Origin of the sequence: Mycobacterium sp. 1245805.9, assembly GCF_001672915.1 — a bacterium.
In the GTDB taxonomy this organism is placed as follows: Bacteria; Actinomycetota; Actinomycetes; order Mycobacteriales; family Mycobacteriaceae; genus Mycobacterium.
This window is the reverse complement of record NZ_LZKR01000007.1, coordinates 1-41,048: the sequence shown is the minus strand read 5'-3', so window position 1 is coordinate 41,048 and position 41,048 is coordinate 1. Positions and strand designations below refer to the sequence as shown.

The 41,048-nt window shown below is 65.7% G+C and carries 32 protein-coding genes and 1 pseudogene; 22 read left to right on the top strand and 11 right to left on the bottom strand.

Annotated features, from left to right (window positions below; all coding sequences use genetic code 11):
* The coding region (locus A9X00_RS01730; protein ID WP_067148332.1) for a TVP38/TMEM64 family protein at positions 1 to 628 on the bottom strand (628 nt) is incomplete at its 3' end.
* A gap of 178 nt (positions 629 to 806) precedes the next feature.
* On the opposite strand from A9X00_RS01730, the gene mutA reads away from it, so the two are divergent.
* From mutA to A9X00_RS01685, 9 genes are all read left to right on the top strand, one after another.
* Positions 807 to 2,669 (top strand): methylmalonyl-CoA mutase small subunit, encoded by a 1,863-nt coding sequence (gene mutA, locus A9X00_RS01725; protein WP_067148329.1) that lies wholly within the window; start codon positions 807 to 809, stop codon positions 2,667 to 2,669.
* 4 nt (positions 2,670 to 2,673) lie between these two features.
* Positions 2,674 to 4,890: a methylmalonyl-CoA mutase gene (gene scpA / locus A9X00_RS01720; RefSeq protein WP_067148326.1), complete on the top strand. Its 2,217-nt coding sequence runs from the start codon at positions 2,674 to 2,676 to the stop codon at positions 4,888 to 4,890.
* A 293-nt stretch (positions 4,891 to 5,183) separates the two neighbouring features.
* Complete coding sequence (locus tag A9X00_RS01715) at positions 5,184 to 6,440, top strand: hypothetical protein (RefSeq protein ID WP_067148352.1); 1,257 nt, start codon at positions 5,184 to 5,186, stop codon at positions 6,438 to 6,440.
* A 107-nt stretch (positions 6,441 to 6,547) separates the two neighbouring features.
* Positions 6,548 to 7,537: a methylmalonyl Co-A mutase-associated GTPase MeaB gene (gene meaB, locus A9X00_RS01710; protein WP_067148322.1), complete on the top strand. Its 990-nt coding sequence runs from the start codon at positions 6,548 to 6,550 to the stop codon at positions 7,535 to 7,537.
* Positions 7,538 to 7,607: 70 nt separating this feature from the next.
* Complete coding sequence (locus A9X00_RS01705) at positions 7,608 to 8,888, top strand: serine hydrolase domain-containing protein (protein WP_369830702.1); 1,281 nt, start codon at positions 7,608 to 7,610, stop codon at positions 8,886 to 8,888.
* A gap of 152 nt (positions 8,889 to 9,040) precedes the next feature.
* Positions 9,041 to 10,300, top strand: a complete 1,260-nt coding sequence (locus A9X00_RS01700; RefSeq protein ID WP_067148316.1) for a nucleotide sugar dehydrogenase — start codon at positions 9,041 to 9,043, stop codon at positions 10,298 to 10,300.
* Entirely contained in the window at positions 10,297 to 11,316 is a 1,020-nt protein-coding gene (locus A9X00_RS01695; RefSeq protein WP_067148313.1) for an NAD(P)-dependent oxidoreductase, read from the top strand. The genes A9X00_RS01700 and A9X00_RS01695 overlap by 4 nt, the downstream gene beginning before the upstream one ends.
* A 29-nt stretch (positions 11,317 to 11,345) precedes the next feature.
* A complete protein-coding gene (locus tag A9X00_RS01690; RefSeq protein WP_067148310.1) occupies positions 11,346 to 12,803 on the top strand; it encodes a glycosyltransferase in 1,458 nt (485 codons plus the stop codon).
* Positions 12,800 to 14,383, top strand: coding sequence for a hypothetical protein (locus tag A9X00_RS01685; RefSeq protein WP_067148307.1), 1,584 nt, complete (start codon positions 12,800 to 12,802; stop codon positions 14,381 to 14,383). Before A9X00_RS01690 ends, A9X00_RS01685 begins: the two co-directional genes overlap by 4 nt.
* On the opposite strand, the gene A9X00_RS01680 is transcribed toward A9X00_RS01685, so the two are convergent.
* Genes A9X00_RS01680 through A9X00_RS01670 form a run of 3 tightly spaced genes read right to left on the bottom strand, consistent with a single transcriptional unit; the run spans position 14,374 to position 16,896 of the window.
* Positions 14,374 to 15,132: a glycosyltransferase family 2 protein gene (locus A9X00_RS01680; RefSeq protein ID WP_067148349.1), complete on the bottom strand. Its 759-nt coding sequence runs from the start codon at positions 15,130 to 15,132 to the stop codon at positions 14,374 to 14,376. The genes A9X00_RS01685 and A9X00_RS01680 overlap by 10 nt on opposite strands.
* Before the next feature lie 20 nt (positions 15,133 to 15,152).
* Complete coding sequence (locus A9X00_RS01675) at positions 15,153 to 15,884, bottom strand: FkbM family methyltransferase (RefSeq protein ID WP_067148304.1); 732 nt, start codon at positions 15,882 to 15,884, stop codon at positions 15,153 to 15,155.
* A 40-nt stretch (positions 15,885 to 15,924) separates the two neighbouring features.
* Positions 15,925 to 16,896 (bottom strand): GDP-L-fucose synthase, encoded by a 972-nt coding sequence (locus tag A9X00_RS01670; protein ID WP_067148302.1) that lies wholly within the window; start codon positions 16,894 to 16,896, stop codon positions 15,925 to 15,927.
* Positions 16,897 to 17,235: 339 nt separating this feature from the next.
* Here A9X00_RS01670 and A9X00_RS01665 point away from each other — a divergent pair, with 339 nt between their 5' ends.
* From A9X00_RS01665 to A9X00_RS01635, 7 genes are all read left to right on the top strand, one after another.
* Positions 17,236 to 18,243, top strand: coding sequence for a glycosyltransferase family 2 protein (locus A9X00_RS01665; protein WP_067148299.1), 1,008 nt, complete (start codon positions 17,236 to 17,238; stop codon positions 18,241 to 18,243).
* A gap of 10 nt (positions 18,244 to 18,253) precedes the next feature.
* Entirely contained in the window at positions 18,254 to 18,760 is a 507-nt protein-coding gene (locus A9X00_RS01660) for a GtrA family protein (protein ID WP_197515014.1), read from the top strand.
* Positions 18,761 to 18,762: 2 nt separating this feature from the next.
* Positions 18,763 to 19,683, top strand: coding sequence for a glycosyltransferase family A protein (locus A9X00_RS01655; RefSeq protein WP_067148296.1), 921 nt, complete (start codon positions 18,763 to 18,765; stop codon positions 19,681 to 19,683).
* Positions 19,684 to 19,791: 108 nt separating this feature from the next.
* Positions 19,792 to 21,321: a DUF2029 domain-containing protein gene (locus A9X00_RS01650; protein ID WP_156771885.1), complete on the top strand. Its 1,530-nt coding sequence runs from the start codon at positions 19,792 to 19,794 to the stop codon at positions 21,319 to 21,321.
* 100 nt (positions 21,322 to 21,421) lie between these two features.
* Entirely contained in the window at positions 21,422 to 22,738 is a 1,317-nt protein-coding gene (locus A9X00_RS01645) for a UDP-glucose/GDP-mannose dehydrogenase family protein (protein ID WP_067148290.1), read from the top strand.
* 19 nt (positions 22,739 to 22,757) lie between these two features.
* Positions 22,758 to 23,717, top strand: a complete 960-nt coding sequence (locus A9X00_RS01640) for a UDP-glucuronic acid decarboxylase family protein (protein ID WP_067148287.1) — start codon at positions 22,758 to 22,760, stop codon at positions 23,715 to 23,717.
* Positions 23,714 to 24,661, top strand: coding sequence for a methyltransferase type 11 (locus tag A9X00_RS01635; RefSeq protein ID WP_232006644.1), 948 nt, complete (start codon positions 23,714 to 23,716; stop codon positions 24,659 to 24,661). Before A9X00_RS01640 ends, A9X00_RS01635 begins: the two co-directional genes overlap by 4 nt.
* A gap of 8 nt (positions 24,662 to 24,669) precedes the next feature.
* Here A9X00_RS01635 and gmd read toward each other — a convergent pair whose 3' ends face one another.
* Positions 24,670 to 25,689 carry a GDP-mannose 4,6-dehydratase gene (gene gmd / locus A9X00_RS01630; RefSeq protein WP_067148284.1) on the bottom strand — a complete coding sequence of 340 codons (1,020 nt, stop codon included), beginning with the start codon at positions 25,687 to 25,689 and terminating at the stop codon, positions 24,670 to 24,672.
* 235 nt (positions 25,690 to 25,924) lie between these two features.
* On the opposite strand from gmd, the gene A9X00_RS01625 reads away from it, so the two are divergent.
* The gene (locus A9X00_RS01625; protein WP_067148343.1) at positions 25,925 to 26,722 is read left to right on the top strand and encodes a class I SAM-dependent methyltransferase; all 798 of its coding nucleotides are present in this window, start codon (positions 25,925 to 25,927) and stop codon (positions 26,720 to 26,722) included.
* Here the strand turns inward: A9X00_RS01625 and A9X00_RS01620 are convergent.
* Positions 26,719 to 27,837, bottom strand: a complete 1,119-nt coding sequence (locus A9X00_RS01620; protein ID WP_232006643.1) for a glycosyltransferase family 1 protein — start codon at positions 27,835 to 27,837, stop codon at positions 26,719 to 26,721. The two genes, A9X00_RS01625 and A9X00_RS01620, sit on opposite strands and share 4 nt — an antisense overlap.
* Positions 27,813 to 28,778: a GDP-mannose 4,6-dehydratase gene (locus A9X00_RS01615; RefSeq protein WP_082974630.1), complete on the bottom strand. Its 966-nt coding sequence runs from the start codon at positions 28,776 to 28,778 to the stop codon at positions 27,813 to 27,815. The genes A9X00_RS01620 and A9X00_RS01615 overlap by 25 nt, the downstream gene beginning before the upstream one ends.
* A 278-nt stretch (positions 28,779 to 29,056) precedes the next feature.
* Here A9X00_RS01615 and A9X00_RS01610 point away from each other — a divergent pair, with 278 nt between their 5' ends.
* Entirely contained in the window at positions 29,057 to 29,833 is a 777-nt protein-coding gene (locus tag A9X00_RS01610; RefSeq protein WP_369830701.1) for a GAP family protein, read from the top strand.
* Positions 29,834 to 29,858: 25 nt separating this feature from the next.
* On the top strand, positions 29,859 to 30,833 hold the full coding sequence (locus tag A9X00_RS01605; RefSeq protein ID WP_067148275.1) for a glycosyltransferase: 975 nt from the start codon (positions 29,859 to 29,861) through the stop codon (positions 30,831 to 30,833).
* Here A9X00_RS01605 and A9X00_RS01600 read toward each other — a convergent pair.
* Positions 30,786 to 32,102: a hypothetical protein gene (locus A9X00_RS01600; protein ID WP_067148273.1), complete on the bottom strand. Its 1,317-nt coding sequence runs from the start codon at positions 32,100 to 32,102 to the stop codon at positions 30,786 to 30,788. The two genes, A9X00_RS01605 and A9X00_RS01600, sit on opposite strands and share 48 nt — an antisense overlap.
* A gap of 160 nt (positions 32,103 to 32,262) precedes the next feature.
* Here A9X00_RS01600 and A9X00_RS01595 point away from each other — a divergent pair, with 160 nt between their 5' ends.
* Positions 32,263 to 34,017, top strand: a complete 1,755-nt coding sequence (locus A9X00_RS01595) for an AMP-binding protein (protein ID WP_067148338.1) — start codon at positions 32,263 to 32,265, stop codon at positions 34,015 to 34,017.
* Here the strand turns inward: A9X00_RS01595 and A9X00_RS01590 are convergent.
* Positions 34,014 to 37,718 carry an RND family transporter gene (locus tag A9X00_RS01590; RefSeq protein ID WP_082974629.1) on the bottom strand — a complete coding sequence of 1,235 codons (3,705 nt, stop codon included), beginning with the start codon at positions 37,716 to 37,718 and terminating at the stop codon, positions 34,014 to 34,016. The genes A9X00_RS01595 and A9X00_RS01590 overlap by 4 nt on opposite strands.
* Positions 37,719 to 37,896: 178 nt before the next feature.
* Here A9X00_RS01590 and A9X00_RS01585 point away from each other — a divergent pair, with 178 nt between their 5' ends.
* Both A9X00_RS01585 and A9X00_RS01580 read left to right on the top strand, forming a co-directional pair.
* Positions 37,897 to 38,682 carry a phthiotriol/phenolphthiotriol dimycocerosates methyltransferase gene (locus A9X00_RS01585; protein ID WP_082974628.1) on the top strand — a complete coding sequence of 262 codons (786 nt, stop codon included), beginning with the start codon at positions 37,897 to 37,899 and terminating at the stop codon, positions 38,680 to 38,682.
* Positions 38,683 to 38,698: 16 nt separating this feature from the next.
* Entirely contained in the window at positions 38,699 to 39,943 is a 1,245-nt protein-coding gene (locus A9X00_RS01580) for a glycosyltransferase (RefSeq protein WP_067148266.1), read from the top strand.
* A 14-nt stretch (positions 39,944 to 39,957) separates the two neighbouring features.
* Here A9X00_RS01580 and A9X00_RS01575 read toward each other — a convergent pair whose 3' ends face one another.
* Both A9X00_RS01575 and A9X00_RS31090 read right to left on the bottom strand, forming a co-directional pair.
* A complete protein-coding gene (locus tag A9X00_RS01575) occupies positions 39,958 to 40,791 on the bottom strand; it encodes a glycosyltransferase family 2 protein (RefSeq protein ID WP_067148263.1) in 834 nt (277 codons plus the stop codon).
* Positions 40,791 to 41,048 (bottom strand): annotated as a pseudogene (locus A9X00_RS31090) (glycosyl transferase); the annotation flags it as partial. The pseudogene A9X00_RS31090 and the gene A9X00_RS01575, both read right to left, overlap by 1 nt.

The window sequence follows — 41,048 nt, the reverse complement described above, 5'->3', positions numbered from 1 at the left end:
GCAGCGGGCTGGGATGCCTGGCGAGCGCATCGCCGAGGACCACCACGGCCGCGGTTCCCGGCAGCAAACCCGCCAGCGTTGCCAGCGTGTACGGCACCGGGCGCACCGCCGAGGCGCCGGCGGCGTAGTTGATCGCCGAAAACGGCACGGCCGGGATCAACCGCAGCGAGAGGACGGCCAGCCAGCCACGTTCGCGCAGGCGCTCGTCGACCGTGTCGATCGCGCGGTGGCGAACCAGGCGGTTGAGTTGCCACCCGGCCGCGCGCACCAGCAGCATCGCGATCACCGCGCTCGCGGTGCTGGCGGCCACCGCGATGGCGACCCCCAGCACGGGGCCGAAGAGCAGCCCGGCGGCCAGGGTGAACGCGGTGCGGGGCACCGGCACCACGGTGACCACGATGTGCGCGGCGAAAAACGCCAACGGGAACCACGGGCCCACCGACTCCGCCCAGTCGCGCATCTGCACCGGCGTCGGCAGGGGAAGCCAGGAGGCCACCACGATCAGGACTGTGATACCGACCACTGTCGCGACCGTCCGGGGCCCCGACAGCTGACGCGCCGTCGCGCCGAGGGCGCGGCCGACGTCGCGCAGTCTCCGGGTGATTTTGCAGGTGGCGGAAGCCGTCACGGCTGTCAAGGTTACGGGGCGGACATGAATATGTCGTTTCCCGACGCTGGCGTTTCATCGCCGCGCTCGCCCGACGCGTCGCGATCGACGGCCCGCGCGGTTTTTTGCGCGGAGGCCCGATCAATTAGCCTCGTTAGTACGTGGCGGAGCCCCATTTGCTGGGAAAAGGGAGCAATCGGTGTCCATTGATGTACCCGAGCGCGTCGGACTGGAACAGGTTCGCGGGCGTTGGCGCACGGCGGTCGCCGGTGTGCTGTCGAAGAGCTCGCGCAAGGATCCCGAGCAACTCGGCGACGAGCCCGAACGCCTGCTCGAAACCCCCACCTACGACGGGATCGCCGTTCGGGCGCTCTACACCGCGCTCGACGAGCTCCCCGAACCGGCACTGCCCGGCGAGTGGCCCTACGTGCGCGGCGGCGACGCGGCGCGCGACGTCGACGCCGGCTGGAAGGTAGCCGAGGCGTTTCCGGCGCCGGGCTGCACCGATCCCAACGCCGCGGTGCTGGCCGCGCTCAACGACGGGGTGAGCGCGCTGCTGGTCCGGGTGGGGGAGCGCGGGGTGTCGGCCGGCGAGCTCGGGCGGCTTCTCTCGGGCGTGTACCTGGATCTGGTTCCGGTGATCCTCGACGCGGGCGCGCACTACGCCGAGGCTTCCGACGCCCTGCTGGGGCTGGTCGATCGGGTGGACGACGACAAGCGCGGCGCCCTGTCGATCGACCTCGGGGCCGACCCGCTGACCGCGTCGCTGAGCGGCCGGGCATCGCCGTCGACCGAGCAGGTGGTGGGGGTGGCGACCCGAGTGGCCGGGAACCAGGGCGTGCGGGCGATCACCGTCGACGGTCCCGCCTTCCATAACCTGGGCGCCAACGCGAGCTGGGAGCTGGCCGGCGCCCTCGCGGCCGCGGTGGCCTACCTGCGCCTGCTCACCGGGGCCGGGATCCCGGTCGGACAGGCGTTGCGGCAGGTCAGCTTCCGGCTGGCCGCCGACGACGACCAGTTCATGACCATCGCCAAGTTCCGCGCCGCGCGTCAGCTGTGGGCGCGGGTCGCCGAGGTCGTCGGCGAGCCGGAGGCCGGCGCGGCGGTGGTACACGCGCAGACGTCGCTGCCGATGATGACCCAGCGCGACCCGTGGGTGAACATGCTGCGCGGCACGGTGGCCGCCTTCGGGGCGGGTGTCGGCGGCGCCGACACCGTGGTGGTGGCGCCTTTCGACGTGGCCATCCCCGGCGGTTTTCCCGGCGTGGGCGCCGGCTTCGCGCGCCGCATCGCCCGCAACACCCAGCTGCTGCTGCTGGAGGAGTCGCACGTCGGGCGGGTGTTGGACCCGGCCGGCGGATCGTGGTACGTCGAGGACCTCACCGAGCAGCTGGCGCAGCGGGCGTGGCAGCAGTTCCAGGCGATTGAAGAACGTGGCGGGTTCACCGACGCCCGCGACTACATCGCCGAGCATATCGCCGAGGTGGCCGCGCGGCGCGCCGACGACATCGCGCATCGCCGCACCGCCATCACCGGCGTCAACGAATACCCGAACCTCGAGGAACCGCCCCTGACGCAGGTTGAGCCGCAAGCGGATTCGTCGTCCGGGGTCCGGCGCTACGCGGCGGAGTTCGAGGCGCTGCGGGACCGTTCCGACGCCTTCCTGGCGCGTACGGGTTCGCGCCCCAAGGCGCTGCTGCTGCCGCTCGGCCCGTTGGCCGAGCACAACATTCGGACGACGTTCGCGGCCAACCTGCTGGCGTCGGGCGGCATCGAGGCGATCAACCCGGGGCCGGTCGACGCCGCCGGGGTCGCGGCCGCGGTGGCCGGCGCGGACTCGGCGGTCGCGATCATCTGCGGCACCGACAAGCGCTATCACGACGAGGCGTCGGGCGTCGTCGAGGCGGCCCGAAGCGCCGGTGCGGCGAGGGTCTACCTTGCGGGCCCGGAGAAGGCGCTGAGCGAGCTGGACGACGCCGCGCCTCGACCGGACGAGTACCTGACCGCGAAAATCAATGCGGTGCAAGCCTTGTCGAACCTGCTCGACCGGTTGGGAGCGTAGCGACATGACGATGACGACACCCGCGATCGGCAGCTTCTCCGATGTGCCGCTGCACGGCGATCGCCAAGTGCGGCCGCCCACCGAGGCCGCCGCGCAACACGACGACGCCGCGGATTGGCACACCCCCGAAGGCATCGACGTCAAACCGGTGTACGTCGCCGCCGACCGCGCCGCCGCGGCGGCCGAGGGCTATCCGCTGAACAGCTTCCCGGGCGAGCCCCCCTTCGTGCGCGGTCCCTACCCGACGATGTACGTCAACCAGCCCTGGACGATTCGCCAATACGCGGGGTTCTCCACCGCCGCGGATTCCAACGCCTTCTACCGGCGCAACCTCGCCGCCGGCCAGAAGGGCCTGTCGGTCGCCTTCGACCTGGCCACCCACCGCGGCTACGACTCCGATCATCCCCGCGTCCAGGGCGACGTCGGAATGGCCGGTGTGGCAATCGATTCCATCCTCGACATGCGGCAACTGTTCGACAGCATCGACCTGTCTGCGGTGTCGGTGTCGATGACCATGAACGGCGCCGTGCTGCCGATCCTGGCGCTGTACGTGGTGGCCGCCGAGGAGCAGGGGGTGCCGCCGGAGAAACTGGCCGGCACCATCCAGAACGACATCCTCAAAGAGTTCATGGTGCGCAACACCTACATCTATCCGCCCAAGCCGTCGATGCGCATCATCTCCGACATCTTCGCCTACACCAGCGCCAAGATGCCCAAGTTCAACTCCATCTCGATCTCCGGCTATCACATCCAAGAGGCCGGTGCCACAGCGGATTTGGAGCTGGCCTACACCCTGGCCGACGGCGTCGACTACATCAAGGCGGGCCTGAACGCCGGGCTGGACATCGACAAATTCGCGCCCCGGCTGTCGTTCTTCTGGGGCATCGGCATGAACTTCTTCATGGAGGTCGCCAAGCTGCGGGCGGGCCGGCTGCTGTGGAGCGAACTGGTCGCGGGATTCGGCGCCAAGAACCCCAAATCCCTGTCGCTGCGCACGCATTCGCAGACATCGGGCTGGTCGCTGACCGCCCAGGACGCCTTCAACAACGTCGCGCGCACCTGCATCGAGGCCATGGCCGCCACCCAGGGCCACACCCAGTCGCTGCACACCAACGCGCTGGACGAGGCGCTCGCGCTGCCCACCGACTTCTCGGCCCGGATCGCGCGCAACACCCAGCTGCTGTTGGCGCAGGAGTCGGGCACCACCAGGCCGATCGACCCGTGGGGCGGCTCGTATTACGTGGAGTGGCTGACGCATCACCTCGCGCAAGCGGCCCGCGCCCACATGGCCGAGATCGCCGAGCACGGCGGCATGGCCCAGGCGATCGACGACGGCATCCCCAAGATGCGCATCGAGGAGGCCGCCGCGCGCACCCAGGCCCGCATCGACTCGGGCCAGCAGCCCGTGATCGGGGTCAACAAGTACCAGGTCGACGAGGACCAGGAAATCGAGGTGCTCAAGGTCGAGAACAGCCGGGTGCGGGCCGAGCAGCTGGCGAAACTGCGCGAGCTGCGGGCCGCCCGGGACTCCGCGGCCGTCGAGGCCGCCCTGGCCGAGCTGTCCCGCCCCGCCGCCGCGCACGGTCGCGCCGGTGAAGACGGTCTGGGCAACAACCTGCTGGCGCTCGCCATCGACGCGGCCCGGGCCAAGGCCACCGTGGGCGAGATCTCCGACGCGCTGGAAAAGGTGTATGGCCGCCACCAGGCGGAGATCCGTACTATCGCCGGGGTCTACCGTCACGAAGCCGGAAAGGCGACCAACATCGCAACCGCCACCGAACTGGTCCAGAAATTCGCCGAGGCCGACGGTCGCCGGCCCAGGATTCTGGTGGCCAAGATGGGCCAGGACGGCCACGACCGTGGACAGAAGGTGATCGCGACGGCGTTCGCGGACATCGGGTTCGACGTCGACGTCGGGTCGCTGTTCTCCACGCCCGAGGAGGTGGCCCGCCAGGCCGCCGACAACGACGTGCACGTCATCGGGGTCTCGTCGCTGGCCGCCGGGCACCTGACGCTGGTGCCGGCGCTGCGCGACGCGCTGGCCGAGGTGGGACGGCCCGACATCATGATCGTGGTCGGTGGCGTCATCCCGCCCGGCGACTTCGACGAGCTGTACGCCGCCGGGGCCACCGCCATCTTCCCGCCCGGAACGGTGATCGCCGACGCCGCGATCGGCCTGCTGCACAAGCTTGCCGAACGGCTTGAATACAAGCTGGATTAACGCGCATTCACCAAATGCGTTGGTAATCATCGATTGTCACCGGCGCGCCCCAATCATGGCCCGATCGGGTGATGCGATGCATTCATACCAGGCCATCGGGCGACGGAAATCGCTGAATTTGTAAGCCCTCCTACTGTTTGACCAGGATGGATTTGCGCGCGAGAAGCCCTGCGCATAACGGCTTCCCCAGCTAATATCCTTCGATGTCAACAGGCGAGGAGGTTAGGCGATTAACTCGTCTAACGTATCCCCGTCGATCTAGCCGGCGGGTGGCTGGTGGCTCCGTGGAAAATATGCAACTGTCCACACAGCATGCACGGACATATGCGCTGGTGGTCATCGGGTTGGTCGGGTGGGAACTCGCGTGCCTTTATTTCGTGCTGTTCGTCTACCGGACCGACATTTACTCGCTGTCGTACTACGCAGCCAATTACAATTTCGGGTTTGTCCGTCGCGGACTGGGCGGTGAACTGGTCCGGATATTTCCCGGTGGCGATTACTTCACTGCGGCCTACGCCGTAATGTGGTTGCCCGCGGTAGCGTGGCTGATCGCGCTTTGCCTACTGATCTTGACGATTCTTTCGAAGGGGATCAGGTCCGAACGCCGGATAATGCTCGCGTTGCTCGTTGCGATACTGCCCTTCTCGCTTACCTATGCCATGTTCTCTCCTCGCCCAGAACTCTGGGGGATGAGCGCCCTGGCCGGTCTCGGCATGGCCCTAACCTGGACTCGGAAAACCCGGCCCCGAATTGCGTTCAGCGCGCTCTACGGCGTTGCTATCGCCTCCCTTGCCCTCGTCCATGAAGCGATTCCATTGGAATTCGCCTTGGGCGCGGTTCTGGCGATAATCGTTCTCGCGAAAGACGCAACTCCTGCCGTGCGGCGAATCTGCACTGCCCTGGCCGTGGTTCCAGGAATCGTCACAATGCTTTTGCTCGCCTGGCTAGGACGGCGCGATGTCGCCACCCAGTTGTGTGCGCAACTCCCGCACCGAATGGTCGACGACCCGTATGTGGCTTTGACGTCAAGACAGAAAACGCTCGATTACCTACTTGGTCGCGTCGAGAGCCGGTCGGATTACCACGACTTTGAGTGCAAGGTGATATCGCAACTCGACCGCAGCGTCACTGATGCCATTGGCAGCGTGACGCGGGTGGGCTTCGTGCCGCTCGGCGCCTCATTCATCCTCGGCGTGCTGATGTTCGCCGGCTCGATATGGGCGATCGGCTACTTCTCCGGGGTCCCGGTCAGGCACTTTCTCCGCGAAGCTCAGGGCAGGCTGGTGTTGCCCGCCTTGGCGCTGGCATCGATGGCTCTCCTGTTCGTGACTGCGAGCGACTGGACCCGATGGTGGGTGCTGATCACATTCGACGTGGCAGTCGTCTACCTGCTCTACGCGATCGACAGACCGCAGATTGAACAAGCGCCGTCCCGAAGAACGCTTGCCGCGTTCATCGCGGTGGTCGTCGTGTTGGCGATACCAACGGGCCACACCTCGCATGTCGGAGGCCCGGGCCTCCCGAGCGCTCCGCCCGCGGCCGCGCGATGAGTTGATGGCTCGGCGAACCGGAGACCGGCCTGGTTGACCGGCGACCGCACAACGGATACTCCAGTACACCGAACTTCGATGAAACGGATGCGTGGCGCGGGAACTCAATGACATCGCGAAACAACGACAACGTCGGGGAATTGGCCGAGGCTTTGCGCGACGGGGATCGCGCGGCGCTGCCGCGGGCGATCACGATGCTGGAATCCACGCGCGCCGATCATCGCGAGAAGGCGCAGCGGCTGCTGCTGGAGTTGATGCCGCACTCGGGCAACGCGCGCCGCGTCGGCATCAGCGGGACGCCGGGGGTGGGCAAGTCGACCAGCATCGAGGCGCTCGGCATGCACCTGATCGAACGGGGTCACCGGGTGGCGGTGCTGGCCGTCGACCCGTCGTCGACCCGCACCGGCGGCTCCATCCTCGGCGACAAGACGCGGATGGCTCGCCTGGCGGTCCAACCGGACGCCTACATCCGTCCGTCCCCGACCTCGGGCACCTTGGGCGGGGTGGCCAAGGCCACCCGGGAAACCATCGTCCTGCTGGAGGCCGCGGGATTCGACGTCATACTCGTCGAGACCGTCGGCGTCGGCCAGTCCGAAGTGGCCGTGGCAAACATGGTGGACACCTTCGTGTTGCTGACCCTGGCGCGCAGCGGCGACCAGCTGCAGGGCATCAAGAAGGGCGCGCTGGAGATGGCCGACATCGTCGTCGTGAACAAAGCCGACGGGGAGCATCTGCCCGAGGCGCGAAAGGCCGCGCGGGAACTGGCCGCGGCCATCAGGCTGATCCATCCGGGCGAAACACTCTGGCGGCCACCGGTTCTCACGATGAGCGCGACGGAGGGGACCGGGCTGGCCGAGCTGTGGGAGACGATCGAGCGCCATCGCCGGGTGCTGTCCGACGCGGGGGAGCTCGAAGAGCGCCGGCGGGCCCAGCAGGTCGACTGGACCTGGCAGATGGTCCGCGACACCGTCCTGGACCGGGTGATGTCCAACCCCGGCGTCCGCAAAATCCGCGCCGACCTGGAGCGCCAGGTCAGGGCGGGGGAGCTGACCCCCGCGCTGGCGGCCCAGCAAATCCTCAAGGCCGCGTCTCCCTAACGGAAAGGTAAATTAACCGCCGTTTTCCCGGCGGAAGGTATGGAATTTAAGTAGATTCGATAGCGTGACGATGGAGTCCCGGGTCGCTCGCCGCGCGGTCCCCGTACAGGATGGCCCCGACGCAGGCCATCGTGTGTCCGGCGCGGCGGACCCACACTTTGCGTGCGTCGTTCGCGCTTTTTCCACGATGTTCCCGGCCCGCCGCTTCGGTGGCGGGGCGCTGGCCGTCTACGTCGACGGCCAACCCGCCGTCGACGTGTGGGCCGGCTGGTCGGATCGGGGCGGCCACGTGCCGTGGTCGGCCGACACCGCACCGATGGTGTTCTCGGCGACCAAGGGCATGGCCGCCACGGTCATCCACCGCCTCGCCGACCGCCGGCTCATCGACTACGAGGCCCCCGTCGCCGAGTACTGGCCGGAATTCGGGGCCAACGGGAAAGGCGAGCTCACCGTCCGTCAGGTGATGCGGCACACCGCCGGGCTGTCGGGCCTGCGCGGCGCCACCCAGGAAGACCTGCTCGACCACGTCGTGATGGAGGAGCGCCTTGCGGCCGCCCCGCCGGGACGCCTGCTGGGCAAGCCCGCGTACCACGCGCTGACCTTCGGCTGGCTGATGTCGGGGCTGGCCCGCGCCGTGACCGGAAAGGGCATGCGCGTCCTGTTCCGCGAGGAGCTGGCCGAGCCCCTGGGCACGGACGGGATGCACCTGGGCCGGCCGCCGGCCGGGTCCCCGACGCGCGTCGCGCAGATCATCATGCCGCAGAGCGTGATCGGCAACCCGGCCCTGTCGTACGTGACGCGCAAGGTCGCCAACGAGCTGTCCGGTGGATGGCGTTCGATGTACTTCCCGGGCTTCTTCGCCGCCGCCCAGGGTGAGATTCCGCTGCTGGACGGCGAGATCCCGGCGGCCAACGGGGTCGTGACGGCCCGCGCGCTGGCGCGGATGTACGGGGCGATCGCGAACGGCGGGGAGATCGACGGCACCCGATTCCTGTCGCGCGAGCTGGTCGCCGGCCTGACCGGTCGGCGCAGCCTGCGTCCGGACCGGAACCTGTTCGTGCCGTTGGCTTTCCACCTGGGCTACCACAGCCTGCCGTTCGGCAACGTGATGCCGGGCTTCGGCCACGTCGGCCTGGGCGGTTCGGTCGGCTGGGCCAACCCCGCCCAGGGTGTGGCGTTCGCGCTGGTGCACAACCGGTTGCTGACACCGTTCTCCCTGACCGACCACGCCGCGTTCGTCGGGGTCTACAAGCTGATCCGCGACGCCGCCGACAAGGTGCGCAAGCGCGGGCTGCAGCCGGTCACCGAGTTCGGGGCGCCGTTCTCGGAGCCGGGAGCCGTCGCCGGCTGACGCGATCTTTGGCGGTTTACTGAAAACGCCCATGCTCCGATACGCCGGTCTCGTACGCTCCGACCACGGGATCCATACACGTACGTAGTTGCCCTGCCAGCGCGCAACCCTTGGGCCGGGTTTGAGGCAGGGGGCCGGAGGGGGCGTCTGGCATGGTTGATCAAACCGACAAGCGCATCTGCATCATCGGCGGCGCCGGGCACGTGGGGTTGCCGCTGGCGCTCGTGCTCGCCGACGAGGGTTTCAGCGTCGACATTCTGGACACGAACGCCAGCGCCCTGAAGACGATCATGGCCGGCCGGATGCCGTTCGTCGAGAACGGCGCCCCGGAGCTGCTCAAGCGGCTATTGCCCACCGGGCGTATCTCGGCGACCACCGATTCGTGGGCGGTCCGCAATTCCGACATCGTGATCTGCGTCGTCGGGACGCCGGTGGACGAATACCTGACGCCCCAGGCGCACACCTTCTTCCGCATCATCGACGAGATCAGCCCGTACTTCCGCGACGGGCAGACGCTGGTTCTCCGGAGCACCGTCTACCCGGGGCTGAGCCAGCGCGTGCGCGACCTGTTCGCCGAGCGGGGGATCGGTGTGCACGTCACGTTCTGCCCAGAGCGCATCGCGCAGGGCCACTCGATCCGCGAGCTGCGGGAGATTCCGCAGATCATCAGCGGGTTCGACGCGGAAGGATGTCGGATCGTTCGCGAGCTCTTCTCGCGGATAACCCCAGAGATCATCGAGGTGGAGCCGCAGGAAGCCGAGCTGGCCAAGCTGTTCTGCAACGCCTACCGCTACATCCAGTTCGCGGTCGCCAACCAGTTCTACCTGCTCAGCCGCGAGGCCGGCCTCGACTTCGGGCGCGTCCATCACGCGGCGACATACCAGAACCGTCGGGTCGACAGCCTGCCGACCGCCGGGCTGGCGGCCGGCCCGTGCCTACTCAAGGACACCATGCAGCTGGCCGCGTTCAGCAACAACAACTTCATGCTCGGGCACGCGGCCATGCTGATCAACGAGGGCCAGCCACAGTTCATCGTCAACATGCTCAAGCGTCGGGTCAACTTGCGCGACAAGACCGTTGGGCTCCTGGGCATGACGTTCAAGGCCGACTGCGACGACACCCGCGACTCGCTGAGCTTCAAACTCCGGCACCTGCTGATGCTCGAGGCGAAAAAAGTGATGCTGCACGACCCGTTCCTGGACGGCCCGGACTACTACCCGTTGGACGCCGTGCTGGGCCGGGCCGACGTCATCGTCATCGGCGTGCCCCACTCGATCTACCGTGGCCTGAAGATCCCCGGCGACAAGATCGTCGAGGACGTCTGGGGCTGTCTGGACGTCAGCGGGCTCGAAGCGGACGCGCCCAACGGGGCCCCGTTGGCGACCATCGGCACGGGACCAGCCAGGCAGTGAAAGTCCTCGTAACCGGCAGTGCGGGATTCATCAACGGCTACGTCGTCGACGAGCTGCTGCGTGCCGGTCACGAGGTCGTCGGCATCGACAACTACTCGAAATACGGCAAGGTCGAGAAGAGCTACGACGATCACCCGCACTATCACTTCGTCGAGGGCGACGTCAAAGACCTGGACCTGATGTTCCGGCTCGTCGAGGGGTGCGACCAGATGGTGGCCAGCGCGGCCCGCATCGGCGGCATCACGTATTTCCACGAGTATGCCTACGACCTGCTGGCCGAGAACGAGCGCATCGCGGCCGCGCATTTCGACACCGCCATCCACGCCTATCGCAAGGGTTGGCTCAAGAAGATCAACGTGATCAGTTCGTCGATGGTGTTCGAGAACGCCACCGTCTTCCCGACACCGGAGAAACACATCACCGAGTGCCCGCCGCCGACAAGCACTTACGGGTTCCAGAAGCTGGCGTGTGAGTATTTCGCACTCGGTGCTTACGAGCAGTACGGCCTCCCGTACACGATCATCCGCCCGTTCAATTGTGTGGGGACCGGCGAGCAGCGGGCACTCGGCGGCCGCGAAATCCCCAGCGGCAATGTCAAACTCGCAATGAGTCACGTCGTACCGGACCTCATCCAGAAGGTCGCGAAGGGCCAGGACCCGTTGCACATCCTGGGCGACGGCACCCAGGTGCGCCACTACACCTATGGGGGGGACCTGGCGCGCGGCATTCGCGTATGCATGGAGCATCCGGCCGCGCTCAACGGCGACTTCAACCTTTCGACGCCCGAAGCCACCACGGTGTTGCAGCTGGCGGAGCTCATTTGGAAAAAGATGCGGTCCGACAGCCAGTTCCGATACGAGTGCGATCCGCCGTTCGAGCACGATGTCCAGCTGCGCTCACCGGATGTCCACAAGGCGTCCGAGGTGCTCGGATTCGAGGCGACGACGACGCTCGATTCGATGCTCGACGAGGTCATCCCTTGGGTCGTCGACGCCGTCGAGGCCGGGACCATCTGACATGCGACGGCCGTCGCCCCCACAACGCCATGCGTATCGCGGGTAAGCCCGACCTGCAGCGGCTCTACCGCAATCGATTCGGCCACGCGCGCGAATCGCGATCGGCCATCTGGGAGGTGCTGGTCCGGGACTTCTTCCAGGCGTGGATCAGACGCAGCGACACGGTGGTGGACCTCGGCTGCGGATATGGCGAGTTCCTGAACCATGTGCAGGCGGCGCGCCGGATCGGCGTCGACCTGAACCCGGACAGCGCGGGCATGCTGGGGCCCGGGGTTGAGTTCCGACAAGGTCGCGCCGACGACCTCGGTTTCCTCGGGGAGGAATCGGTCGACGTCGTGTTCACCAGCAACCTGCTCGAGCACCTGCGAAGCAAGGAGGAGGTCGAGCGGACGATCGCCGCGGCCCGCCGCGCGCTCAAGCCGGGCGGGCACCTCATCGCGATGGGGCCGAACATTCGCTTTGTCCCCGGGGACTATTGGGACTTCTGGGATCACACGGTGCCGATCAGCGATCGCTCCCTGACCGAGCTGCTCGAGTCCTGCGACTTCGAGATCGTGGAAAGCTACGACCGGTTTCTGCCCTACACGTCGTCTTCGCCGCTGCCGCAGGCGCCGATCCTGGTGCGCCTGTATCTGCAATCACGGCCGGCGTGGCGAATCCTGGGCAAGCAGTTCGTGATTCGCGCCCGCAAGCCGGGACCCGAATCTGACACGGACGACCATTTGGTGAGCGTCGTCATCCCGGTCTACAACGAGGGCGAAAACATTCAGGCCTGCGTCCGGAGGCTTACGGAGGCGCTGGCGGACACCCCGCACGAACTGCTCGTGTGTTACGACTTCGACGAGGACAGCACGCTGCCGGCGCTGGCCGCAATGCCTGACCGCCCCGCCACCGTGCGGCTGGTTCGCAACTCGCTCGGCAAGGGCGTGGCGAATGCGTTGATCGCCGGCTTCGGCGCCGCGCGCGGTGACGTCGTCGTCACGAGCATGGCCGACATGTCGGACCCGCCGTCGGTGATTCCGTTGATGGCGGCCAAGATTCGCGACGAAGGCGCAGCCGTGGTCAGCGGGTCGCGGTACATGCGCGGCGGAACCCAGCGCGGGGGGCCCCGGTTGAAGACGCTGATGTCACGGACCGCGGGGCTCAGCCTGCATTACGTGGGCGGCGTCGCGACCCATGACGCGACAACGAACTTCCGCGCGTACAGCCGCCATTTCCTCGAGGAGGTTCCGGTGGAGAGCGGGCGTGGGTTCGAGGTGGGGCTGGAGCTCACGACGAAGGCACATCTGCTCGGCTATCGGATTGACGAGGTCCCCAGCAGCTGGGACGACCGAACCGCCGGCACCAGCAAGTTTGATCTGGTCGGCTGGCTGCCCGCTTATTTGCGTTGGTACGGGCTGGCCATGCGGCGTCCGCTGCTGCGCTGGACGGGCGGCGGCCTGGCATCGCTGGGGGCACTCGCCTGGGCGCGAAAGGCCCTGGCATGACCTTGCGTGAGCACGATGAATTGACGTCGCAGGACCCGGGCGATCACGACGAAGCCGCGACAGCCCCGACGGTCGCTCCACGGGACGCGGGGCCACGAACGAAAGGCACGATTGCCCTGCTGGCCGCGGTTGCCTGCGTGGTTCTCGGCGCCAAGCTCATCACCATTTCGGCCCTCGGTTCGCCGGTGCCCCTGTCGGACCAGTGGGCCGGCGAGGCGGGGATCCTCTATTCGCGGTATTTGCGGGGCGTACTGTCTGTCGCCGATCTCTTCGCCCCGCACAACGAACACCGCATCTTCGTTTTTCGCATCTTCGCACTGGCCCATCTCGAGCTCGCCGGGGAGTGGAACACGCGCTTCGAGATGATCTTCGGAGCCATCGTCGAGACCGCGGCGATCACCTGGCTTGCGTCGGTGCTGACGCCCGTTGTCGCGCCGCAACGCCGAATGCTGCTGGCGTGTTTCGTCGCATTCGTCGGTGCGCTTCCCGTCTACGAGAACACGCTGTGGGGGTTTCAGGACCAGGTGTACCTCGCGTTGTTCTTCGGCATCGGCGGTCTCGTAGCATTGGCCGCCGCGCGGCCGTTCTCCGTGCGTTGGTTGTGCGGGTTGACCTTCGCGGTCCTCAGTTACTTCTCGTTCGCGACAGGCGTGGCCACCATTCTCGCCGCGGGCGCCCTGGTGGCCTTGCAGATCGCGGCCAATGCGAGAAGGCGGTGCCGTCGTGAGTTCGCCGGCCTCGTGGTCATGGCGTCGGTCGCTCTGGCCATGATTCTGTGGGCGGTGTCGGTCGCGAAGCCGATGAGCAGCCCGTGGACGTTCATCGAGGGCTTGTTCGGGTTTGCCGCGTTGGTCGGCGCCGCGTTGGTCCCGACAACCTGGTTCTGTTACCGCACGGTCGCGCGGCGCCCCGGCATTTCCGACCGCGCGTGGGTGGTGGTCGGAATCGCGGCGTGGCTCGGCATCCAGTTTGTGCTGTTCGCCTATGGCCGCGGCGTTCACATTGCAATCCGGTACACCGACGTCATGGTCTTGGCCTATGCCGTCGGGCTCATGTCGGTCCTCGCTCTCGCCGACAGCGCGCGCGGCATGCGGTTCGGCCGGCACGCGGCGCGTGGCGTCGTGGCGTGGGTATTCACGGTGGTAACGGTCGTCGCAGCAATCGGCTACTACGGATCCGTGCTTGGGGCGATCGACTGGAGCAAGGCGGCACGTCAAGAGATGATCAAGGTCCAGGCCTACCTCGCCACCGGAAACGTCGACGATCTGAAGTCAAAGAGCAGCGCCGGCCACGGAATCGAACTCTCCTACCCAAACCCAACGCACCTGGCAACAGTCCTCAAAGACCCCGACGTCAGGGCGATCCTGCCGCCGGAAATCCGGCCCGCCGACGCGGACAATCCCGGGGCCCGAAACCGCATGTGGCTCAAGGGATCGCTCGCCGGCGCCACCGCGACCGCGGTTCGCCTGATTCTCTCGATTGGCCCCGTGTTGCTGGCGCTCGGCCTGGGGGTGTTTTTCGCTGCGGGAACACGACGCAGCCTCGCACGTCCCAAGGGCGATGCGATCGCTCAGCCGTGAAGTCGTCCTGACCGGGTTCGGCGGGCCTGCCAGCCGCCGACGATATGGCGCCCCAAACGGGCGAGCGTCCGGCGGGTCATTTCCATTGCCGCCCAATGGAAGTACGACGGTAGCCGCTTTTTCAGCTCTTTGTCCTTCCGCTTACTGATTCCGGCCATGTCGTTGTAGCGGGCAATGACGATGTCCATGTAGCGGATCACGAGCGCTGGGTTGGAGAAGCAGCGAATATTGAAATCCCAGTCCGCCCATACCGGATAGCGCAGGTTGAACGGACCGATGCCGGCGAAGAGTTCGCGGCGATAGAAAATCGCCTGGTGGCAGATGTTCTGCTCGAAAAGCAAACGATCGAGGTCGAAGGGGCCCGCGTACCGGGAAGAGTTCGAGCGCATGATTACGTCGCCGTAGACGAGGTCGCTGTGGTCGTGTCCGTCGAGGAATGCGGCGACTTGGGTGAGCGTGTCTGGCGCGTACAGGGCGTCGTCGGCGCCTAGGAAAATGAGCCAGGTTCCGGTGGCAAGGGCGACGCCGCGGTTCATGGCGTCGTAGGCGCCGTCATCGGGGCCGGAGTGGATGACCAGACGCGCGCCGAGCCGGGGTGCGAAGCTTTTGGCGATGTCCAGAGTGTCGTCCGTCGAGGCTCCGTCGACCAGAACCAGCTCGAAGTCGCCGAAGCTTTGGCTGGCGACGCTGTCGAAGCAGGTGCGGAGGGTCGTCGTAACGTTAAAGGCGGGGACGATGATCGAAAACAACGGTGCCGCGGGCACTCTGGTCAACCTTCCGTTCGAAAGAAGATGCCGTCAGCCTGGAGGGTTCGACCATTGCGCAGGTCCGTGAAGCAGGGCGACAGTCCGGTCAGCGTGAAGCCCAACGAATATGCAATGTCCAGTGCCTCACGGATGAGCATTCCCCCGTCGTACAAAGGCAGGAAAGACAGTTCCAGTTGCATGCCAGCGCAATGGTTGTGCACCGTAGAATTACCGCCGGCGAGCACCTGCTTCTCAAACCCCTGAACATCGATTTTCAGGAAAGCCACATCGGTCGGTCCGAGGATTTCCGTTGCTACAGAATCAAGTTGGCGAATCGGGACTTCCTCGACACCAACGTAGTTCGCCGGCGGGAAGGCCTCCTGATGGGTTCGCAACATCGGCAACACGGAACTGCTCTCGCCGGAATTGCCCGCGACGTTGATCGAGATCGTGCCGTCGGAGTCACCCAGTGCGCAGCGGCGACAATCCCAGAGCGGATCGCGAGACGCTTTGGCCTCCAGCTGGGAAAATGGGTCCGCCAGCGGTTCGAACGAGACGATGCGACCCTCGAAGCCCGCGGCGCGGAGGCCGGCGGCGTATTGCCCCGAGTTGGCGCCGATATCGAGGATCACGTTCACCCGACTCGTTCTCAACTGATTGATGAAATTGCGTTTCCAGTCGAGCGCGGGATCGTAACGCGACAGCTCGATACCGGTGCGACGCAAGATGTTACGAGCACGGTGGGACAAATTCACGGCGCCACACTAACACGCATGACCGGGGCCAACGGCTTCTTCATTGCCGCACTGCGCTCGCGTTCGCGCGATACCAGGCTACCGTTCTCGCGATTCCGTCGGGCAACGCGATCTGGGCGCGCCAGCCCGCTTCCCGCAACATCGAAACATCCAACAATTTGCGGGGCGTCCCGTCCGGTTTGGTTGGGTCCCAACGTGTCTCGCCGCTATACCCGACCGCTTCGGCCACCATATCGGCGATCTCACGGATGGTGTGATCGACACCGGTACCCACGTTGACTTGATTCGGCCCGTCGAAGTGCTCCAAGAGATACAGGCAGGCGGTCGCGAGATCGTCGACATGCAATAGCTCGCGCCGTGGAGTTCCGGTGCCCCAGTTGGTGACTTCTGCCGCCCCAGCGGCCCTCGCTTCGTCGTACCGGCGAATCAGCGCCGGTAGCAGGTGCGAGCCTGAGACGGAGAAGTTGTCGCCCGGGCCGTACAAGTTCGTCGGCATAGCCGAGATCCACGCCAAGCCGTATTGGCGTCGGACGGCCTGGATTTGCAGGATGCCGGCTATCTTCGCGATCGCGTAAGCGTCGTTTGTCGGCTCCAAAGGACCGGTGAGCAGTGCACTTTCTTTGATGGGCTGCGGGCTGTACTTCGGATAGATGCAAGAGGAACCGAGGAACAGCAGCCGCGGTACTCGGGCGGCCGCGGCGGCATCCAGCAGGTTGACCTGGATCTGCAGGTTCTCGGAGAGAAACTCCGCCGGATAGGTGTCGTTGGCGAGGATGCCACCAACTCTCGCGGCGGCGTCGACGATCACCCGGGGCCTGGACTCGAGAACAAATCCGAACGTAGCGTCCCGATCCCGCAAGTCGAGTTCGGACCGCGATCGCACAATGAGGTTCGTGAAGCCCTCGGCCTCGAATTTTCTGACCAGAGCCGATCCGACCAGCCCCCGGTGACCCGCTATGTACACGGGCGCCGCGCGGTCAAGCACTCCTACTGATACGTCCGCTTCGCTCATTTCCTACCAGGGTTAGTGCCGCGTTGGCCTCGACGCGCCGACCGACTGATGGGGGCTCCGCAGAGGTGGGGACCACCGGGCGGCCGGGCAACAAACGCGACGATACTTCACTGCTTACGTGGTGGGCGCCGGAACGGGCCCGACGGGCAGCCCGGGCGGCCGATCGACTCTCGGGAATGCGGCCGGGGCGGGCTTTTCGGCGGCCGATCGAGGCATTGTGCCTGCTCAGTACGTTACAACCGGGAGGGGTAGTGATCGCCGCGTTACGATCCGTTGAAATCGCCGCGCGATAATCGAAAAATCCCACGCCAACCGAACCTGAGAATTAAATTAACGCCCATGACTGTGTTGGTTCGCCCGGCAGTCTCGGTGGTGGCGCCGTGCTACGACGAAGAAGACGTGCTGCCGCTGTTTCTCAGCCGGGTCGGGGGTGTGCTGGATTCGTTGGGCGGAACCGGCGAATTGGTCCTGGTCGATGACGGTTCGCGCGATCGGACATGGGAAATAATCGAAAAGGCGGCCGTGGAGGATTCCCGGGTCGTCGGGGTGCGGTTGATGCGCAACCATGGGCATCAGCTGGCGCTCACCGCGGGGCTGAGCGTATGCCGCGGCGATCGCGTGTTGATCATCGACGCGGATCTGCAGGATCCGCCTGAGCTGTTGCCCGAGATGATGGCGTTGATGGACGAGGGCGCCGATGTCGTCTATGGACAGCGACGCCGACGTGCCGGCGAGGGCGTTCTCAAGCGGGCAACTGCTGCGCTCTTCTACCGTCTCATTGGCCGCATGACTGAAGTTGAGATCCCTTGCGACACAGGTGATTTTCGTCTAATCACACGTCGCGTGCTGGACCTTCTGATCGCGATGCCCGAGCGGCACAGGTTCGTCCGCGGCATGGTGTCTTGGATTGGCGGCAAGCAGGTGCCACTGATCTATGACCGGGACGCGCGGGCGGCCGGTGAGAGCAAGTATCCGTTCACCAAGATGGTGCGATTCGCCGCTGACGCCATCACGTCCTTCTCGATGGTCCCGCTCAGGTTGTCGGTGCTGCTCGGCTGGGTGATGGCGGGCATCGGCTTTGCCGCCGCCATCAACTCGATCCGGGGCGCGCTTCTTGGCCAGACGGTTCCCGGCTGGAGTTCGCTGATGGCAGCGATCGGTCTGCTGACGGGAGTGCAGTTCTTGATGCTCGGCATCATCGGCGCCTACCTGGGCCGAATGTATGAGCAGAGCAAGGGACGGCCGCTGTTCCTGATCCGCGACATGGTGGGCGGCGTCGCGGGGTCCGTTGCCGCAGCGGACCGGGCGGGCGCCATGTACGCGGGCCCGCCGAAGCCGTCCGCCTGACGGGGCCTCGATGAGCCTCGACGCATTTGCCGGGGACGAGGAGCGCATCCGTCCGCCCGCGGGGATGACCGGCGTTCCTGGTCCGCTGTTTCGGTTGGTCCGCGACCAGCGGGTGGCGTTTCTCCTTGTCGGAGGCATAAACACCGCGGTCGGAACACTGTGGTTCATGTTGTTTCTGTGGCTGTTTCCGCGGGGGACCGTCGGATACCTCGGCGCGTTGCTCTGCGCATATTGCGCGGCCGTGTTGTGCGCCTTCGTGCTTTATCGGCGGTTCGTGTTCCGGGTGACCGGCCACGTGTTCCGCGATTTGGTCAGATTCGCGTTGGTGAACCTGTCCACCCTTGGGTTCAATTTCGCGATGCTGCCGGTGCTGGTCGAGGGCTTGGGCTGGCCGGTGCTATTATCGCAGTTTGCGATTACTGGCGTTACCGTGGTCTACAGCTGGTTCGCTCACCGCGGGTTCTCGTTTCGCCGCAGCCCCGCCGAACTCGGCCTGGCTGATCGGGGGCAAGGCTAGCCGTGCCGCCCCGCGTATCGGTCGTCGTCCCTGCGTACAACCAGGTCGCATTCATCGATGCCACCCTGGATTCGATTCTGGCGCAGACCTTCGGCGATTTCGAGCTGGTTGTGTCCGATCACAGCTCTACCGACGGCACCTGGGAGGCGCTGCAGAAGTTCGCCTCCGACCCCCGAGTTCGGTTGACGCGGTTGGCATCTGGTGGCGGAGCGCCGGCAAATTTCAACGCCGTCACCGATCTCGCGACCGGTGAGTTCGTCAAGTTGGTGTGCGGCGACGATCTGCTCCTGCCGCACAGCTTGGCAGAACAGGTCGCGGCATTGGAAGCGCATCCGCAGTCGGTGATGGCGGCCAGCACCAGGCATGTCATTGACGCCGCGGGAAGGCCGGTGTTGCGCAACCACGGGTTGGCTGGACTGCGCGGTGAAGTCCATGGCGCCGAGGCGATCCGGCACACCGTGCGGGCGGGCACAAACATCTTCGGTGAGCCGGCGTCGGTGCTGTTGAGGCGCGCAGCGCTCGTCGATGCGGGCGGTTGGGACGATCGCATCCCATGGATGGTCGACGAGGCGACCTACTGCGCGGTGCTGCTGCGCGGAAACCTGGTGGCCGTCCCGCGCGCACTTGCTGCGTTCCGGATAAACCAATCTCAGTGGAGTGTTCGGGTGACGCGAGCTCAGGCTGCCATGGTCATCGGCTTTCACCGTCAGCTCTCAACCGCACACCCCGGGCTTATTTCTCGGCGGGACCTTCTCATCGGCAACGCTCGCGCGCGCTTCAACGCCGCTGCGCGACGCGCTGTCTACGTATGGCTCGGCCGGCGGATGGCCGCCGCCGCCGATGCCTCTGAGCGCGGTGGGGGCGGAGCAGACGAGGTGGGCATTGTGATGCAAGAGAGAGGGCGAATAGGCGGCCAGCCGTAAACGGCACAGCGCATGTCCCTCCACATGTCGCGCGTTCAACCTCGGTTGCGGCGTAGTCGATGCACGCTGCTCCGGCAACCGCCTTGCGAGAAACGAGGAGAGTGCAGTTTGAATCAAACCCGCGAGTTGTTGCGCGGTTCGGCGATCCGGCTCCGAAAGCGGGCGTCGGCGGTCGCCAGCGAGTCCGAACGAAGCATCATGCTCGGCATCATCCTGCTCGGGTCAGCGCTTTCCGCGGCCCTGACTTACGCGCTGACCCAGTACTACTCCGTCGACGCGCTTTCCTCTCTCGTGGCCTTCCCCGAGGACTGCTATGTCGCTGGGGAAATGAATATCGGGCAGCACTGCTTCAGCGACTACGGGATGGTTGTGAAAGCCGTGTTGCGACCCGATCCCTGGGTGGCCTACCCGCTGCCCCCGCCGCACCCGCTGGTGCGGATGCAGTACCCGGCGGCGGGAATGATCCCGCACCTGGTGTTCGGGCTTCTTGGAAAGTTGCTGGGCGCCCCGCGATTGGGGCTGATCGGTTATCTGGTCGCGCTGACGATGGCGGTCCTTTCCCCCGCGGTTTGGGCGGCCCGCGGGGCACGGGGCCTGGAGCGGGTGGTGGTCTTTGTGGCGCTGGGCGCCGCGGCGGTGCCGGCGTGGATGGTGATCGATCGGGGAAACTCGACGGGGTTCCTGGTACCGATCGCGCTGGTCCTGCTGGTCGGACTGTGCCGGCGACAATGGGGCCTCGTCACGATCATGGTGGTGCTGGCGGCGCTGGTGAAACCGCCGTTCGCTGTATTGGCCGTGGCGTTGTTCGCGGCCCGACGGTGGCGGTGGGGTGGTATCGCCATTGCCGGCATCGTTGTCTCGAATATCGCCGCGTATCTGGCGTGGCCGCGGGCCTTTCCCGGGTCGATTGCAGAGTCGATCCACAATTTCCGTGACTTCAGCGGTTCCAACCCGCTGCTTTTCAGTGGTCGGAACGTGTCTTTCAGCAGAGCCGTGTTGTTGATCCCGGACAACATCAAGGCTTCGCAGACCGGCGGCAAGGTCCCCGAGGACTTTCTCCTTGGTCCGCGATCGGCGATCGGGTACGTGGTTCTCCTCGCCGTGGTCGTCTCCGTGCTGGCGCTGGGGCGACGGGTGCCCCCGGTCATGGTGGGCATCGTGCTGCTGGTCACCGCCACACTCTTCCCCCCGCAAACCCTCTATTACTACTTGGTATGCGTTTTGCCGGTCGCCGCACTGGTCGCGCGGGACCCCGATGGCCCACCCGGTGGCGGACTATTCGACCGTTTCGCAAAGCTGGGCGACCGCCGTCGCATGGTCGGACTCAGCGTGAGTTTGGCGGCGGCGCTCAGCGTCGCCCAGATTGTGCTGCCCGCCCCGATCAGCACCGTTGAGGTGCCAGGTGTCGGGACCCGTACGGTCACCGGCACCACGATGTTTCTGATTCCAGTCCTATGGCTGGTCGCCTGTGTCGTCATCATCGTTTCCTACGCGCGCCGCCCGGTTTCCTCGCGTTGCGCTGACGAATGTCCGGCTCAGGCGGGAGGCCCTCCTGAGCCCGGGGTCAACATCGCATCGACATCGGAGCCGGCGGGCGAGTCCTCGGAGGAATCGCTTCGGGCCGCGGGGCCACATTGACGTTGCACGATCGCCGACTCCACGATCGTTTGCGAAAACTGGGCGGGGGACTCGCGCTTGCGAGAGTATGGGCGGCGATCCATGAGAAGAAGGGGATCTCGTGAAGATAACGGTGATCGGGTGCGGCTACGTCGGGCTGGTTACGGGCGCCTGCCTGGCGGACAGCGGCAACGACGTCGTCTGCGTCGATATCGACCAGTCGAAAGTGGAACGGCTCTTAGCGGGGGAGGTCCCGATCTATGAGCCCGGACTGACGGAGCTCATCGAGCGCAATCGGGAGATGGGATGCATCGACTTCACGACCGATACGCGACGCGGCGTCGAGCATGGCGACGTCATCTTCATCGCTGTCGCGACGCCCATGAGCCAAAGTGGCGAGGCCAACCTGTCCTACGTCTATTCCGTGGCCGAGGACATCGGGTCGTACCTGGACCGCTACAAGGTGGTGGTCGACAAGTCCACCGTGCCGGTCGGTACAGCCGACGAGGTACGGGCGATCGTCGCGAAGAAGGCCAAGCACGAATTCGACGTCGTATCCAATCCCGAATTTTTGAAGGAGGGCACGGCGATCGCGGACTTCATGAAGCCCGACCGTGTGGTGATCGGCAGCGACTCCAAGCGCGCCCTCGACATCATGCATGAGGTCTACGAGCCGTTTCTGCGGACGTTCAATCCCCTGATCACGATGGACATCAGGAGCGCCGAGATGACGAAGTATGCGGCGAACTGCTTCCTTGCGACCAAGATTTCATTCATCAACGAGATCTCGAATCTGTGCGAGAAGGCCGGCGCCGACATTTCGGCGGTGCGGGAGGCCATCGGGGCCGACCGGCGCATCCGGTACGAATTCCTCTTTCCCGGGGTGGGCTACGGTGGCTCGTGCTTGCCGAAAGACGTTCAGGCGCTTATCCATACGGCCGCCAGCATGGGGTTGGACACGCGTCTGTTGCGTGCGGTCGACGAGGTCAACAGCGGCCAGAAATCCGCCCTGGTGGCCAAGATCTTGACCCATTTCGGGGGCCAATCGCCTGCCACGACGCTGGACGGCCTCCGGTTCGCGCTGTGGGGTCTGAGCTTCAAGCCGCAGACCGACGACATGCGCGAGGCCCCCTCGGTCGTCATCGCGAGCAGGCTGGTTGAGCTCGGGGCGACGGTGCGGGCCTATGATCCCGAGGCGACCGTGCAGGCGCAAAAGGAGCTTGGGGATTCCATCGAGTACGCCGCTAACATGTATGAGGCCGCCGAGGGCGCCGATGCGCTGCTCCTCGTCACCGAGTGGAAGCAGTTCCAGCGGCCGTCATGGCAGCGCCTCAAGTCGACGATGCGAGGTTTCGTTGTGTTCGATGGCCGAAACATCTATGACCCAAAGCGGCTGCGGGCCGAGGGGTTCGAGTACTACGGCATGGGCCGACACTGACTGAGGAGAAACGAAACTGATGAGAGCCCTCGTCGCGGGCGCCGCCGGCTTCCTGGGATCCCACCTGTGCGACCGTCTTCGCCGGGACGGCGTCGAGGTTGTGGGGCTGGACAACTTCTATACCGGCAGTCGCGACAACATCAGCCACCTGCAGGGTGACCCGGGCTTTAGTTTTGTAGAACACGACATCACCCGGCCGATCGATGCGGCCGCGGCGGGCGAGCTGGACGTCATCTTCAATATGGCCTGCCCAGCGTCGCCGCTGACGTATCAGCGCGATCCTTTGTTCACCCTGGAGACGAACTACGGCGGGATGAAGAATCTCCTGGAACTGGCGCGCGCGAAGGAAGCGACCATACTTCAGTCCTCCACCAGCGAGGTTTACGGGGATCCCAGCGTCCATCCCCAGGTCGAAAGCTATTGGGGCAACGTCAATTGCTTCGGCCCCCGGAGTTGTTACGACGAGGGCAAGCGGGTCGCGGAGACGTTGATGCTCGAGTACGCCCGCCGTTACGGGGTCCGAATCAAAGTGGTCCGCATCTTCAACACCTACGGTCCGCGGATGGATCCCGCGGACGGCCGCATCGTCGCCACCTTCATCACCCAGGCGCTGGCGGGTGAACCGATCACCGTGTTCGGGGATGGCAGCCAAACCCGTTCCTTCTGCTACGTCGACGACCTCATCGACGGGCTCGTGCGGATGGCCGCCAGCGACCCCTCGTTCGTCGGGCCCGTCAACCTTGGCAGCACGGCCGAATTCACCGCCGGGCAGGCCGCCACCCTCATCAAGGAAATGACCGGGTCGACCTCGCCCACCGTTTACAAGCCCCTGCCTCCGGACGACCCGAAACAGCGCCAACCGGACATCAGCCTGGCCGAGGCCAAGCTGGGCTGGCGCCCCCAAGTCCCGTTCGAGCAGGGCGTCGCGCGAACTATCGAATACTTCAAGCCCAGAACCACCCCGAGGACCGGACCGTGACAACGACGCCGCCAATCATCTTCATCGTCTTCAACCGGCCGGACACGACGCGGCAGGTGTTCGAGACGATCCGAGCCGCAAAGCCCGAGAAGCTGCTGGTGGTTGCCGACGGGCCCCGCGCGAATAGGCCCGGCGAGGCAGAGAAGTGCGCCGCCACACGGGCAATCGTCGATGAAGTCGACTGGGACTGCGAAGTCCAGAAAAATTTCTCCGAGACCAACCTGGGGTGCCGGTTGCGCGTCTCTTCCGGGATCACCTGGGCCTTCGACCAAGTGGACAAGGCGATAATCCTCGAGGACGACTGCGTGGCCTCGACTTCGTTCTTCCAGTACTGCGCCGAACTCCTCGACCGCTACGAGAGCGACGAGCGCATCATGATGATCTCCGGGGACAATCATCTATTCGGTCGCGCGGCGACGTCGGATAGCTACTACTTCTCGAGATATCCACACGTGTGGGGGTGGGCCACCTGGAGGCGGGCCTGGGCGAAGTATGACCTCAACATGACTCGCTGGCCGGAGATCAGGGACAGGAGGCTCTTTGACCAGTATCTTCCGAGGCGCAGTGAGCGTTACCACTGGGAGTCGGTCTTTCAAAGCGTCTACGACGGCAACATCGATACCTGGGACTACCAGTGGGTCTACAGCGTATGGGCAAATTCGGGCCTTTGCTGTGCCCCTGCCCGAAATCTAGTGCGCAACATTGGCTTTCACGACGCGGCGACGCATACAACTGGCGATACCATCTACTCTTCGCTGGCTGCCGAGGAACTGGAATGGCCCCTCACCCATCCGGCGATCGCGCTCGCGAACTCCGACGTGGATGAACTCGAAGCGAAACTCCGTGTTGCGCAGTCAGATACCTCGCCGTTTCGGTTCAATACCGCGGCGTCCGCCGTCAAGCTGCTCGCCAAGAGGGCGACTAAGGGCCGGCGGAAACGTTAGCCGGCTCTTCATGATCGCGCGAGCGTGGGCTTGTCGATCCATGGCTTGCCCTCGCACTCCAGTGCCGTGATGTCGGCGTCCACCATGAGCCTCGCAAGATCGCCGGTGTGAACGGACGCCGTCCAACCAAGCGTTTCGGCGGCCTTTGACGCGTCGCCGATCAGCGCGTCCACCTCCGTGGGTCGCAGATAGCGCTCGTCGAACTTGATGTGCTTCTCCCAGTCCAGTCCGGCGTGCTCGAATGCCGCCTGGGCGAACTCGCGCACGGTGTAGCCGCGTCCCGTCGCGAGGACGAAGTCCTCCGGCTCGGGGGCCTGAAGCATCCGCCACATGCCTTCGACATACTCGGGCGCGTATCCCCAGTCGCGGACCGCGTCCAAGTTGCCCATGAACAGCTCGGACTGAACACCCGCCTTGATGCGCGCCACGGCCCGGGTGATCTTTCGGGTCACGAATGTTTCCCCGCGCCTTGGGGATTCGTGGTTGAACAGGATGCCGTTGACCGCGAACAATCCGTACGCTTCCCGGTAATTGCGGGTCGCCCAGTACGAGTAGACCTTCGCCGCACCGTAGGGCGAACGCGGATAGAACGGCGTCAGCTCGTTCTGGGGTGGCGGCGACGCGCCGAACATCTCCGACGAGGACGCCTGGTAGAACCGGCAGTGCACCCTCGAGAGCCGGACGGCTTCGAGCAGCCGCATGGATCCCATGCCGGTCGTGTCGCCGGTGTGCACGGGCTCGTCAAAGCTAACCCGTACGTGCGACTGAGCCGCGAGGTTGTACACCTCGTCCGGTTCGATGGTGCTGAGCAAGGTAACCAAGCGGGTTCCGTCGATGAGGTCCCCATAGTGCAAGAACAAGCGCGCATCCGGGTCGTGCGGATCAACGTAGAGATGATCGATCCGCGACGTGTTGAACGTGGAGGCTCGGCGTATCAGTCCGTGGACCTCATAGCCCTTGCTGAGCAACAGTTCGGCGAGGTAGGAGCCATCCTGCCCCGTGATTCCCGTTATCAGCGCTCGCTTCACCAATTTCTCACCCCTGTCATGCAGCCCTACCACCCTGCATTGCCGTCGCTTCATAGTAGAGGTCGCACGCAGCGCAAGTTGGTGCTACAGCTGGCAAAACGGGCGCCGAACGACGGCCGGGTTGGCTACATTGTGGATACGGTCGACCGCTAGGCGCACCGGTCGCTGGCCGCGGCGGCGGCGACTGCCCGCTTCGTACTTGGCCGATATGCGGTGGATTTTTGGGAGGGTGGGCATGTCCGTGCAGTGCCGAATTTGCGGTTCCGCTGCCAGGACGGCGTTCGAGCACGAGGTGCTTGGCAAGCACGAGTGCCGCTACTACTACTGCGCCAACTGTGGCGGACTGCAGACGGAAGAGCCCTACTGGCTGGAAGAAGCCTATGACAGCCCCGTGGCGTCCGCGGACACGGGAATTCTGGTCCGCAACCTCGACCTGGCACGGGTGACGTCGCTGGTCTTGTTTTTCCTGTTTGACCACCGGGGTCGGTTCCTGGACGCGGCCGGGGGCTACGGCATTTTCACCCGCCTGATGCGCGACATCGGCTTCGACTACTACTGGGCGGACAAATACAGCCCCAACCTGGTCGCCAGGGGATTCGAAGTGGGCGAGGCCGGGGACCGGCCGTACACGGCGGTTACAGCCTTCGAAGTCATGGAGCATCTCCCGGACCCGGTGGCCTTTGTGGATGAGATCCTCAAGAGCACGGGTACCGATACGGTCATCTTTTCGACGGAGCTGTTCGCCGGCGATCCGCCCGCTCCTGATGACTGGTGGTATTACTGCTTCCCTACGGGGCAGCACATCAGCTTCTACCAAAAACGAACGCTGGAGCTCATCGGAAAGCGCTTCGGCATGCACCTGTACAGCTCGGGAACGTTCCACATCTGGACGCGCGCGAAAATCAACCCGGTGGCCCTGCGTTTCCTCATGTCGCCACGCGTTTCGGGCCTGCTCGGTTGGTTGCCGCGGCGCGCTCTTGCTTCCCGAGTCTGGGCCGATCACGAGCGGCTGATCGCGGCCGTCAAGGGCTAGAGTCGCATCACGTCGCGATAGATCCGTGCGGTTGCGGCCGCGCAGTGATCCCACGAAAACTCGGCCAGTCGGGCGTGGCCGCGCGCCCGCAGATCCGCCTGCAGTTCGTCGGTCGTCACAACGCGCTCGAGAGTTAACCGCAGGTCCTCGACGCTGTTTGGATCGAAATAGGCTCCGGCGTCCCCTACCACTTCCGGGATGGGTCCCGCGTCGCTGCACACGACCGGGCATCCATAGCTCATGGCTTCCAGCGGAGGAATCCCGAATCCCTCGTACTTGGACGGATAGATGAACGCGCTGGCCGACTGGTAGCGCGTGACGAGCTCACGATCTGATCCGGACTCGTACCGCACCCTGTCCGTAACACCGAGTCGCTCGATCTCTTCGAGCTCGTCAGGCTGCAAAGGCTGTCCGCCGAAAGCTACGAGGTCGAACTCCCGCAATATCGGAGAGCTACCGAAGGCTTGCAGCAGAGATTTGAAATTCTTGTAGCCGTAGCGATTTCCCACATAGAGAAGGAAGGGCCGGCCCGTGTGCTCGTGCTCGGCGGGCGCGTCAGCGTCGACCGAATAACCCAGGTAGACAACGCTCGTGCGTGCCGGGTCGACGTCGAAGAGACGTATGAGATCTCGTCGTGTGTTTTCGGAAATGCAGATGACGTGGTCGGCGCGGTTGATCGCGGCTCGCTTGGCCGCGGTTGCTTGCGCGGCGTCGGGAAATTCGTCGGGGAACAGCTCGTGGATCATGTCGTACACGGTCACGACGCGGCGCCGTGCCCTACCGATGGGCTTGATGGCGTAATAGGTCTCGTGGACGATGTCCGGATTCGCCTTCCGCAATGCGATCGGCACGGCGAACCGGTTGACAGCGCCGATGACACGCGAAGTGTCTTTGAAGGTATACGGCACATACTTGCCCCGCGTGAAGGGACGGGCGGAATCCGCCGTCAGATAGTTGTTGACGTGTAGCGGGGCGACGATGGACACCTCCGGCACGCCGTGGGCAGGCAAGCGCCGGGCTAACTCGAAGAAGTAACGTGAGACGCCGCCATATCGCTGGAACGAGAAGATCTGATGGTCGAAAACGACTTTCACCGGCGCTCGCTCAAAGCCCACTCGGCCTCCACCATTGCCTTGACGACGTCTGGCATGCGATAGGTCGGCGACCAGCCGAGGACTTCCCGTGCCCGTGATGCATCGCCGAGCCCTTCTGCGATATCCGTGGGGCGCATCAGCGCCTTCGAAAGGTCCGTATGCTCGCGCCAGTCCAGCCCGACCTGCGCGAACGCAGTCTTTGCAAACTCGCCCAGTGTGTGGCTCTCGCCCGTGGCGATCACGAAGTCGGAGCCGCTGGACTGCTGCAGCATGCGCCACATCGCGTCGACGTACTCGGGGGCCCAGCCCCAGTCTCGTTTGATTTCGACGTTGCCCAGCGTGAGACGCGAGCGCGCGCCCCGCGCGATGCGGACCGCCGCCGCGACGATCTTCTTCGTCACGAAACGTTCCGGACGCAAAGGGGATTCGTGGTTGAACAGCACGCCGGTGCTCGCGTGCAATCCGTACGCGTCGCGGTAGTTGGCAACGAGCCAGTGCGCCGTCGCCTTCGCCACAGCGTAGGGGCTGCGCGGACGAAACGGCGTTTCCTCGTTCGCCGCGCGACCCCCCGTATCGCCAAAGCACTCGCTCGACCCGGCGTTATAGAAGCGGATGGGGGTGTCGAGAAACCGTATCGCTTCAAGCAGATTCAGCGTCCCCGCGGCGATACTTTCGAGCGTTTCCACGGGCTGCTCGAACGACAGGCCGACCGAACTTTGGCCCGCCATGTTGTAGACCTCTTGCGGCTCGGTCCTGCGCAGCACGTTCAGGACGCTGCGAAAATCATTAACTGCCATGGACTCCAGGCGAACGCGATCCCGGATGCCCAGACCCGCGAGATTCGCGAATCCACCGATCTGCGCGTCGCGTGAGGTTCCCCACACCTCGTAGCCCTTGTCGAGCAGCAGGCGCGCCAGGTAGGCACCATCCTGGCCTGAGATGCCGCAGATGAGCGCCCTCATGCCGCCGCCCCTCCTAGTTTCCTGGCGCGAATACCCGTGAGCACGGCGTATGCGCACGTGAAGCCGCCATCGGCCCCTATTGAACCATCCATGGCGCGCGCAGAAGCTTGGATGACCCTCGGCGAGGCGGTGCAACAGGGGAGCGCACTCCCGCGGGAAGATACGGTTCGCCGACATGTTCGATGCCGCAGTCGCTGTGGCGGTGCGCACATCGTGGGCCAAACGAACGAATTCGCCAGTTACGCCACGGGATACGCGACAGCACGGTAGCGTCCTCAATGATGTGGGCCTTACTGGTGGTAGCCGGCTTGGGGATGGCGATCGACCCCGTGCGGCTGGGGCTTGCCGTCGTGATGTTGTCCCGACGGCGACCCATGCTGAATCTGTTCGCGTTCTGGCTGGGCGGCATCCTGTCGGGCGTCGCCATCGCAACAATTGTGCTGCTAGGGATGCGTGACGTCGCGTTGGCGGCCATCCGAGCCGCCTCATCCGCCATCGCAGAGGTCAGAGCAGCGGTCATCATCTTCTCCGGCCCGCGCCTCATGATCACCGTGGGCGTGCTCTCACTGGTGATCTTGGCGGTCATGTTGGCCCGCGAACGGGCGGCCGCCCGGGTCGCGGTGGGGCAGCCAACCGAGACAACCGTGGGCGGCGGCAACACGGCGGTCCTGGTGGAGGACGAGCGCCCCAAGAGCCTGTTCGGCCGGCTCGGCGCGCGGACCCAGGCGATGCTGAGCGGCGATGCGCTCTGGCCGGCGTTCGTGGTCGGCGCCGCATCGACTTTTCCCCCCTACGAGGGCGTGATTTTGCTGACCTTCATCATGGCGTCGGGGACGGGCATCTTCACGCAGTTCTCCGTCTTCATCGTGTTCACGTTCATGGTGCTCGCGGTCATCGAGATTCCCCTGGTCAGTTACTTGGTCAGGCCTGACAAGACCTTGGCGCTCATGCTGAAGATGCAGGCCTGGCTGCTGACCTACCGCATGAAGATCGCCCAAGCCGTGCTGGGTATTGGGGGGGTCATGTGGGTGACCCAGGGTGTTGCCGCTCTCTGACAGCGCTACCGAGGGCGTCACATCGGTGAATCCCGATCAGGCTGACGATCCGCCGCCAAACCCGCGGGTCTCGGTGTGCGTGCCGATGTACAACAACGGCGCCACGATCGAGCGCTGCCTGCGCAGCATCCTGGACCAGGACGGTGTCGACTTCGAGATCATCGTGGTCGACGACGACTCCTCGGACGACGGCGCCGCCGTCGCCGCCGCGATGCTGCGGCCCGGGGACCGGCTGGTCAAGAACCAGCCCCGCCTCGGCCTCAACGGGAACCACAACAAATGCCTGGAGCTCGCGCGCGGCACGTGCGTCCAGTTCGTGCACGGCGACGACTGGCTGCTTCCCGGCGCCCTGGCGACGCTCGCGGCGTGCTTCGAGGACCCGGCCGTCGGGCTGGCGTTCGCCCCCCGGCAGGTGGTCGGCGACGACGAGCGGTGGCAGCGCCGATACGGCAAGATGCACACACACTTCCGTAACCTCCGAGAACGCAACGACGGAGCCGCGCTGGTGCGTCAGGTCGCGCTGCGCGGCGCGAAGGAAAACTGGGTGGGCGAACCGACGTGCGTGATGTTTCGGCGTCAACTGGCACTCGATGCCGGGGGCCTGCGCACCGACATCTACCAGCTCGTCGACGTGGATTTCTGGTTGCGCCTGATGCTGCGATCGACGGTTTGCTTTGTGCCGCGGGAACTGTCGGTGCGCAGTCACATGAAGGGCACCGAAACGACGCATCTGATGGCGTCGCGCGGCTACGTGCTCGATCAGCTGCGCATCCTCGCCTGGCTCGCGGTCGATCCGGCGTCTTCCCGTTCGATCCGGATCCTCGCGCGACTGTGGTGGTTTCCCGCGTGGCTGGCGCTCGTCGTGGAGATCGCGACCTTCGGGCCGCAGCGGGCATTACATCTGAAAACCTTGGCGCGGGCGCCTTTCCGCGAGTTTCCGGATGCGCGAAAGCTAGCCGTGGATCTCGGCGGCCAGGCCGAATTCGTCGAACGTGCGTGAGACGTCCTCGCGCAGCGCGGCTTGGGAGTTCGCCCGGCCGGCCAGGTAGGCGTTGACCGCGAGGAAGATTTTTCCGCGCACCCGCCCCGACGCGACGAACAGTTGCCCGCCCATGCGTTCGAGGGCGCGCTGGTTGATGCCCGGCTCGATCAGCCGCCCGAAGGCGTAGTCGGCTTCGGTCCCGTCCGCGCGGTTCGCCGCCGGGGGCAGGTCCCCGACGTTGGAGCACCCGATGGGGAGGCTGGCGGCGCCCAATCCCATTCCCGCCGCCCGCCGCGCGGCCCATTTGGGGGCCAGCGAGGCCAGCGGCAGCGGCCCCAGCAGTTCCCCGGTGATTTCGGTGAGGTCGGCGAACGCTTGCTTGAACTTGAGGCGGACCTCCCCGAGGTCGGACGACAGGCGCGCCGGGTCGACCGAAATGGTGGGGAATACCACCGCGTTGCCGCGGGTGTCGTCCTCGGTGCGGTCGCTGACCGGGAACGCCAGCGTGACCGTCCCGTCGTCGCAGACGCGCCCCATTCGCACGCCGAGCCGGCCCGCGAATGCCGCGATAAGCGTGAAGCTGTTGCCGCCAATGTCTTTCGCGCACGCATCCCAGGCCGCCACGTCGAGATAGGCCGTCAGATAGGGCACCACGACGGGCCGCTCGTGGGCGGCCCGGCGCGGCGAAGGAGGCGGCGACGTCACCGAGGCGACGACGTCCTTGCGCCGGCGCCGGGCGATGCGCGTCGTGGCCGCCACCGCCCGCGCCAGCTCGGGAACCGACGCGATCGTTTGCCGAGCGTCCTGTAGCGCGGCCCGCCCGCGGGTGCGCGAACCGCGATTGGGGTAGCCGAGGTGGCGGGTTCGTCCCTCCGCCGCGTCGGAGATCGCCTGCAGGATCCCAAGCCCGTCGACGAGGGTGTGCGACGTCGTCAGGCAAACCGCGGTCCCGCCGTCATCGAGGGGGAGCACCCCGAGGTGCCAGCCGGGCCCGTATTCGGGATCCAGGGGCAGGCACGCCCGCTCGTGAAGCCAGGCGTTCAGATCCGCACGGGAGCGCGGTGTTTCGGCGACCTCGATGTCGGCGGGTCCGCGGGAGACCACCCAGCGGTCCCGCGCGAACGGCAGCGGCGACGGTTCGACCAGCCGCCCCAGCAACCCGTAGCCGAGATTTCGGTGGAAGCGGCGCAATCTGTCGATGTTTGCGGGCCGGTCGTAAATCCAGCCGAACTGCACGTGCGCCCCGTAGCCAAGCGCCCGCAGACCGAGGAAAGACGCCTGGTCCATGTGTGCGAGTCGATTGTCCACCGCGTACACGGTAGTTTATTTGCCAGCAGGGGCGGAGCGGTTTGCGCGCGGGGGTCATCGGGGGCGGCCGGGCGGCCGTGCGCTTGTAACCTGGCCGTTCCGGGCCGGAAACGCTTTCGACGAAGGTAGTGTGTTGTCCGTGGTTCAGTCATCTATACCCGCTGTGCTGCGCGAACGCGCGAGCTTGCAGCCCAACGACGTAGCGTTCACATACCTTGACTACGAGCAGGATTGGGACGGCGTCGCGCAGACCCTGACATGGTCGCAGCTGTACAAGCGCGTGCTCAACCTGGGCGAGCAACTCAAGGCCAGCGGGTCGCCCGGCGACCGGGCCCTCATCCTCGCCCCCAATGGACTCGACTACGTCCTGGGCTTTCTCGGCACCCTGCAGGCCGGACTGGTCGCGGTTCCGCTCTCGGTTCCCTATGGCGGTGCGCACGACGAACGGACCATCTCGGTGCTGGCCGACACCTCGCCCGCGGTCGTCCTCACCACGTCCGCGGTCGTCGACAACGTCGCCGCGTCGGTGCAGTCACAGCAGGGTCCATCCGCGCCCTCGATCGTCGAACTCGATTTGCTGGACCTCGAGTCGCGGCAGCGGCCCACCGGCCCGAGGCCCCGGCCCGCCGTCAGCGACGGGTCGGACTTCATCTACCTGCAGTACACCTCCGGATCCACCCGTACGCCCGCCGGGGTGATGGTCTCCAGCAACAACGTCTTCGCCAACTTCGAGCAGATCATGAGCGACTTCTTCGCTCCCGAGGGCGGGGTGGCGCCCCCCGGCATGACGGTGGTGACCTGGCTGCCGCTCTACCACGACATGGGTCTGCTGTTGGGCATCATCATGCCGATCCTGGCGGGGGTGCCGACGCTGCTGTCCAGCCCGGTGGGGTTCCTGCAGAGGCCGGCCCGCTGGATGCACATGATGGCCCAGAACGACTGCACGATCTCGGCGGGACCGAACTTCGCCTACGAGCTCGCGGTGCGCAAGACCTCCAACGACGACATGGCCGGGCACGACCTCGGCAGCGTGCACACGATCCTCAACGGCAGCGAGCGCGTGCAGCCCGCGACCCTCAAGCGATTCACGGACCGGTTCGCCCCCTTCAACTTCGACCCCCGGGCGCTGCGGCCCTGCTACGGCATGGCGGAGGCCACGGTGTACATGTCGACCCGCCAGGTGGGCGACCCGCCCGAGATCGGTTATTTCGATTCCGAGAAGCTGCCCGGCGGCGAGGCGGTGCGGTGCGAAAGCGGAAGCGGCACACCGCTGGTCAGCTACGGCGACCCCAAATCGATGCTGCACCGCATCGTCGACCCCGACACCGGTCGCGAGTGCCCGGAGGGGACGGTCGGCGAGATCTGGGTGCACGGCGACAATGTCGCCGCCGGCTATTGGCAGAAGCCCGAAGAGACGGCGCGCACCTTCGGCGCGAAGATCGTCGAGCCGACGCAGGGCACACCCGAAGGCCCCTGGCTACGAACGGGCGACTCGGGCTTCTTCTCCAGCGGCGAGATGTTCATCATCGGCCGGATCAAGGATCTGCTGATCGTCTACGGGCGCAACCATTCTCCCGACGACATCGAGGCGACCATCCAGGAGATCACCGCGGGACGGTGCGCCGCCATCGCGGTTCCCGACAAGGGCGTCGAGAAGCTGGTCGCGATCATCGAGATGAAGAAGCGCGGCTCCTCCGAGGAGGAGGCCGCGGACAAGCTGCGCGGCGTCAAACGCGAAGTCACGTCCGCGATTTCGAAGTCTCACGGGCTCAAGGTGGCGGATCTCGTTCTCGTGTCACCGGGTTCGATTCCCATCACCACCAGCGGCAAGATCAGACGATCGCAGTGCGTCGAGCTCTACCGGCAGGACGAGTTCGTCCGGTTGGACGGCTAAGAGCGGGATCGCCCGTTGCCGTTGGTGGGCTGCTGCCCCGGGGTGCCCGTCCCGAACAGCGGCAGCGGATTGCCGAGGTCGTCGTCCGCTGATTGCTCGCTGTGGCCGTTGCCGTTCGAATGCCCGTTTCCGTTGGCGCCGACGGTGATCGGCCGGGGCGCCAGGAAGTCCTGGCCGAACAGCGGCAGCGGGTGGCCGAGATACCGATCGCTCTTGCGCTTGCCGTTGCCGTTGGCGGGCGGGGCGGATCCCAACCCGGGATCGCGCAGATCGTCGGTCAGGTGACTCGGCAGGCCGCTGAGGTCGAACAGCGGGAGTGCGTGGTTGGAAAGCCGTTGTCTCTTAGACCGTTTCCCGTTCTTGGCGGCCGCGGCGCCCGACGTCGGCTTGGCGGCGGGCCGCGATCGACGCGACTTGGTGCGCGGCTTGTGCCCGGGGGGAACGAGTTTCAGCCGAACGAGTAGGTCGTCGGGAATCCACGGCTGCGCGGCCCCGTTCGTCGCTGGGGCAGCGGCCGCCGGCGCCAGGGCGCCCGTACTGGGAATCACCTTCATCTTGACCAGTTGATCGGTCAACTGGTTGAGCTGATGCTGCTTCTTCTGGTGGGCCGCATAAACCTGGGCGGGGGTCTTGCCGAGATGTGAAGGCCACCAGTTCTTTTGGCCGATCAGCGCGGCCATGGCCGGCACTGTGATCGAGCGCACCAGGAACGTGTCGATCAGAATGCCCATGCCGAGGATGAAGCCGGCCTCGGCCATCGTGTAGATGCTGGCGCTCATCAACCCGAACATCGAGGCCGCGAAGATCAGGCCCGCCGACGTGATCACGCCGCCGGTCGAACCCACGGTGCGGATGACGCCGACCCGAACGCCGTGCGGTGACTCGTCGCGGATGCGCGAGATGAGCAGCATGTTGTAGTCCGCGCCGACCGCGACGAGCAGGATGAAGGACAGCCCGGGCAGGCTCCAGTGCAGGTTCTGCCCGAGCAGCAGCTGGAACACCAGGACGCCCAAACCCATTGCGGACAGGTAGGAAAGCAGCACCGAACCGATGAGGTACAGCGGCGCAACGACCGCACGCAACAGGCCGACCAGGATCAGGAACACGATCATGATCGTGGCGAAGACGATGTAGCCGATGTCGTTGTTGTAATAGTTACGCGTGTCGGCAAGCCCGCTCGGCACACCGGCCACCTGCACTGTGGCGTCCGACAGTTCGGTGTTGGGCTGCGCCGACTGCGCGGCCTTGATGATCTTCGGGATCTGATCCATGGCGTCGGTGGAGAACGGGTTGAGCCCGCTCTGGATCAGGTACCGCGCCGCGTGCCCGTCGGGGGACAGGAAGATCGCGGCGCCCTGCTTGAACTCGTCCCTGGTCAGGATCTGCGGCGGGATGTTGAACCCGGACATCGACGGCTTGTTGTCGGTGTCGTGCTTCATGCTCAGCAGGAATTGCGACGCCTCGTTGAGGCCGCTGCCGATCTGTCGGGTCGAATCGACGAGTTGTTTCACCCCACCGGCGATCGCGCGGCTGCCGTCGGCAAGCGCGTTGGCGCCCTGTTGCGCCTGGCTCATCGTGGACTGCAGGTCCCTGATCGTCTTCATGGCGGCGGAGGCCTGGGAAAGCGTTTGCTGGGCCGTGTTCAACGTCTGCCCGACCGTTTGCGCTTTCCCAGCCGCTTGCAGGTTGCGGGCCATGATCTTGATCGAGTTGAGGGTGCCGTCGTTGTTTGCCTGCACCATCGCGGCCAAACCGGACCGCGAGCTCACGCAGCCCGGGTCGGCGTTGCAGTCCGGGCTGTTGTTGAGGGCATTCAACATCGGCGCGGCCCACGCGGCGATGTTCTCGGTGCTCACGGTGGACATGTTGAGGTTGTCGCCGAGCGTCTTCATCCGCCCGGTGAGGGCGGCGCCCTGATCGAGCGCGGCGATGGTGCTATCGCCGCCCGCCATCTGCTCCATCGCCGTCAGCGCCGAGACCGCCGGGCCGAGGCTGGTGACTGCGCCGGTGACCTGATCGCGCAGCATCGCCAGGGCGTCGGCCAACTGATTGGAGCCGTTGACCAGCCTGTCCAGATCGCTCCCGTGCTCGTTGATCTGGCGGGATCCGTCGTCGAGCTTGTTGCCGACCTCACCGGCCTGGAACGAGATCTTGGTCTGCTCCAGCGGTTCGCCGTTGGGCCGGGTCAGCCCCCGCACCATCGTGATGTCGGGCAGCTGGCTCACCCGGGCGGCCATCTGCTCCAGGTCCGCCAGGGCGGCCGGCGTCCTCAGGTCGTGGGAGGGCGACTTGATGAACAGCACCATGGGTGTCAGCGCGTTCGCCGGGAAATGGCGATTCATCACGTCATATCCCTTGGAGCTGTCCACGGACGCGGGCATCGTCTTGAGGTCGTCGTAGTTGAACCGCATCACGGCCGTGCAACTGGCCAGACCGATGAGCACGATCAGGCTCCCGACCAGGTGGATGCGGGGCCGGCGCACGACGCGGGTGCCCATGATCCGCCACATCCGGGTGGTGAGGTCGCGCCGGGGCTTGATCCAGCCACGGCGTCCGGCGAGCACCAACAGGGCGGGCAACAGGGTGACCGCACACAGGAACGCCACGATGACCGAGATCGAAATCGCCGGACCGACAGTCGAAAACACTTCCAGCTTGGTGAAGACCATCGCGAGGAACGCGACCGCGACGGTGGCCGCCGACGCGGCAATCACCTTGCCGATCGACATCAGCGCCATCTTCACCGATTCGTCGGACGTGTGGCCTTTCCGCACATAGTCGTGATATCGGCTGATCAGAAAGACGGCGTAGTCCGTTCCCGCCCCGACCATCACGGCGGTCATCAGGACGAGGGTCTGCAGGGCGAACGGCAGGCCGATCTCGCTCAGCCCGGACAGGACGCCCTGGGATGTTCCGATGGACGCACCGATGTTGATCAGCGGCACCAACATGGTGATGATGTTGCGGTAGATCAGGAAAAGGATGCCCAGCACCGAAACCACGGTGCCGATCTCAATGAAATGCGCGTCTTCCAGCGCCATTTCGGTCGCGTCGGCGATCGTGGCCAGCGGCCCACTGACGTGAGCCTTCAGGGAGGTTCCCGCGGTGACCTCTTTCGCGATTTCTTTGACGTGGTGGTAGCCCGCGATCGTCGACGGCGCGGTGCCGGCGCCGGGGAACGAGATCGGCAGGATGAAGGCCTTGCCGTCCTTGCTCGCCAGGACCTCGCGCATCTGGGGGTTGGTCAGGAAGTCCTGGACCGTCATCTTGTCGGTCTTGTCCTGGCGCAGCTTGTCCACCAGCCTGGCGTAGACGGCCTCGTCGGCGGGTGTGATGCCGTTCTCGTCGCTGAGCAGGATCATCAGCAGGGAACCGCCGCCGCCCAGCGGATTGTCGCCGCCCCCGTCCCCGGCCGCATCCGGCGCCTTCTTGGCGTCTCCGCCGGCCTTGGGCGCGCCGGGCATCGCGAAGGCCTTGGCCATCTCCTGGTTGACCACCACCGTCGGGGCGTTGTCCGGGAGGGCCTTCGGCTCGCGTTTGCTGGCCTGTACCGGCAACGGCGGAAAGACCAGTGCCAGGGTGACCGCCACCCCGATCCAGCCCACGATGACAAGCAGGGGCCACCGCACGACGATGTCGCCTATGCGGTCGAAGATTCCCCCAGGCTTGGCTGCCTCGCCCGTGCCAGTCCGGCTCGACACCCAACCACCCTACAATCCAGCGCACACTCGCGCGGGCTAATCAAGATCTAAACGTTGACCGTGACATTGCTGTAATCTTGGCGGTGAACGCGCAGGTCAGGGCCGCAATTGCCGGTCGCGAAGTCCTCAAGGCGGCTATTCGCCGTGTGGCGCCGCGGATCCGTGCAACACTCTCCCCGTGGCTCTCAAATACCGCCTGCAATCCAACCCGCTCGTCGGCAAGCTCACCACGAAGTACTTTCTGCCCCTTGGCACCCGCCAGGTCGGCGACGACGTGGTCTTCTTCAACTTCGGCTACGAAGAGGATCCCCCGATGGGGCTGCCGTTGGCGGCATCCGACGAACCCAACCGGTACTGCATCCAGCTCTATCACGTGACCGCTTCGCAGACCGATCTCACCGGCAAGAAGGTGCTGGAGGTCAGTTGCGGGGCCGGCGGGGGCGCCTCCTACATCGTGCGAAACCTGGGCCCGGCCTCCTACACCGGCCTGGATCTGAACCCCGCCAGCATCGACAAGTGCCGGGAACGGCACCAGCTGCCGGGCCTGGATTTCGTGCAGGGCGACGCCGAGAACCTGCCCTTCCCGGACGGCTCCTTCGACGCGGTGGTCAACGTGGAGGCCTCCCACCAGTACCCCCACTTCTCCCGTTTTCTCGAGGAGGTGGCGCGCGTGCTGCGGCCCGGGGGGCATTTCCTGTACACCGATTCCCGCCGGGCGCCCGTCGTCGGCGAGTGGGAGGCGGCGCTGGCCGCCGCGCCGCTGCGGAAGGTCTCCGAACGGGACATCGACGCCGAGGCCAAGCGCGGGCTGGACGCCAACACGCGGCGCACCCAGCAGCAGATCAGCGACCGCCTGCCCGGATTCATGAACTCCCTGATCCGTTACGGCGTCGGGGTGATGGACTGGGATCTGCGCCGCGCCGGGGGCTTCTCCTACCGCGTGTATCACTTCGTCAAGGATTAATGGGCTCGACTCCGTCATGAAGTTTGCGTTGGTGAGCTACGGGACTCGCGGCGATATCGAGCCGTGCGCCGCCGTCGGTCGGGAGCTGCAGCGCCGGGGGCACGACGTGCGGGTTGCGGTGCCGCCCAACCTGATCGGCTTCGTCGAGTCGGCCGGGCTGCCCGCCGTCGCCTACGGGCAGCGGGATTCCCAGCAGCAGCTGGACAAGGACTTCCTGCACAACTCGTGGAAGTTCCAGAACCCGGTCAAGTTGGCGCGCGAGGCCATGGAACCGGTCCGGGCGGGCTACGAAGAACTGGGCGCCGCGCTCAAGGCGCTCGCCGACGGGGTGGACCTGCTGCTGACCGGCCAGCTCTATCAGGAAGTCGCGGCGAACGTCGCGGAGCGCTACGGCATTCCGTTGGCCGCGTTGCACTTCTACCCGATGCGGCCCAACGGCCAAGTGGCGTTTCCCGCGCGATTGCCCGCGCCGCTGGTGCGCTCGACGATGAAAACCCTCGACTGGATGTACTGGCGGTTCACCCGGGGCGCCGAGGACGCGCAGCGCCGGGACCTGGGCCTACCGAACGCCACTTGCCCTGCGCCGCAACGCATGTCACAACTCGGCGCGCTGGAGATCCAGGCCTACGACGAACTTTGCTTTCCCGGGCTGGCGGCGGAATGGAATGGCAAGCGGCCCTTTGTGGGTTCGCTGACACTGGAGTTGGCCGCGGACACCGACGATGAGGTCGCGTCGTGGATCGCCGCGGGAAGGCCACCGATCTACTTCGGTTTTGGCAGCACCCCGGTCAGTTCCCCCGCCGAGACCGTGGCCATGATCGCCGACACCTGCGCCGAGTTGGGCGAACGGGCCCTGATCTATTCGGGCGCCGAGGGTTCCGACGCCGCGCCGCATGGTGACCACGTCAAACTCGTCGGCCATGTCAACTACAGCACCATCCTGCCCATGTGCCGGGCGGCCGTTCACCACGGCGGGGCCGGCACGACAGCGGCGAGCCTGCGAGCCGGGCTCCCGACGTTGATTCTGTGGGACGTGGCCGACCAGTTCATCTGGGCGACCCAGGTCAAACGGCTGAAAGTCGGCTCCGCCAAGAAACTTTCGAACATCACCCGCAAATCGTTGGTCAGGCAGCTGCGCAAGATCCTCGCGCCGGACTGCGTGGCCCGGGCCCGCGAGATCGCCCCGGAGATGTGCAAACCCGCCGTCGGCGTGGTCACCGCCGCCGACCTCCTCGAACAGACCGTCCGCGTCGGCGTCTGAAACCGCCCGCGCCGCTAGGGCTGTCGGCTGGCGGCCGCGTCGCGCTGGACGAGCGGGTAAGACTTGTACCACTTGCGGTGGTGCGCCGCCCCCATCTCGCGCAGAATACCCATGGTCGCGAGCCAGCCGTGCGTCTTGCGCAAGCCCTGAATCATCGCCCGGCTGGAGCCCCAGTGGTACTTCAGACCGCCGAAGTGGACCTTGGCCGTCCTGCGCCCGAAATGGTGAACGTAGGCCATTTCCGTTGTGTACACGCCGAATCCGGCCTTCCGTGCCCGCAGCGCGAGGTCCAGGTCCAGCCCCCAGCCGTAGCGGCCGAAGGTGTCGAGGTCCATTCCCCCGACCGCGTCCCAGCATTCCCGGGACATCACCAGCGCCGTTCCCTCGATGGCGGGCACCACCCGGTACTGCGGCCGCGGAACGTAGCTCGCGGCGTCCGGTATCCCCTCGACCACCGCATAGGGGAACCCGATGTTGAACAGCGGTCCCACCATCCCGACATCCGCGGGCAGGCGCGGGTCGAGCAGGGCGGCGACGAATCCCCGAGAGAGCCGGGTGTCGTTGTTGAGCGTCATCGCGTGGGAGTAGCCCTCCGCGAACGCGGTTCGGAACCCGAACTCGCTCCCCCCGGCCCATCCGAGGTTCTTGCCCGGCGTGGCGACTCGTTCGTTGCCGATCTTCGGGTAGTCGCCGCGATTGTCGACGATCAGATAGTCGGCGCCCTCGCGCTCCAAATCGGCTATGAGCGCGTGTGTGTACTCGTGCTGCCCGAAAACCGGCACCGTGATCAGTAGGGACACACCGGGAGCGTACCCCGAGCCGCGCGGCCCCGCGGGACGTTCTGGCATCAGTCGAAACCCCCGCCTCGGGCGGCTTTTTCCAGCAGATCGGCGGCGCCGGCGACGCTCTCGGCGGGCTTGGTCATCCGCGCGGCGATGTCACGCGCCCGGCTGACATGGTCGGGCGAGAGGACCGACCTGAGGTCGGCGACCAGCGTTTTGCGGGTAGTGCTCGAGAAGCGGCGGGCCGAGCCGACTTTCAGCTGTTTGATCTGGGCCGCCCAGAGCGGCTGATCGGAGGTGATCCAGAGGATCAGCGTGGGGAC

Bases quoted from the DNA above. Each gene is read 5' to 3' on its own strand.
- A9X00_RS01660 (WP_197515014.1), top strand. From the start codon at position 18,254: ATGAGCCTCGACGCATTTGCCGGGGACGAGGAGCGCATCCGTCCGCCC.
- A9X00_RS01615 (WP_082974630.1), bottom strand. From the start codon at position 28,778: ATGAGGGCGCTCATCTGCGGCATCTCAGGCCAGGATGGTGCCTACCTG.
- meaB (WP_067148322.1), top strand. From the start codon at position 6,548: ATGACATCGCGAAACAACGACAACGTCGGGGAATTGGCCGAGGCTTTG.
- A9X00_RS01690 (WP_067148310.1), top strand. From the start codon at position 11,346: ATGCGTATCGCGGGTAAGCCCGACCTGCAGCGGCTCTACCGCAATCGA.
- A9X00_RS01575 (WP_067148263.1), bottom strand. From the start codon at position 40,791: ATGCCAGAACGTCCCGCGGGGCCGCGCGGCTCGGGGTACGCTCCCGGT.
- A9X00_RS01700 (WP_067148316.1), top strand. From the start codon at position 9,041: ATGGTTGATCAAACCGACAAGCGCATCTGCATCATCGGCGGCGCCGGG.
- A9X00_RS01640 (WP_067148287.1), top strand. From the start codon at position 22,758: ATGAGAGCCCTCGTCGCGGGCGCCGCCGGCTTCCTGGGATCCCACCTG.
- A9X00_RS01670 (WP_067148302.1), bottom strand. From the start codon at position 16,896: ATGAGCGAAGCGGACGTATCAGTAGGAGTGCTTGACCGCGCGGCGCCC.
- scpA (WP_067148326.1), top strand. From the start codon at position 2,674: ATGACGATGACGACACCCGCGATCGGCAGCTTCTCCGATGTGCCGCTG.
- A9X00_RS01715 (WP_067148352.1), top strand. From the start codon at position 5,184: ATGCAACTGTCCACACAGCATGCACGGACATATGCGCTGGTGGTCATC.
- A9X00_RS01625 (WP_067148343.1), top strand. From the start codon at position 25,925: ATGTCCGTGCAGTGCCGAATTTGCGGTTCCGCTGCCAGGACGGCGTTC.
- A9X00_RS01610 (WP_369830701.1), top strand. From the start codon at position 29,057: ATGATGTGGGCCTTACTGGTGGTAGCCGGCTTGGGGATGGCGATCGAC.
- A9X00_RS01705 (WP_369830702.1), top strand. From the start codon at position 7,608: ATGGAGTCCCGGGTCGCTCGCCGCGCGGTCCCCGTACAGGATGGCCCC.
- A9X00_RS01580 (WP_067148266.1), top strand. From the start codon at position 38,699: ATGAAGTTTGCGTTGGTGAGCTACGGGACTCGCGGCGATATCGAGCCG.
- A9X00_RS01685 (WP_067148307.1), top strand. From the start codon at position 12,800: ATGACCTTGCGTGAGCACGATGAATTGACGTCGCAGGACCCGGGCGAT.
- A9X00_RS01600 (WP_067148273.1), bottom strand. From the start codon at position 32,102: ATGGACCAGGCGTCTTTCCTCGGTCTGCGGGCGCTTGGCTACGGGGCG.
- A9X00_RS01665 (WP_067148299.1), top strand. From the start codon at position 17,236: ATGACTGTGTTGGTTCGCCCGGCAGTCTCGGTGGTGGCGCCGTGCTAC.